This is a genomic window from Clostridium ljungdahlii, assembly GCF_001636845.1.
Taxonomy (GTDB): domain Bacteria; phylum Bacillota; class Clostridia; order Clostridiales; family Clostridiaceae; genus Clostridium_B; species Clostridium_B ljungdahlii_A.
In genome coordinates this window covers 1-57058 of sequence record NZ_LITT01000014.1, presented here as the reverse complement: position 1 = coordinate 57058, position 57058 = coordinate 1, and the positions used below count along the sequence as shown (strand labels likewise).

General features: G+C 30.3%; 57 protein-coding genes and 1 pseudogene. 43 read left to right on the top strand and 15 right to left on the bottom strand.

Annotated features, from left to right (window positions below; genetic code table 11):
• The coding region (locus tag WY13_RS08320) for a reverse transcriptase domain-containing protein (RefSeq protein WP_242866391.1) at positions 1-825 on the top strand (825 nt) is incomplete at its 5' end.
• Positions 826-1059: 234 nt separating this feature from the next.
• On the opposite strand, the gene WY13_RS08315 is transcribed toward WY13_RS08320, so the two are convergent.
• Positions 1060-2097, bottom strand: a complete 1038-nt coding sequence (locus WY13_RS08315; protein WP_063555232.1) for a threonine aldolase family protein — start codon at positions 2095-2097, stop codon at positions 1060-1062.
• A 265-nt stretch (positions 2098-2362) separates the two neighbouring features.
• Here WY13_RS08315 and WY13_RS08310 point away from each other — a divergent pair, with 265 nt between their 5' ends.
• The 9 genes from WY13_RS08310 (at position 2363) to WY13_RS08270 (ending at position 12974) form a co-directional block, all read left to right on the top strand.
• Positions 2363-3190, top strand: a complete 828-nt coding sequence (locus WY13_RS08310) for an ABC transporter permease (protein ID WP_063555231.1) — start codon at positions 2363-2365, stop codon at positions 3188-3190.
• Position 3191: 1 nt separating this feature from the next.
• Entirely contained in the window at positions 3192-3974 is a 783-nt protein-coding gene (locus WY13_RS08305; RefSeq protein ID WP_063555230.1) for an ABC transporter permease, read from the top strand.
• A gap of 16 nt (positions 3975-3990) precedes the next feature.
• Positions 3991-5052, top strand: a complete 1062-nt coding sequence (locus WY13_RS08300; RefSeq protein WP_063555229.1) for an ABC transporter ATP-binding protein — start codon at positions 3991-3993, stop codon at positions 5050-5052.
• A gap of 3 nt (positions 5053-5055) precedes the next feature.
• Entirely contained in the window at positions 5056-6114 is a 1059-nt protein-coding gene (locus WY13_RS08295) for an ABC transporter substrate-binding protein (protein ID WP_063555228.1), read from the top strand.
• 33 nt (positions 6115-6147) lie between these two features.
• Complete coding sequence (locus WY13_RS08290) at positions 6148-7914, top strand: adenine deaminase C-terminal domain-containing protein (protein WP_242866389.1); 1767 nt, start codon at positions 6148-6150, stop codon at positions 7912-7914.
• A 31-nt stretch (positions 7915-7945) separates the two neighbouring features.
• Positions 7946-9250, top strand: coding sequence for an amidohydrolase (locus tag WY13_RS08285; protein WP_063555227.1), 1305 nt, complete (start codon positions 7946-7948; stop codon positions 9248-9250).
• Positions 9251-9467: 217 nt separating this feature from the next.
• Positions 9468-9962: a hypothetical protein gene (locus tag WY13_RS08280; RefSeq protein WP_063555226.1), complete on the top strand. Its 495-nt coding sequence runs from the start codon at positions 9468-9470 to the stop codon at positions 9960-9962.
• A 168-nt stretch (positions 9963-10130) separates the two neighbouring features.
• Complete coding sequence (locus WY13_RS08275; RefSeq protein ID WP_063555225.1) at positions 10131-11843, top strand: sensor domain-containing diguanylate cyclase; 1713 nt, start codon at positions 10131-10133, stop codon at positions 11841-11843.
• 153 nt (positions 11844-11996) lie between these two features.
• Positions 11997-12974 (top strand): Gfo/Idh/MocA family protein, encoded by a 978-nt coding sequence (locus WY13_RS08270; protein WP_063555224.1) that lies wholly within the window; start codon positions 11997-11999, stop codon positions 12972-12974.
• 214 nt (positions 12975-13188) lie between these two features.
• Here WY13_RS08270 and WY13_RS08265 read toward each other — a convergent pair whose 3' ends face one another.
• From WY13_RS08265 to WY13_RS08250, 4 genes are all read right to left on the bottom strand, one after another.
• Entirely contained in the window at positions 13189-13743 is a 555-nt protein-coding gene (locus WY13_RS08265; RefSeq protein WP_063555223.1) for a rubrerythrin family protein, read from the bottom strand.
• 112 nt (positions 13744-13855) lie between these two features.
• Positions 13856-14518 (bottom strand): chloramphenicol acetyltransferase, encoded by a 663-nt coding sequence (locus WY13_RS08260; protein WP_063555222.1) that lies wholly within the window; start codon positions 14516-14518, stop codon positions 13856-13858.
• Positions 14519-14786: 268 nt separating this feature from the next.
• Complete coding sequence (locus tag WY13_RS08255) at positions 14787-15617, bottom strand: pentapeptide repeat-containing protein (RefSeq protein WP_063555221.1); 831 nt, start codon at positions 15615-15617, stop codon at positions 14787-14789.
• 31 nt (positions 15618-15648) lie between these two features.
• Entirely contained in the window at positions 15649-15876 is a 228-nt protein-coding gene (locus WY13_RS08250; RefSeq protein ID WP_063555220.1) for a DUF2164 domain-containing protein, read from the bottom strand.
• Between the two features lie 223 nt (positions 15877-16099).
• Here WY13_RS08250 and WY13_RS08245 point away from each other — a divergent pair, with 223 nt between their 5' ends.
• From WY13_RS08245 to WY13_RS08230, 4 genes are read left to right on the top strand one after another with little or no spacing between them, the layout of a single operon-like run.
• Positions 16100-16630: an RNA polymerase sigma factor SigX gene (locus tag WY13_RS08245; protein ID WP_063555219.1), complete on the top strand. Its 531-nt coding sequence runs from the start codon at positions 16100-16102 to the stop codon at positions 16628-16630.
• A gap of 3 nt (positions 16631-16633) precedes the next feature.
• Entirely contained in the window at positions 16634-17740 is a 1107-nt protein-coding gene (locus WY13_RS08240; RefSeq protein ID WP_063555218.1) for an anti-sigma factor family protein, read from the top strand.
• A gap of 5 nt (positions 17741-17745) precedes the next feature.
• On the top strand, positions 17746-18651 hold the full coding sequence (locus WY13_RS08235) for an ABC transporter ATP-binding protein (protein ID WP_063555217.1): 906 nt from the start codon (positions 17746-17748) through the stop codon (positions 18649-18651).
• Positions 18651-19508 (top strand): ABC transporter permease, encoded by an 858-nt coding sequence (locus WY13_RS08230; RefSeq protein ID WP_063555216.1) that lies wholly within the window; start codon positions 18651-18653, stop codon positions 19506-19508. Before WY13_RS08235 ends, WY13_RS08230 begins: the two co-directional genes overlap by 1 nt.
• A 224-nt stretch (positions 19509-19732) precedes the next feature.
• Here the strand turns inward: WY13_RS08230 and WY13_RS08225 are convergent, their stop codons facing one another.
• Positions 19733-21328, bottom strand: coding sequence for a helix-turn-helix domain-containing protein (locus WY13_RS08225; RefSeq protein ID WP_063555215.1), 1596 nt, complete (start codon positions 21326-21328; stop codon positions 19733-19735).
• Between the two features lie 421 nt (positions 21329-21749).
• Here WY13_RS08225 and WY13_RS08220 point away from each other — a divergent pair, with 421 nt between their 5' ends.
• The 8 genes from WY13_RS08220 to pfkA all read left to right on the top strand — a co-directional run bounded on the left by WY13_RS08220 (position 21750) and on the right by pfkA (position 30818).
• Positions 21750-23201 carry an MFS transporter gene (locus tag WY13_RS08220; RefSeq protein ID WP_242866387.1) on the top strand — a complete coding sequence of 484 codons (1452 nt, stop codon included), beginning with the start codon at positions 21750-21752 and terminating at the stop codon, positions 23199-23201.
• Positions 23202-23219: 18 nt separating this feature from the next.
• Entirely contained in the window at positions 23220-24005 is a 786-nt protein-coding gene (locus tag WY13_RS08215; RefSeq protein WP_063555213.1) for an SDR family oxidoreductase, read from the top strand.
• 19 nt (positions 24006-24024) lie between these two features.
• Positions 24025-25068, top strand: a complete 1044-nt coding sequence (locus WY13_RS08210) for a zinc-dependent alcohol dehydrogenase (RefSeq protein WP_063555212.1) — start codon at positions 24025-24027, stop codon at positions 25066-25068.
• A gap of 34 nt (positions 25069-25102) precedes the next feature.
• Positions 25103-25969 carry a transketolase gene (locus WY13_RS08205; RefSeq protein WP_063555211.1) on the top strand — a complete coding sequence of 289 codons (867 nt, stop codon included), beginning with the start codon at positions 25103-25105 and terminating at the stop codon, positions 25967-25969.
• 3 nt (positions 25970-25972) lie between these two features.
• Positions 25973-26953: a transketolase family protein gene (locus tag WY13_RS08200; protein WP_063555210.1), complete on the top strand. Its 981-nt coding sequence runs from the start codon at positions 25973-25975 to the stop codon at positions 26951-26953.
• A gap of 214 nt (positions 26954-27167) precedes the next feature.
• Positions 27168-28175 carry a zinc-dependent alcohol dehydrogenase gene (locus tag WY13_RS08195; protein ID WP_063555235.1) on the top strand — a complete coding sequence of 336 codons (1008 nt, stop codon included), beginning with the start codon at positions 27168-27170 and terminating at the stop codon, positions 28173-28175.
• Between the two features lie 168 nt (positions 28176-28343).
• Positions 28344-29717 (top strand): MFS transporter, encoded by a 1374-nt coding sequence (locus tag WY13_RS08190; protein WP_063555209.1) that lies wholly within the window; start codon positions 28344-28346, stop codon positions 29715-29717.
• Between the two features lie 150 nt (positions 29718-29867).
• Entirely contained in the window at positions 29868-30818 is a 951-nt protein-coding gene (gene pfkA, locus WY13_RS08185; RefSeq protein WP_063555208.1) for a 6-phosphofructokinase, read from the top strand.
• A 160-nt stretch (positions 30819-30978) separates the two neighbouring features.
• On the opposite strand, the gene WY13_RS08180 is transcribed toward pfkA, so the two are convergent.
• From WY13_RS08180 to WY13_RS08165, 4 genes are all read right to left on the bottom strand, one after another.
• Positions 30979-32940 (bottom strand): FtsX-like permease family protein, encoded by a 1962-nt coding sequence (locus WY13_RS08180; RefSeq protein ID WP_063555207.1) that lies wholly within the window; start codon positions 32938-32940, stop codon positions 30979-30981.
• Positions 32927-33694, bottom strand: coding sequence for an ABC transporter ATP-binding protein (locus tag WY13_RS08175; protein WP_063555206.1), 768 nt, complete (start codon positions 33692-33694; stop codon positions 32927-32929). Before WY13_RS08175 ends, WY13_RS08180 begins: the two co-directional genes overlap by 14 nt.
• 145 nt (positions 33695-33839) lie before the next feature.
• Complete coding sequence (locus WY13_RS08170; protein WP_063555205.1) at positions 33840-34892, bottom strand: sensor histidine kinase; 1053 nt, start codon at positions 34890-34892, stop codon at positions 33840-33842.
• A 19-nt stretch (positions 34893-34911) separates the two neighbouring features.
• Positions 34912-35601, bottom strand: a complete 690-nt coding sequence (locus tag WY13_RS08165) for a response regulator transcription factor (RefSeq protein ID WP_063555204.1) — start codon at positions 35599-35601, stop codon at positions 34912-34914.
• A 116-nt stretch (positions 35602-35717) separates the two neighbouring features.
• Between WY13_RS08165 and WY13_RS08160 the strand changes: the two genes are divergently transcribed.
• The 16 genes from WY13_RS08160 to WY13_RS20485 all read left to right on the top strand — a co-directional run bounded on the left by WY13_RS08160 (position 35718) and on the right by WY13_RS20485 (position 48422).
• The gene (locus WY13_RS08160) at positions 35718-36116 is read left to right on the top strand and encodes a DUF5391 family protein (RefSeq protein WP_063555203.1); all 399 of its coding nucleotides are present in this window, start codon (positions 35718-35720) and stop codon (positions 36114-36116) included.
• A gap of 40 nt (positions 36117-36156) precedes the next feature.
• The gene (locus WY13_RS08155) at positions 36157-36693 is read left to right on the top strand and encodes a CDP-alcohol phosphatidyltransferase family protein (protein WP_063555202.1); all 537 of its coding nucleotides are present in this window, start codon (positions 36157-36159) and stop codon (positions 36691-36693) included.
• Between the two features lie 283 nt (positions 36694-36976).
• Positions 36977-37660 (top strand): response regulator transcription factor, encoded by a 684-nt coding sequence (locus WY13_RS08150; RefSeq protein WP_063555201.1) that lies wholly within the window; start codon positions 36977-36979, stop codon positions 37658-37660.
• A 334-nt stretch (positions 37661-37994) separates the two neighbouring features.
• Positions 37995-38732, top strand: coding sequence for an ABC transporter ATP-binding protein (locus WY13_RS08145; protein ID WP_063555200.1), 738 nt, complete (start codon positions 37995-37997; stop codon positions 38730-38732).
• Positions 38733-38747: 15 nt separating this feature from the next.
• Positions 38748-39569 carry an ABC transporter permease gene (locus WY13_RS08140; protein WP_063555199.1) on the top strand — a complete coding sequence of 274 codons (822 nt, stop codon included), beginning with the start codon at positions 38748-38750 and terminating at the stop codon, positions 39567-39569.
• Positions 39570-39583: 14 nt separating this feature from the next.
• Entirely contained in the window at positions 39584-40357 is a 774-nt protein-coding gene (locus WY13_RS08135; RefSeq protein WP_063555198.1) for an ABC transporter permease, read from the top strand.
• A 12-nt stretch (positions 40358-40369) separates the two neighbouring features.
• Positions 40370-41704 (top strand): erythromycin esterase family protein, encoded by a 1335-nt coding sequence (locus WY13_RS08130; RefSeq protein ID WP_063555197.1) that lies wholly within the window; start codon positions 40370-40372, stop codon positions 41702-41704.
• A gap of 22 nt (positions 41705-41726) precedes the next feature.
• Entirely contained in the window at positions 41727-43178 is a 1452-nt protein-coding gene (locus tag WY13_RS08125) for a sensor histidine kinase (protein ID WP_192845009.1), read from the top strand.
• Between the two features lie 124 nt (positions 43179-43302).
• Complete coding sequence (locus WY13_RS08120) at positions 43303-43680, top strand: hypothetical protein (protein WP_063555196.1); 378 nt, start codon at positions 43303-43305, stop codon at positions 43678-43680.
• Positions 43681-43808: 128 nt separating this feature from the next.
• Positions 43809-44450, top strand: a complete 642-nt coding sequence (locus tag WY13_RS08115) for a TetR/AcrR family transcriptional regulator (protein WP_063555195.1) — start codon at positions 43809-43811, stop codon at positions 44448-44450.
• Positions 44451-44452: 2 nt separating this feature from the next.
• Positions 44453-45649, top strand: a complete 1197-nt coding sequence (locus WY13_RS08110) for an alpha/beta hydrolase family protein (protein ID WP_063555194.1) — start codon at positions 44453-44455, stop codon at positions 45647-45649.
• A gap of 102 nt (positions 45650-45751) precedes the next feature.
• Positions 45752-46039 carry a putative quinol monooxygenase gene (locus WY13_RS08105; RefSeq protein ID WP_063555193.1) on the top strand — a complete coding sequence of 96 codons (288 nt, stop codon included), beginning with the start codon at positions 45752-45754 and terminating at the stop codon, positions 46037-46039.
• A 209-nt stretch (positions 46040-46248) separates the two neighbouring features.
• Entirely contained in the window at positions 46249-47448 is a 1200-nt protein-coding gene (locus tag WY13_RS08100) for a D-glucuronyl C5-epimerase family protein (protein ID WP_082848443.1), read from the top strand.
• Positions 47449-47518: 70 nt separating this feature from the next.
• Positions 47519-47869: an SdpI family protein gene (locus WY13_RS08095; RefSeq protein ID WP_063555192.1), complete on the top strand. Its 351-nt coding sequence runs from the start codon at positions 47519-47521 to the stop codon at positions 47867-47869.
• 57 nt (positions 47870-47926) lie between these two features.
• Positions 47927-48061, top strand: a complete 135-nt coding sequence (locus WY13_RS22075; protein ID WP_278321778.1) for a hypothetical protein — start codon at positions 47927-47929, stop codon at positions 48059-48061.
• Between the two features lie 217 nt (positions 48062-48278).
• Positions 48279-48422, top strand: coding sequence for a cyclic lactone autoinducer peptide (locus WY13_RS20485; RefSeq protein WP_082848442.1), 144 nt, complete (start codon positions 48279-48281; stop codon positions 48420-48422).
• A 409-nt stretch (positions 48423-48831) separates the two neighbouring features.
• Here the strand turns inward: WY13_RS20485 and WY13_RS08090 are convergent, their stop codons facing one another.
• Entirely contained in the window at positions 48832-50103 is a 1272-nt protein-coding gene (locus tag WY13_RS08090; RefSeq protein WP_063555191.1) for an IS110 family transposase, read from the bottom strand.
• Between the two features lie 288 nt (positions 50104-50391).
• On the opposite strand from WY13_RS08090, the gene WY13_RS08085 reads away from it, so the two are divergent.
• Complete coding sequence (locus WY13_RS08085; RefSeq protein WP_063555190.1) at positions 50392-51714, top strand: sensor histidine kinase; 1323 nt, start codon at positions 50392-50394, stop codon at positions 51712-51714.
• Between the two features lie 61 nt (positions 51715-51775).
• Here the strand turns inward: WY13_RS08085 and WY13_RS08080 are convergent, their stop codons facing one another.
• Entirely contained in the window at positions 51776-52453 is a 678-nt protein-coding gene (locus WY13_RS08080; RefSeq protein WP_063555189.1) for a phosphatase PAP2 family protein, read from the bottom strand.
• Between the two features lie 54 nt (positions 52454-52507).
• Entirely contained in the window at positions 52508-52666 is a 159-nt protein-coding gene (locus tag WY13_RS21345) for a hypothetical protein (protein ID WP_192845008.1), read from the bottom strand.
• 124 nt (positions 52667-52790) lie between these two features.
• Between WY13_RS21345 and WY13_RS08075 the strand changes: the two are divergent.
• Positions 52791-53036 (top strand): annotated as a pseudogene (locus WY13_RS08075) (ISNCY family transposase); the annotation flags it as partial.
• A gap of 329 nt (positions 53037-53365) precedes the next feature.
• Here the strand turns inward: WY13_RS08075 and WY13_RS08070 are convergent.
• Positions 53366-53614: a hypothetical protein gene (locus tag WY13_RS08070; RefSeq protein ID WP_063555187.1), complete on the bottom strand. Its 249-nt coding sequence runs from the start codon at positions 53612-53614 to the stop codon at positions 53366-53368.
• Positions 53615-53765: 151 nt separating this feature from the next.
• A complete protein-coding gene (locus tag WY13_RS08065) occupies positions 53766-54446 on the bottom strand; it encodes a YczE/YyaS/YitT family protein (RefSeq protein WP_063555186.1) in 681 nt (226 codons plus the stop codon).
• A 191-nt stretch (positions 54447-54637) separates the two neighbouring features.
• Here WY13_RS08065 and WY13_RS08060 point away from each other — a divergent pair, with 191 nt between their 5' ends.
• The 3 genes from WY13_RS08060 to WY13_RS21765 all read left to right on the top strand — a co-directional run bounded on the left by WY13_RS08060 (position 54638) and on the right by WY13_RS21765 (position 56938).
• Positions 54638-55069: a MarR family winged helix-turn-helix transcriptional regulator gene (locus tag WY13_RS08060; RefSeq protein WP_063555185.1), complete on the top strand. Its 432-nt coding sequence runs from the start codon at positions 54638-54640 to the stop codon at positions 55067-55069.
• A gap of 144 nt (positions 55070-55213) precedes the next feature.
• The gene (locus WY13_RS08055) at positions 55214-56362 is read left to right on the top strand and encodes a SpoIID/LytB domain-containing protein (RefSeq protein ID WP_242866386.1); all 1149 of its coding nucleotides are present in this window, start codon (positions 55214-55216) and stop codon (positions 56360-56362) included.
• A 66-nt stretch (positions 56363-56428) separates the two neighbouring features.
• On the top strand, positions 56429-56938 hold the full coding sequence (locus tag WY13_RS21765) for a triple tyrosine motif-containing protein (protein WP_242866384.1): 510 nt from the start codon (positions 56429-56431) through the stop codon (positions 56936-56938).
• The last annotated feature ends 120 nt before the right edge of the window (positions 56939-57058 follow it).

Genomic DNA, 57058 nt, shown 5'->3' with positions numbered 1-57058 from the left:
TTTAATAATGTTGACCATGAATGGTTAATAAAGTTCTTGGAACATGATATCGCAGATAAGAAATTTATAGAGATAATTAAGAAATTCTTAAAAGCTGGAATAATGGAAAAAGGTAAATATCTAGACAGTGAAAGAGGAACACCGCAAGGTAATGGAGCATCTCCAGTACTTGCAAATATATATTTACATTATGTACTGGACTATTGGTTTGATGTTAAAATCAAAAGGAAATGTAAAGGCGAAGCCTATTTGATAAGATATTGTGATGATTTTGTATGTTGTTTTCAAAACAAATGGGAGGCAGAAAGGTTTTACCAAAAGCTAATAGAAAGATTCGGTAAATTTGGATTAGAACTTGCTTTAGATAAAACTAAGATATTAGAATTTGGGAAATTTGCAAAGCAAAATAGAAGAAATAAAGGATTAGGGAAACCAGAAACCTTTGACTTTCTTGGATTTACATTCTATTGTAGTGAAGATAGGAAAAAAGAGTTCTTTCGATGTAAAGTTAAGACTAGTAAGAAGAAATTCAGAAGTAAAGTTAAGACAATGAAAGAATGGATTAAGAAGAATAGGATAATGCCAGTAGGTGAATTGATTAAGAAAATTAATCAGAAACTAAGAGGACACTATCAGTATTATGGGGTCACTGATAATACAAGAAGTGTGAAGAGTTATCAAAATGTTGTAAAATGGTTGCTCTTTAAGTGGTTAAATAGAAGGAGCCAAAAGGAGAGCTATACAGTAGAAACATTCTATAAAGGTTTACTGAGAACTTTTCCATTATTAGAACCGAAAATAAGCGTAAGCTTATTCTATAGATGATTAAATATGATGTGAAAAGCCGTATGCTTTAATAGGGCACGTACGGTTTTATAGAGGAGCATGGGCGGTAACGCCTATGTTTACTCAAGAAATGATTAGTGCTATCAACACTAATCATCCTTAGAACATTTATTTTGTTTTAGGGCTATTGGATTAGATCGTAAATTATAGATCTAAAAAAGTGCTAATCTTGTGAGGATGGAGCACTTTTTCCTTTGCTTTTGATTTAAATGGTTACATATCAATTTCGGTAAATTTTTTTAAATCATCAATAAAATCTAAAACCATAGACTCTTTTGTTGCCCAAGAAGTTACAAGGCGAATAACAGAGTTATATTCATCTGATTTTTGCCAAATTGCAAAAGAATATTTATTCCCAAGCTTTTCAATCAACTTGTTTGGTAAGATTGGGAATATCTGATTTGAAGGCGAGTGGGTCAAAAATGAATATCCAGCCTTACTGATTTCCTTCCTAAGTAAACCTGCCATGGCATTTGCATGCCTTGCCAAATCAAAATATAAGTCATCTTTGAAAAGTTCTAAGAATTGTATTCCAAGAAGCCTACCTTTTGCAAGCAGCGCTCCCTTTTGTTTAATATAAAATCGGAAATCTTCTTTAAGTGAGTCATTACATATGACCATAGCCTCACCCATTAGCGCACCATTTTTGGTCCCACCTATATAGAATGCATCTGCTAATCTAGCTAAATCAGAAAGTTCCACATCATTTTCTTCTGAGCATAGAGCCGAACCTAACCTTGCACCATCTATGTATAAAAGCAGTTTATTTTCTTTGCAAAATTTGCTTAGTTTTTCTAGTTCGCTTTTTTTATATATAGAACCAATTTCCGTAGAGTTTGAGATGTATACTAGCTTAGGTTTTACCATATGCTCATCAGTATGTTCATCTAAGGCAGGCTTGATGTCTTCGGGACTTAGTTTGCCATTGCTTACTTTTATAGAGATAATCTTATGCCCTGTAGCTTCTATAGCTCCTGTCTCGTGAACTAGTATATGTCCTGTATTAGCGGCAATAGCTGCTTCATGGGGTCTTAAAAAAGCTGAAATTGCAGTGAGATTTGCCTGTGTGCCTCCAACAAACAGGTGAATGTGAGCATTGTTTTGCTTAATTTTTTGTTTCAAAAGCTCAACAGCTTTTTCTGTATATATATCTTCACCATAACCTGAAGTTTGCTCCATATTTGATTCAACTAAAGCATTTAGTATTCTTGGATGAGCTCCTTCACTATAATCATTTTTAAAACTATACATTGTCAAAAACCTCCTCTTACATTTTCATTAATTTTCTTTTCCCTATTACTAAAAATGTTATACCTTATGTTGTAAAAGTCAATACTATTGGAACTTGTTTACTAAAACCCTTATTTCGACCAAAATCGCTTGACGTTTCCAAGGTGAAGTGATAATATTATGAATGTTGTGGAGAAAAAACGCAATAATATTCGTATAGCACAAACATATATTAATAATTTGCTTAATATAATATACTTAAAAATACAAAGGAGGGCTACTTATAATGAGAAAAAAAGTACTTTATTTAATGTTAGTACCTGGAATTTTAATAATTTTGTTCTTTTTAATGGCACCACTTATAAATATATTAATTCCTACAGTTGTAAGTGATAAAGGTATTACACCTAAGTTGTATTTATCTTTCTTTAAAGATAGTTATTTAATGAACATATTTTTTCGTACGCTTAGAATAGCAATTATAACGACTATTGTTTGTATGGTACTTGGAGTACCAGTTTCTTATTATTTATCAAGAAGTGATAAAAAAATAAGAGGATTACTTCTTGCACTTACGGTATTTCCACTCTTAACCAACTCTATTGTTCGTGCATTTGCATGGATGACTATACTTGGTAAAAATGGAGCTATAAACACACTACTTATAAATTGCCATATTATAAGTGAACCACGAGAAATTCTTTATACGGAGTTTGCAATAATTATAGGAAGTGTATATCTATTTTTGCCTCTTATGATTGTTTCCTTGGTTGGAGTAATGGAAAATATTAATAGTGATTTTGTAGAAGCTGCCCAAAGTCTTGGTGCTAGTAGAATAGTAGCCTTTTTTAAGGTAATTTTTCCATTAAGTGTTCCAGGAATGATAGTGGGAAGCATTCTTGTTTTTACTGGTGCATTAACAGCGTATACAACACCTCAACTTCTTGGAGGAAATAAAAACACAGTGCTTGCAACTCTCATATATCAAAAGGCTATGACACTAAGTGATTGGACAGGCGCTTCTGTAGTTTCTGCTGTCATGATCATAGCTACATTGATTGTTATGTTTGGAATTAATAAATTTGCATCAAGATTATATGAAAGGGGTGTATAGAATGAAAAAAAATAAGTTGCTTACATTATTCGTATTTCTTGTATACATATTTTTATTTGGACCGCTTTTGATAGTTGCTGTAACCGCTTTTGGAACAGATAATTTCATAGCATTTCCACCTAAGCATATTGGAATAAGGTGGTTTATACATGTTTTTCAGTCACCAACTTTTATGAGTACGTTAGGTATAAGTTTGGAAGTATCCATAGCTGCTACTTTAATTGCACTTATTGTTGGAATACCTGCCTGTTATGTGATTAGTAGAAATGATTTTAAAGGGAAAAAGTTTATTAACAATATATTTCTATCACCAGTTACAATACCAGGAATAGTACTTGGATTTGCACTTTTTAGATTTATAACAATCACTCTTAAAATGAATATTTTAACTAGCTTATTAATTGGACATGTTGTTATAGTAATTCCATATATAATAAGGGTCATTGGCTCAAGTCTTGGAGGATTGGATTATTCTATTGAAGAAGCTGCTATAAGTCTTGGAGCTTCTAGAATAAAAACATTTTTCCTAGTTGTCATGCCAAATATAACATCTGGTATAATTGCAGCCTTTATGTTGGCATTTATAAATTCCTTCAATAATGTACCTGTATCTATATTTTTAACAGGACCGGGAGTCAGTACGCTGCCAATAAGTATGATGAGTTATGTTGAATACAATTATGACCCTAGTGTTTCAGCTCTTTCAGTCATATTGATGTTTATGACTATTATAATAATGTTTATTGTTGAGAAAACTTTGGGATTAAATTATTTTACAAAATAAAATATGGAGGTGCTACATGGCTTTAATAAATTTAAAAGATATTGCAGTTTCTTATGATGGAAAAACAAATATATTAAAAAAATTAAACCTTGATATTGAAAAGGGAAAGTTGGTTTCACTTCTTGGACCAAGCGGGTGTGGAAAGACTACTACATTGAGAGTAATAAGCGGCTTTTTAGAGCCAACAGGTGGTCAATTTATATTTGATGGTAAGGATTATACTAAAATACCTGTTAATAAGAGAAATTTTGGAATGGTATTTCAAAGTTATGCACTTTTCCCTCATCTCAATGTTTTTGATAATATAGCTTTTGGACTTAAGATGAGAAATGTAGATAAAAAAACTATAACTGAGTCAGTTAACAAATTTCTTGAAATAGTAGATTTAAAAGAATATGGCAAAAGGTATCCTGCAGAATTGTCAGGAGGACAAAGACAGAGAGTTGCTATAGCTAGAGCACTTGTTATAAAACCTGATCTTCTTTTGCTGGATGAGCCACTTAGTAATTTAGATGCTAAATTGAGGTTGAAAATGAGGGTAGAAATTAGGAAATTACAGCAGCGTTTTGGAATTACAACTGTTTTTGTAACTCATGATCAAGAAGAATGTTTTTCCATATCAGATAAAGTTGCAGTAATGAATAAAGGTGCAATTGAACAATATGATACTCCAGAAAAAATATATTCAAAGCCTAATACAGAATTTGTTGCAAAGTTTGTAGGATTCGAAAATTTTATTGACTTAGAATATGTTAAAGATGATGTATTTAATGCAGATCACAATATTGAAATTCACATTAAAAATCATGAAGATGTTCCTGGTAAAATAAAAGCTACTATAAGACCTGATGATATTAAAATATTAGCATCTGATTTTACAGGCAATAAAAATATACTAGATGGAACAATCGAAATTAGAACATATTTGGGAAAAGCATACCAATATTCTGTCAATACAAAGCTTGGATCAATTATTGTAAACAATGGAAATGATGAAGTGTATGATATTGGAAATGAGGTAAAGCTTTATTTACCTTCAAATAAATTAATAATTGTTAAAAAATCTGAGGAGGAATAAAAAATGAAAAAATTACCTTTAGCTTTAGCATCCATATTTTTGCTATCAACCCTTTCTGGATGTGGAAGTGCAGCGCAAAGTACAGATTCAAAAAATGATCAAAAGCAGCTTGTAATATCAACATGGGGGTTAAATGAAGATGCCCTTCAAAAAGATGTTTTTAAGCCTTTTGAGAAAGCAAACAATGTAAAAATAGTTTTGGAAACAGGAAATAATGGAGAAAGATTAACTAAACTCAAAAATAATCCAAACAGTAACGTTGATATAATGTACCTTGCAGAATCTTTTTCTGAAGAAGGCATACAAGATGGATTATTTGAAAAAATTGATTATAGTAAAGTACCAAATGCAAAGAAAGTAATACCTAAGGCACAAAAGTTTATAACTGAAGGATATGGTCCAGCATATACTTTAAATAGAGCAGCTATAGTTTATAATCCTGAAAAAGTAAGTGGAAATATAGCTTCATGGAAAGATTTATGGAGTCCTGATTTTAAGGGTAAAATAGCAATACCAGATATAACAACAACATTTGGACCTGCTATGGTTTGTGCAGCCTCAAAGAAGGATGGTGTTGATGTGACAAGTGATAATTGTGCAGATGCATTTAAATCACTTCAAGCTTTAAAGCCAAATGTAGTTAAGACATATACTAAATCTTCTGATCTTGTAAATATGTTTTCTAATGGAGAAATAACAGCTGCAGTTGCTGCGGATTTTGTTTATGGTTCAATTAAAAAAGCAGTTCCTTCAGTAAAATTTGTTGATCCAGGCGAAGGAGCATATCTTAACTTTAATACTGTAAATATAGTAAAGAGTTCAAAAAATAAAGAGTTAGCATTGAAATTTATAAATTATGTATTAAGTGCAGAAGTTGAACAAAAAACATCTAAAGATGTAGGCGAATCACCAGTTAACAGCGATGTAAAATTACAAGGTACGGAAACACAGGGCCTAACATATGGAGATGAAGTTGAAAAATCAAATGTTTTGGATTTTAAATTTATAAATAAGAACAATAAAGACTGGATTGATAAGTGGAATAAAATTTACAATAATTAGTTTTAATTTTAAATAGAAGGCATCTGAAAAATAATGAATCCATATGCTGATGAACTTATTTTTTCAGATGCCTTATTTACGTTTAAGAAAGGTGATCATATGAAAGCAGATCTAATCATAAAAAATGTTTATATTTTTAATGCTTATTTTAAAAAATTTATATACGGTGATGTATCAATATTAAATGGAAGGTTTTTATATATAGGTAATGATTGTCATGAAAAAATAAGTGCAAGAAAGATTATAGAAGGTAATAAGAAATATCTAATACCTGGCCTTATTGATATACATATGCATATTGAAAGTTCAATGACTACACCAACGAACTTTGCAAATGCTGTCATTAAGAATGGAGTTACAACAGTTGTTGCTGACCCACACGAAATTGCAAATGTATTTGGAATAGAAGGCATAAAAGCTATGATAAATTCTGACAGGCAGCATATAATGGATATATTTTATGGCATTCCAAGTTCTGTACCATCAACATCAGTTAAACTTGAAACTACAGGTGGACAAATAGGTATAAAAGAAGTATCAGAACTTATAAAAAATGACCGTATATGGTGCATTGGTGAAGTTATGAATTTTAAGGATTTAGTTTATAGTGAAGATTCACTTATAAATGATATAATTAAATTGATAAGAAGAGAAAAACCTCACTTCAAAATAGAAGGTCACTGTCCTAAAATATCAGGACTTGATCTAGCGAGATACATATATCAAGGGGTAGATGCAGACCACACCCAGCAAAATCCAAAATCCATTGAGGAAAAGATATCAAATGGCATGTTTTTAGAAATTCAGGAAAAATCAATGACGAAAGAAAACATGGAATATTTAATTTCCAATGATCTATATGAGCACTTTTGCTTTGTTACTGATGATACAATGGCAGATAAATTAATTACTTCACATTTGAATGGGCTTGTTAAAAAAGCTATTGACATGGGCATGAAGCCGGAAATGGCTGTTTATGCAAGTACTTTTATTCCAGCAAGAAGAATGAATTTTTATGATAGAGGGAGCATTGCACCTGGAAAGATAGCTGATTTTATTTTATTGGATGATTTAAAATCATTTAGTATAAATGAAGTATATAAAAATGGCCAACTTGCATGTAAGTATATTAGCCAGAAAAAAGAACATGAATTTCCAGAGAATTTTTATAAAAGCATAAAGATGAATCCAGTTAGTGACTCGGATTTTTCAGTTAAAGCACCTGTAAAAGAGGGTAAAGTAAAATGTAGAATAATGAAGGTTCAAAGTGATAGTACATTTACAAAAGAAGAAAGTGATCTTGTAGAAGTGAAAGACTGGAGGCTTTCTTTTGAAACTTCTAAGCATGCACTTATTACAGTTTTCAATAGATATGATAATACTAAAAAAAGATCTTATGGACTTGTTTCAGGCAGCATAATCCAAAGAGGAGCAGTTGCTTCTAGCTATGCGCATGACCATCATAATTTAATGGTAATGGGAAGAAATGCAGAAGATATGAAAGCAGCAGCAAATTGGGTTATTAAGAATAATGGCGGCTATTGTGCAGCTTTGGATGGAAAAGTTGTAGCAAGCCTAACTCTTCCTGTTGGTGGTATATTGTCTGAAGAACCAATCGAGTCCATAGCTTTAAATTTAAAAGAAGTGAGGATGGCATTAAAGAAACTTGGATATAAACATAATAATGAAATAATGTCTTTTAGTACGCTATCTCTTCCAGTAAGCCCAGAACTAAAAATTACAGATAAAGGTCTTATAAGAGTTAATACCCAGGAAATAGTAAGTTTATTTTGTGAATAAATATAAAAATTATTTATACGAGGATGATTGCATGAATAGAACAATAATAAAAAATGTAAATATAATTACTATGAATAAAGAAAAAGAAGTAATAGAAAATGGAGTAGTAGTTGTAAATGGAAGTATAATTGAGGATATAGGAAAAAGTGAACTTTTAAAAAAGTATGATGGAGAGAAAGTAATAGATGGAAATAACGGAATATTAATGCCTGGCATGGTAAATACCCATACTCATGCATCAATGCTGCCATTTAGAAGTCTTGGAGATGATTTAGCTGACAGGCTTAAGAAGTATATATTTCCACTTGAAAGCAAGTTTGTCGATAGCAAGTTTGTTTATGAAGGAGCAAGAGCTGGAATAGCAGAAATGCTATTAGGAGGAGTTACAACATTAGCTGATATGTATTACTTTGAAGATGAAGTTGCAAAGGCCGCAAAGAAAATGGGAATCCGTGCAGTACTAGGTGAAACAGTACTTAATTTTCCATCACCAGATTCTAAAGAATCCTATGGAGGAATTGAATATGCTGATGAATTTATAAAAAATTGGGGAAAAGAAGAATTAATAACTCCAGCAATAGCACCTCATGCTCCCTATAGTAATGATACTGAGCATTTAGTAAAAGCACATAATATTTCTCAAAAATACGGTATTCCAATGATGATGCATGTGGCAGAAATGGATTATGAAACTGAAAAGTATAAAAAAGAATACAACATGACACCTGTACAATATTTAAATAGTATAGGAATTTTAGATGAAAATTTTGTAGCAGCACATTTAATAAATATAACCAATGAGGATTTGGAGATTGTTTGCAAAACTAAAATTGGAATAGCTCACAATATAGGTGCAAATTCAAAGGGAGCAAAGGGAGTTTCACCAGCAGTTAAAATGTATAAAAGAGGTATGAAAATAGGACTTGGAACTGATGGACCAATGAGTGGCAATACTCTTGATATAATAACTCAAATGTCTCTTGTTGGGAAAATTCATAAACTGGTTAATAGAGATAGAACTCTTTTACCAGCTTCTGAAATAGTTGAAATGGCAACCATTGGCGGTGCAAGAGCATTGAATATGGATAAAACTATAGGATCTATTGAGAAGGGAAAAAATGCGGACTTAGTTATAATAGAAACCAACTCCATTAATATGCAGCCTATATATGATTATTATTCAGCGGTAGTTTATTCTGCCAATCCAGCAAATGTGGATACAGTAATTATAAATGGTAAAGTCCTTGTAAAGAGTAGAAAACTCATAGGTATAGATATTGATGATATTATAGATAAAATAAATAGCATTAAAAATAGTATAATTAAATTTTTCTAAAGAAAAGTTAAATATATATAAGGAAAAAACGGATAGAGTAAAACTATCCGTTTTTTCCTTATATAAAATATTGAAATTAATATTATTTTGAGAAATAAGCATAATAAAAATATATTATTATGTATAAGGCATTTCCAAAGAAATAACCAGTCAGTATGCTAGCCTATTTTTGACTTGTTATTTTCCTTCAAATGCCTAAGGCAAAGGAGATGTTTAAATGAAAAAAAAGCTTTCTTTAATTATGGCAATTTCATTGCTTATTATAAATTTGGTAGGCTGTGGAATTCAAAAGAGTGTTACTGAGGTGAAGGATAAAGCAAAAAATGCAACAGAACAAGCAAAAAATGACGTTATGCAAATTCCTAAAAATCTACAGGCTGATATGGGTACAGGTACCTTTTATATTTCTACTCCGTCTGGTACATCGCAAAATGGAGCTGTCCCAGTTATATATGCAGATAAAAATACTCAAATTGAACAAATTGGAGTAAATACAAGTGGCTTTAATGGTAAAAATTTAAGTTATATATTTGTAGATGGTGCGCTAAATGCTAAAGAACAATTGGCAGAAAGCCAATCTTCTATAAATCTTAAAGGTGATGCCCTTAAAGTAGGAAAACATAAGGTAGATGTTGTTCAATATAATAACAACAAAACTTCGGACAGTGTTGTTACACATAAAACAGCCTATTACGAAGTTAAATCTAAATAGTAAATGCTGCTTATTCTATGGTGTAGATGTTAGGTTACTACAAATAACATTTACACTTGTTTTATTTATAATAAGAATATATATAAATAGTATGTTAATTTGTGACATTGATAATACAGTAAGTATGTAATAATATTTTAATAATACACTGTTAACCGGAGGTATCGTATGAAAAAATTTATTTTACCTATTATTCTTATAGCATTGTTAGTAGGCATATCTCCAGCTTTTAATGATTCTAATATGCATAGTCATATTAAGGCAGATAAAGGAATTCTAAATTTAAGCAATTATGATTTTGAGCGAAGAGGAAATGTAAAGATTGAAGGGCAATTGGAGCTGTATGTTAATAAACTTCTTAAACCAGAACAAGTGAAGTATGAAAAAGCTGATAAGTATTTAATTTTACCAGATAAACTGACAACACAGCTAAACGGGAAAAATACTGGATATATGACAGTGCATTTGAAAATATTTCTTCCAGAAGGGGTTGTTTATGGGCTTAGAATAGGAAGTTTTTTGTCAGCTTCAAAGATTTGGGTGAATGGCGTTTTACAAGGACAAGTGGGCCAGGTAGGTAAAAGTTATGAGAAAGAAAAATCTATATACTTGTCAAGTTATACATATTTTACAGCACAAAATGGAGCTGCTGATATAGTAATTCAAGCATCCAATTACAGAATCCTTTATCCAGTATTAAAACCTTTTGATCTTGGTCTTAAGGATAGAATTATGAATAAATTCATAGTAAATGCAGGTGGTGATTTAATTATAATAGGAGTCCTATTTATTGTAGAATTGCTATTTTTATGCTTGTATACACGTTTGAAGAATAATAAATTTTTTCTGCATTTTTCTATATTATGCTTGCTTACACAGCTAAGGTGTTTGTTTTTAAATGAAAGAATAATTGTGCACATTTTTCCAAATATGCCTTTTGAATTGCTTAGCAAAACAGCGGCAATTACATACTATTTATACATACTGATTTATGTTTTGCTTTTAAAGGAATTGTTCCCAGGCTTTCCTAAAAAGTTAGTTAATATATCATTTTGCTTTTCAATATTCTTTACCACTATATGCCTTATAACTAATAATACTTTTTACGATAGATTATCTTTTTTAGGTGAAGCTATTTTGATATTTATTTTGATTGGCATATTGTTATTTTTTGTAAAAAAAGCAAGAAAAAAGGAAGAGATAATATCATTTGTGGCATTTATTGCTTTAATTGCTACAGCAGCAAATGATGTACTCATAAATAATGGGATGATATATGGCAGGTATGGTTTTCAGGTAGGTATGCTTATTTTTGCTTTTTTAGAAACCTATGTAATTGTAATGCAATATTCTGATGAGATAATTAATGCAGAAAAACTAAAAATAGAAAATCGTATTATATATGAAAAATTTATTAGAGATGACCTTACAGGATTATATAAAAGAAATTATATTGAAAAAATATTAGATAAGGCTATAAAAAAATATATAAATGAAGGTGAAATATTTAGCATAATGATGTTTGATGTGGATTATTTTAAATTGATTAATGACAATTATGGGCATTTACAGGGAGACAAGGTTTTAAGCGATGTGAGTAAAATAATAATGAAATGTATAGGTGATACGGGTTATGCAGGAAGATATGGTGGGGAAGAGTTTATTGTCATTTTACCTAATACTAAGCAGAAAGCGTCAGTAGAAATAGGAGAAAGAATCAGAAATAAGATCAATACTTTTCCATGGGAATATGGAATAAAAGTTACTATAAGTGGCGGATTGTATGAAAATAAGTCAAATACAAATATGGAATGTATAAAAATTGTTGATGATTTATTATATGAAGCTAAGAATAGTGGAAGAAATAAAATTGTAGTATAACTAAATTGCTGCACTAATTAATTAGTATGTCAACCTTTAATTGACAAAGTTGAAGCGTATGTTAATAGTAAAAAACAATAACATAAATAAGTTGTTGGCTATCCAACAGCTTATTTGATATAATTTAAATATTTAAAAGAGGAGGGAATCATAATGGTGAAATTTGCTGTAATAGGAACAAATAAAATCACTGATAAGTTCATAGAAGCAGCTAAGTTATGCAAGAATTTTGAACTCACTGCAGTGTATTCAAGGACAAAGGAAAGAGCTTTAGAATATGGGAGTAAATACGATGCTGCATTGGCATATGATGATTTAGATGAACTTGCAGCAAGTAGAGAAGTAGATGCTGTTTATATAGCCAGTCCAAATAGTTTTCATGCTTTTCAGTCAATTAAAATGCTAAAGGGTAAAAAACATGTATTGTGTGAAAAAACTATAGCATCCAATAAAAAGGAATTAGAGCAGATGATAAAAGTAGCTAAAGAAAATGGAGTAATTCTTTTAGAGGCAATGCGTTCTGTATTTGATCCGGGGTTTAAGGCCATAGAGAATAACCTTAGTAAGCTTGGAACTATTAGAAGAGTTACATTTCAATATTGTCAATATTCCTCTAGATATGATAACTTCAAGAAAGGAATTATTGAAAATGCATTTAATCCTATCTTTTCTAATGGGGCACTAATGGATATTGGGGTATATTGTGTTCATCCATTAGTTAAGCTATTTGGAATGCCTAAAAGTATATATGCAAATTCTGTAATTTTACAAAATGGAGTGGAGGGTGCTGGAACCATTATAGTTGAATATGAAAATATGCAGGGGGAACTTTTATACTCTAAGATTACTAACTCTAAATTACCAAGTCAAATTCAAGGTGAGAAGGGATGTATGATTATAAAAGAAATACCGGATACAAGAGAAATTACTATTATATATAATAACGGAAAAGAAGAAGATATAAATATCAATAAATATGATAAGAATATGTATTACGAAGTAGAAGAGTTAATTAGACTTATTCAAACAAAAGGAAATGCAGATGAGTATAATAAGTGTTCCCTTATGGAACTTAGTATAATGGATGAAGCGAGAAGAAAAATGGGGATTAAATTTCCAGCAGATGTTTAGGCATTTTCAAAGAAATAACTAGTCAGTATGCTAGATTGTTGATTTAAGATTGAGTCTGTCTCGAAAGTATTTTAAGGCAGGCTCAATATATTTTGTCCGATGGCTACCATCCGTAACCCTTCCATCACACACAGTGAAAGCGACTCACACATAAGCAAGTTTCACCTGAGTCTAAGGATCACTTGATGGGAAAACGTTAAAAATAGTGTTGATATTAAAATTCTTTGAAGATTTCTTTCTTTGCACCACAAACTGGACAGTCACCTACATTATCGCCCATGTATGTGTATCCACAAATTGGACAAACATATATCTTTTGATTTGGAATATCTTTTCCTGATTTAGCTGATTCCTGTGCACCTTTAAACATATTTGCATGTAGTTTTTCAGCTTCTAGTGCATAATGAAATGACCTTTCAGCATCTTTTTCATTTTGAAATCTTGCAGTTTCAAGATATACAGGATACATTTGATCTACTTCATGAAGTTCTCCATTTATTGCTCCCTGAAGGTTTTCTACAATATCGGTATTTCCAAATACAGCACCAGCTGCAACTGTATTGTCACCAACTTGATTTTTAAGTACATTGAAATGATTTTTAGCATGTGCCCATTCTGCATAGGCTATGCCTCTAAAAAGTCTAGCAATGTTAGAATATCCAGCTTTCTCAGCATGATCTCCCCAAATAAGATATCTCATATGAGCCATACTTTCTCCACCATATGCAGATCTTAAAAAATCAGCGGTCATTGCATTATTTAATGCCATTTTATACACATCCTTTCATATCTGTAATATGTATTATTATCTATAATACATATTAATATTCATATTCATATGGTAAATTAAATTGACTACATAACTTACGATAGCATATTACTCATAAAACTGCTTTATTTTTTTCAATATTAAATTTATCTATTGTTTCTTGTATGCTGTTAATTAATTTGCTTACATGATATCCATCAGCCACTGCGTGTGATATCGTTACAGTAAATGGCATTAACCATTTTCCGTTTTCTTCATGATATTTTCCATAGGTTATAATTGGCATCAAAGATGGACTGGATTCGCTGCTGTATGTTGAATATCCTGTAAATGTGAGCCATGGGACACAAGATATGCAGTAGAAATTTTTAGGCTGGTTTGCCTTAATTTTTACACCTTTAATATGTGAGTATTTTTCCATATCACATTTATAATTATCATAAAATTTATAAAAGTCATCTGTATATTCTGACCAAATGTCTGAAAATGTATGATCATCTTTATGAAAAATTGTATAGTTAGGATGGACAATATCATATACAATTAATTGGCTGTTTTCCCCAAGACGCATACGAAATTCCGGCATAGAATTTATGTTATAACTAACACAATATATAAATGAAGGATAAAATTTTAAATTATTCTTTTTTAATGATTCCTTAAATAAAGTAACATCAAGATTTGCGGTAATACTATAGGCACATTTAAGCTGTTCAGTATAATATTTAAAGTGTTCACGCCTTTCCCATTTTTGAAAATCAACTACATGAAACATAAACTAACCCCTCATTCCTTTAAGTACACTATTTTACAAATGGGTACTATATTATAATTTAATTATATCCTAATTATAACATTTTTTAAGGGAAGTCAAAAATGGCTTTCCTAGGATGTTTATCCGATGACTACCTGCTCTAATACTCCCTTCTCCAAGTGTACGTTGCGAGCAGCTACGTCCCTAGATAACGATTTCTAAGTATCAGGTGGAGTTAAAACTCCATCTGATGCCAAGAACTCTGTTTATTTAATAATATTAGCTATAATTATTTTGACCAATAGCTTGGGCGAATTATCACCATAGGTAGTTTTGTATGGGAATTACCCTTAGCTGTATTGATTTGGGACTGAGTAAGAAAGATGATTTTTGAGAGATTGGCTCCGCTGAGATCAGCATCTCGCAAATCAGCTCCAATGAGATCAGCATAACTTAAATCAACTCCTCTAAGATTTGCAGCAATAAGGCACGTTCCCCTTAAGTCTGCACCTCTAAGATTAGTTTTTCTCAGGTCTGCACCAAAATAGTCTAATCTGTGAGATAAAGGGTTCTTTCCACTATGAGCTTTGGAACGCATAAGCTCGCTTGTATTTCTAAGTACTACATTAACCTTGTTTCTATGAGCTTCTACATCTAGTGATAATAGAGAATCAACGTCAAGAAGAGTAAGGCCTTCAGTATTTTCAATTAAGGAGTTTATATTTTTTTTGATACTGTTATCTGTTTGCAGGGTATATGCTTCAGAAAGATACCATAGTATTTCGTGAAGCTGTCTCATAGTTAAGAAGGCATCAAACATTTTCTTAGCATATTCAGAGCTTTGATGCCAATCATGCCCACTGCAGGTAATCTGAGCTAATTTTTGACCAGCACCAAAACAATCATATGCAGTACAACCTTTAAGACCTTTGTTCCTAAGATTTTTGTGAACAGAGCAGGTGAAGTCTGATTGCAAATTTATACAGGCTTTACCTGCGTCTTTGTTAGTTGGAAAACCTTCGGACGCTGAGAAGTATAATGCAATGCAGCATAATCCAAAACATTTTTTACAGTCAGCTCTCAATTCTTTATTACGTTTATCTTCATGTGTATATATCATATTTTTAACATTCTCCTAATTTGCATATAAGTTAATATATTTGAAGGGATAATAAATCTTCATTTCTATCAGTAATATATTTATAACAATCATAAACTCCCTGATTATAAAATTCTGGAGCTAATTCTTCTACTATAAAATCTAGTATCAAGCCTGAGGCTAAGTCACCTAATTCTTCATCTCTTTCGTTTAGAAAATAGTTCTTTATTGTAGAAATCATTTCCTGCTTTTTTTCTTTGCTTAATTTAATTTTGTTCATTATAGCATACCTCCATTTAAAATTATTATTTTTCATAATTCTATAACAGTATAGACTAAAACAGTTTATTAATTATATCATAATTCTTGTCATAATTTTTAATACTTATGTGTTAATATTATAGATACCAAATTTAACAAAAAAGGTATCAGGTATATTCTAGAATATATTAATCAGAAGCTTTTGAACAAGAGTACCTAGAAGGAGGAATAAAGTCAAAAATATGGGTGTTATCAGTTATTTTAAGAAGAAGAAATATGAGCAAAATTTTAAAGCTGTATATGAGAAATATTATGACACCATCTTCAGAAGAATTTCCTACCTTACTGGGGACATGCATGCAGCTGAAGATTTGGCACAGGAAGTATTTATGAAGTTATATAATTCACCACCTGACCACAATAACATTGCTGCATGGTTAAATAAGGTTTCTACCAATACTTCCTACAATTATATAAGAAATAAGAAAATTCATGAAGGAAAAAATGAGATGATTTACAAAAAAGAAACAGATAACGTTATTTCAATTGAAGAGGTTGCAATTAATAATTGTGAAGTAGATTTAACTAAAAAAGTACTAAATACACTTCCACCTAGAGATCGTATGTGTCTGATTCTTAAGTTTTCAGGATACAAATATAGTGAAATTGCAGAAATAATTGGAGTAGATAAAAATTCTGTAGGCACACTTATATCGAGAGCACAAAGAAAATTTAAGGAGAACTACTTAAATTTAGAAGAGAGAGGTGAATAAAAAGTGAAGTGTCTAAGTGAAGGAAGCATTCAAGCATATATTGATGGAGAACTTAGTAATACTGAAATAAAAGAAGTAGAAATGCACCTTTTTCAATGTGAAAAATGCAAAGAAGTTTATAAAGAATTGAAGTCTATGAATAGTTTTGCTGTGGAAAAGCTTCAGGATTATGAGAAAGAATTTAATATAAATCATGTAGAAATAGAAAATAGGGATATTCAAGCAAAAAATAAAAAAGGAGAGTTTAAAAATATGAAAAAGTATAAAAAAATAGCAGCGGCTGCTTGTGCAGCACTTGTCATAACTACTTGTGTTTCTGTAGGGCCTATAAGAGCATCAGTTATGAGTGCAGTTTCAATTTTTAGAGCAAAGGATATTAAAAGTGTAAATATTCCATTGGATGATATTAAAAAGCTCAAAACTGAGCTCCAAGATCGTAAGTCAGATATTAACATTGATAAAATAGGTAAAGTTAAATACCAGGGTGGTGAACAAAAAAATGTTACTATAGATGAAGCAAAAAAAACACTGCCATTTACAATATCTATACCTCAAAATATACAATCGAAGGAAGTAAAGAATATTTCAATAGATAAGCCTTCAAAAATGGATTTTACTTTAAATGTAGAAAATATAAATGAACTTCTTAAATCTTTAGGAGGAAAAAAGCTATTTCCTAAAGACTTAGATGGAAAAACTTTTTCTTTAAACATGACTGGAGCGTTAAGCATTATGTATGAAGATTCAACAAATGGTGAGCGTATAGCTGTGTCAGAAACCAAAATGCCAGAAATTACAGCACCTAATGATGTAGATGTAGATGAAATATTCAATGCTCTATCAGATCTTTCTATACTACCATATGATATGCAGCAGCAGTTGAAATCCATAAAGGATTGGAAAAGTACTTTGTATATTCCTAATGTAGGAGGTAAAGCTGAAGAAATGAATATAAATGGCATGAAAGCCATTGGATGCTTTGATACCAACCAAAATGACAAGGGAAAGAAACATTCTTCCATTTTAATTCTTAAAGACAATGTTTTAATTAGTATTGATGGTAATGTAGATAAAAATAAATTACTGGAAACAGCAAAGTCTATGAGGTGATAAATTTGGTAATTGAAACAGAAAATCTTTCCAAAATATATGAAAATAATAAAGGATGCAAAAACATTAATATATCTGTATCCAAAGGTGAAATTTACGGATTTTTAGGTCCTAATGGTGCAGGAAAAAGCACATTTATAAAAACCCTTGTTGGGCTTCTATTTCCAACTTCAGGAAATGCACGTATACTAGGTAAGTCTATTGGTGATTTAGAATCGAGAAAAAAGATAGGATATTTGCCTGAACTTTTTAAATATCAAGAATGGATGACAGGATTAGACCTCCTGTCCTTCCATTCTTCATTATATAAACTTGACAAGAAGACTTCTTCTATAAAAATAGAAGAAGTCCTTGAAATTGTCAATCTAAAAGGTGCTGAAGAAAGCAAAATAGGTACTTATAGTAAAGGCATGCAGCAGAGAATAGGAATTGCCAGTGCTCTTCTTTGTGATCCTGAGCTTCTTTTTTTGGATGAGCCTACTTCTGCCTTAGATCCTATAGGTAGAAAAGAAGTTAGAGATATTATGTTGAAGCTAAAAGGTATGGGCAAAACTGTATTTTTAAATAGTCACCTTTTAAGTGAAGTAGAAATGATTTGCGACAGTGCAGCTATTATAAGTAAAGGAAGTATTGTAAAACAAGGAAAAATCAATGATCTTTTAGAAGGAAACACTGTTTTGGATATTCATGTAGAAAATATAAGTAATGAAATTTTAAATAAGCTTGAAAAAATTGATGAAGATATGACTTTTGATGGGAAAAACATTAAAATGCATGTTAAGGAAAACTATGAAATACACGAAGTTGCTTCGTTAATTATATCAGGAGGAGGAAAGTTGTATGGGCTTACTCCGCACAGAAATAGTTTGGAGGACATATTTATAAAACTTATTGAAAGAGGTGAAGAATAATGTTTATCATAGCACTTTCTACTTTTAAGGAAATTTATAGAAAGAAAATCTTTCATTTTATAGGTATATTGACCATAATATATCTTATCCTTTTAACTATTATTTTTAAATTTATAAGTAATAATACAACTGGTAATAATGGAATGATAGACATGATTGTTAATCTTTCTTCAACTGTTTCTATAATAGGGTTTTATTTTTCCAGCATGCTTGTAGCATTTTTGACTATAATGTTGTCTATAGGTATGGTTTCTTCTGAAATAGAAAATGGAACTATTTTAACCATTTTAACAAAGCCAATTAAGAGGGAAGAATATATACTTGGAAAATATCTGGGTACAGCTGTTCTTATTATTTTATATAGTACTTTTCTTTATATAGCAGTAATTATTATTTCCACTGTAAGTAAAATATCTATTATAGAAACCTTTGGGATAGCAGCACTTGCTAAGGGATTTTTGTTTTTTATTTTGCAGCCGTTGACTATATTATCAATATCTCTTTATGGAAGTACTAAATTTAAAACCTTAAATAATGGGATAGTAGTAGTGGCTTTATATGTACTTGGATTAATTGGTGGAGTGATGGAACAAGCAGGAGCATATATTAAAAATGATTCCCTTTCTACAATTGGAATAATTTCAAGTTTAATTTCCCCTTTTGAAGTAATTTATAGAAAAATGATTTCTACTATTTTTACTTCTTTAGGGACATTTAATCCTATGTCAGGTTTTGGTTTTGGTATATCAGGGAAGTCTACTACACCAAGTGCATGGATGATGGTCTATGTATGTGTATATTTAGTATTTTTCATATTTATGAGTATTAAAGGATTTGCTAAAAAGGATATCGGATAAACAGAGTTCTTGGCATCAGATGGAGTTTTAACTCCACCTGATGCTTAGAAATCGTTATCCAGGGACGTAGCTGATCTTTACTCCAACTTGGAGAAGTGGGAGTATTAGGGCAGGTAGTCATCGGATAAACATACATGGTAGTAATTTAATTACTGCCATGTATGTTATTTGTCTTACGTATATTTAACTTAAAAGGCGCTAGATGAATAATTAATCTTTGGCTTTTAGATATATTTGGCCTTCCCATTTTGCTTTTTATACTGCATAGGAGTTAGACCAGTAATTTTTTTGAATGTTTTTGAAAAGTGTTTTTCATCAGAAAAGCCCACTTTTTCAGCAATATTGTAAATTAGTTCGTCACTTGAAGAAAAAAGTTCTTTGGCTTTTTCTACTCTGTAGTTAATAATATATTTTATAATGCTTGTACCAATCTCCTTTTTAAATATCTGACTTAAATATGAGTTGCTAATATTTAAGCTGGATGCAATAAGGTTTACAGTGATATCCTCCATATAGTGAATATGAATAAAGTTTAATACTTGAATAACTATAGAATTCTTTATCATATATTTGTTGGAAAGCTCAGACTTGAGCTGATTTACAGAATCTATAAACTCACTGCATTTATCCTCTATAGAGGTAAAGAATACTTTTTTGTATGGTAAGCTTTCCGGTAATATTTTTTTATATAGATTGCTATACCTGTCAACCAAGGCCGATGATAATGAAGTATGGCAATAATAATAAAGATTGTAGTCAAGACTTGGTTTTACAATATCTAAAAATAGTTTATATATTAATTCATTCAATTTTAAATTAAAAATATCATAATTTATAAGCTCTTTTATTTGTTTTAGAGTGTCATCTATCAAAGTGTAATCTATTTCTTTTTTTATTGAATTGATATATTCTTGAGTGAGTAATTTAGCATCAGAACAGAAAAAGTTATATTCTTTTAAACAATGGAAAGATTCATAAGCATCTCTCATATTTTCAATGTCTTTGATATAGCTGCTCATATATCTGAATGCTGTTTTAGAGTTTGTTACGCTATTCAATTTGCTAGTAATTTCAAAAAGTTTATTCTGTTTGCTAGCAATACTTGTACAATTAAAATCATTGATAATTATGCACAAAATATCGGGATTAATATAAAAGACCTCACCTCCACTGTACTCGTCAAGAACGGTTTGACATTCTTTAATAAATTCTTCTCCAGTTAAGTAGTAAATGTTTTTATTTAAGTAGTGGTCTGAATATTCAATTTCCATAAGGTTACAAATATATACGTAGTAACCGTAATTATTTAGATTTAAATGTACTTTTTTTTTATAATATAAAAATTCACTTTTAATTACTCCGCGTAGAATATCTTTTAGATATTCTGTTTTTTCTAGTTGACTGATTCTGAAGTCCATTACCAAGTTTGAATTTTTTTCTTCACCAATATAGTTAAAATGACAAGTATATTTTTCACTTAAAGACTGAGTAAAAAAGGATTTTATTTTATTAATATAAGTAATGTCTTTGTGACTTGTAATAGAGTATATAATTTGATTTTCTGAAATGACATTAAAAATTAGGATCATTGGATATATATTTGACATTGCTAAATCGTAGAAAAAATTATGAATTTTATATACAGGATGTTTAAGTTGAAGAATTATAACTTGAGCATTAAGTTCTATTGCTTTTTCAATACTGTTTTTATAAGAATTAGCAATATAAGAAATAGAAAAATCACTTTTAGTTGTCCTGTAGAAGTTATATATCATATTAGAAATTTTATCTTCTGCATATAAGACAATTTTAGAAAACATTTACATAGTACCTCCAAGATACCCCAATTACTCGTATATAAATTTTAAACTATGATTTTATTGTATATATATATTAGCAATTTGTAAATATTATTTCCAAAATATATAAAAAGTTATATGTTAAAAAAATATATTTAAAAATAACGGATAATGACATTAATATAGAAAAGTACACGTTTTCATAAAAAAAACACACTTAAGTTAAGACTAAATAATATAAAATTAATAACTAAGAAGTGGTGAATAAAATAAAAAGGAGGAGTTAAGTTTTTGAAATATGCCATTTTATTTGGGAGGTACATTTTGCAATCGTTTACTATTATTAAGGAGTTTTAAAACTTGTAAGCTATGCTGTATATCTGCTTTTATATTGTTTAATCTGATAATACAAGTATAAATTTGAAAAGGAGTTGATCAAATAGTGGCAAAAACAATAAATTTGTATGAAAAAAGCGGTGATAATCCTGGTTTTTATAAACTTCCAACCAAAGAAGTAGTGGGATATTCCCTTGTAGATGGTGGAATGAATTTAGTTTTTCAGTCAATTTTAATGTTTCTCACATTCTACTATACCGATGTTTATGGATTAACTGCTGCAGAAGTTTCTGTTATGTTTCTTATTTCTAGAGGATGGGATATGATATGGGATCCTACCATGGGTATTATTGCAGAAAGAATGAATCCAAAGCATGGTAAGTACAAAAGTTATCTTATTTATGGAGCTATTCCCTTTGCACTTGCAGGTATTTTGACTTTTACAGTACCTAATTTGGGACATACAGGCAAATTGATATGGGCATATGTTACATACAATTTGCTGCTGACGTTATATACTTTCATCATCAATCCGTATGTATCTTGTACAACTGTTATGACAGCAGATCCTATGGAGAGAACTAGGCTAAATTCCATAAGGATGATGTTTGCTCAGTCAGGTGGTGTAATAGTTGCTCTGTTTATTCCTATTTTATCACAGGTTTTCGGTAGAGGTAATGCAGCAAAAGGTTACCAGATGACTATTATTTTACTTTCTATTATTTGTGCGTCCATATTGCTTTATAGTTATACTACTTTGCATGAGCGTATCAGAGTAAAATCTCATTTAGATCCAGTTACTTTTAAAGGATTTATTAATCAGATTACACATAATGAACCAGGTATCATATTATTTTTACTGTTTGTAGGCGTTTATGCATTCTCGTCTATACAATCAGCTTCAGGAATTTATTATATGACTTATAACGTAAATAGAAAAGATCTAGTTGCTTTATTTTCTATGTTAAATGTTTTACCTTCAGTTGTGGCAGTTCCTTTTGTGCCTACGCTTTTTAGACATATCAAAAAGAAAAAAACTGTTGCACTTGGTTTGAGTTTAGGTGCCCTTGGATCAGCAGCTTTATATATCATTCCGGTTTCACAAATTACAGTAATGATGATAGCCAAATCAGTAGCTGCATTTGGCTATGGTATACTTATGGGCAGTTTGTGGTCAATTATTCCAGATGCAGTTGAGTATGCTGAGTACAATACTGGCAAAAGACATGCCGCAGTTGTGTACTCACTTATTACTCTTGGATTAAAGGTTTCATTAGCAGTAGGGGGAGTTATACCTACATTGATATTAGCTAATGTTGGATATATTCCTAATGTACCTCAAACTGCAAAATCTTTGAATGGAATTTTAGTTATGACATCTATTTTGCCAGCTGTTGTCTGTGTAGTTACATTGATCATATTCATGGTATTCTATAATTTAACAGAAGAAAGAGTAGCTGATATAATGGCTGAATTAAATATAAGACATAAAAATGATAAAGAAAATTGTTTGGTTGAGTTAGTAGAGGAAATCCCTGACCAATCAACAAAATTATAAATATAGGAAGGCGTTATTATGGAAAAAAAGCTTAGTGATTTTTCAATGAATGCATTTTCACTTAAAGGTAAGGTAGCTGTGGTTACAGGTGCAAATCAAGGCCTTGGTATGGCTTATGCTGTTGCTTTTGCAAAAGCAGGTGCTGATCTTTTTATACCTCACTTTACTGATGATGTATCTGAAATTAAGAGTCTTATAGAGGAAACTGGTCAGAAGGTTAAGTTCTTGCAAGGAGATTTAACGAAAAAGGATTATATTGAGCAGGTTGTCAATACTTGCTTGAAAGAATATGGGAAAATTGACATCCTGGTGAATAATGCAGGTGGAAGTACGTTTGCGGAATTTTTAGAGTATCCAGATTCAGCATGGCAGAAGCTTATCGATATTGATTTAAACTCTGTGTACTATCTCAGCCACAGGGTAGTTAAAGAAATGGTTAAACAAAATTCCGGTAAGATTATAAATATTGGTTCAGCATTATCCTTTACTGCGGATAAAAAATGTCCGCCATATACAGCAAGTAAACATGCTATTCTTGGTTTGACAAAGGTATTTGCAAACGAGGTTGGCCAGTATAATATTCAAACCAATGCTATTTGCCCTGGCTTCCTGGCAACTGATGTTAACAAGGATTTACGTGCTGATAAAAATTTTTACAATAAAATTACAAATAGAATTCCAAGTGGCCGCTGGGGTGAACTCAATGATTTAATGGGAACTGCCGTATTTTTAGCAAGTAGTGCATCGGATTATATTAATGGATGGTATATAAGTGTTGATGGTGGATTCCAGACAACATTATAAAATAAGGAGGCGTTAATTTATGAAGACTATTGCTTGTGTTAAGGTGGGAAGTTTAAAAGATCCTGATGTTAATAAGAGGGGACGTGTTCAGGTTATAGATATGCCTGAACAGGAAATGGGAGATGAGGATGTCAAAATAAAGGTTGCTTATTGTTCAATATGTGGTTCTGATCCGCATTTAATAGAAGGAATTTTTGGTCTTGAGCCTCCCTTTGGAATAGGACATGAGATTTCAGGTACTATTGTGGAAATTGGTAAAAAAGCTACTAAAAAGGGACTAAAAGTAGGAGACAGGGTCGCAGGAAACTTTTTAAAATTTTGTGGTACATGTTATTATTGCCGAAATGGTCAGGAGCAGTTCTGTGAATATCAGGATAATAAGCCTGGTATGTCTGAATATGTAGTATGGCATGAATCTCAGGTCTTTAAAGTTCCAGATGATGTGAGTTTAGAAGAAGCATGCCTGTTAGAGCCTGTGTCAATTGCAGTTAGAATTGTGGACAAAACAAATATGAAGATTGGCCAAAGAGTTGCCATTTCAGGAGGAGGACCTATAGGATTATTATCACTTCAAGCAATGAAAATGTTTGGAGCTACATCATTGACACTTATAGAACCTATCAAGGAAAGACAGGAACTTGCCAAAGAATTTGGTGCTGATTATGTTATCAATCCTTTGCAACAGGATGTATGTGTAGAATCTAATAAAATAACTAATGGATTGGGTTTTGACCTGGTAATAGAGGCTTCGGGATCACCTAATGCTGCACCGGCAGCCACCGAAATAGCTGCAAAAGGAGGAACTGTTCTTTATATTGCAATGTTTCCAAAAAACTATGATATGCCGCTAAATCTATATGACAAATTGTATAGCAAGGAATTGACTATTTCTAGTATAAATGTAGCTCCATATGCATTTCCACGTGCTGCGCAAATTATGCCTAGAATGAATTTGAAACCTTTTATACAGAAAATCTTCACTATTGATCAGGCAGAAGAAGCTTTTGCTGCTCAAATTAGTGGAAAATATCCTAAAATACTTATTAAATGTAATGATTTTTAACAATTTTTATAAATGAAAAAAGGAGATGCCTATTATGTATTGTAATGTTGATATGGAACAAGTTAAACAATTAGAAGATAAGGCAGTAGAGATTCGAAAAAAGTTATGCTCATTTATCTATGAAATAGGTATGGGTCACCTTGGAGGGGAATTGTCTATTGTTGATATGGCTGTTGCCCTCTATTACAAGTACATGAACTATGATCCTAAAAATCCTAAATGGGAAAAAAGAGACAGATTGATTTTAAGTAAAGGCCATTGTGGAGAGACATTGTATACTATATTTTCAGATTTGGGTATGTATACAATGGAATATATGATAGAACATTTTGAAACCTTAGATACTGCTAAATTTGGTATGCATCCTAATAGAAAATATGTTCCTGCTATTGAAGCATCAACAGGCTCTTTGGGGCATGGATTATCCATAGCTACTGGTTTAGCATTAGGTGCTAGAATGTCAAAGGCCTACTGGAGAACCTTCTGTATCATAGGAGATGGTGAAATTGAAGAAGGCTCAAATTGGGAAGCCTTTATGGCAGCAGGACACTATAAGCTTGGCAATCTTGTAGCAATTGTTGATAAAAATCGTCTACAGATGACAGGTTTCACAAGAAATGTAATGAATATTGATCCTTTAGGAGATAAAATAAAAGCTTTTGGATGGGATGTTATGGAGATTCAAGGTAATGACATGTATGAAGTTTGTAGTGCCCTGCAATCTCTTCCACCAGCAGATCCAGAAACTAGAAGAAAGCCAATATGTATTATTTCAAATACCACTAAGGGCTGTGGTGTTTCATTTATGGAAAATAATGCAGTATGGCATGGCGGCGGAATTGCTAAAGAGCAGTTGGACGAGGCACTAAAATCAATAGAAAATAATAGAAAGGTGAGATAAATTATGGCAGTTGAAACAACTTTCGATTTTGATCAGATGTTATCATCCGCAAGAGAAGCTTATGGGGTCGAATTAATGAAAATGGCAGATGAAGGATTAGAATTTGCATTTACTTATTCTGATAATGTTGCACCGTCAACATCTACTGGAAAGTTTATAAAAAAATATCCTGAACGTTGTTTTAATATTGGCATTGCAGAAGCCAACCAAGTTGGTATATCTGCGGGATTAGCTCTTTCTGGCAAAATTGTATTTTCACAAGTATTTGGACCATTTCTTCCTCTGAGGGCAGCAGATCAGATACACACAGATATTGCTTATAATGATGTGCCTGTAAGATTGATTGGAACTCACTCTGGAGTTACATCTGGAGGAGGTCCTACCCACAATGTTATTGCTGATTTGTCATTTTATAGAGCAATACCAAACTTAACAATTTGTGTTCCAGCAGATGCAGGGCAGTGTAGGAAAGTGGTAAGAGAATCAATGACTTATAAAGGACCTATGATTATCCGTATTGCAAGAGGTGCTGAGCCAGATGTATATAAAGATAATAATTATGAATTTAAAATTGGTAAAGCTATTACTGTAAAGGAAGGTAATGATTTGACTTTAATTGGGACGGGCAACAGCGTGTATTGGTCTCTTATGGCAGCAAAGGAGCTTGCAGAAACAGGTGTAAATGCTAGAGTTATAGATATGCATACTATTAAACCATTTGATGTTGATATAGTTTTAGAATCTGCAAGGGAAACAGGTTTTGTTGTAACCGTTGAAGATCAGAGTATTAATGGTGGCCTTGGTGGTGCAGTAGCTGAGGTTATAGCAGAAGCGGGTATACATTGCAAGTTTAAGAGAATTGGGCTACCTGATGAGTTCAGTGTTATTGGCCCTGATACTGAGATCTACAAATATTATGGACTGGATTCACATAGTATTGCTGAAACAGTAAAAAAGATGCTTGCTGCTGCTACTGGTAAGTAAGAAACAATATATGAAGCGTAGTTCAAATTAAGGTTAGTGTAAAATTTATACTACTAATTTGAACTATGCCTTTTAAGAAATAGTCTTCATTGAAATATATACAGCATAGAGACTAAATTAGTCAAATTTAAAGGGTTTGTATAAATGGAAAAGTAAACTAAATAATTTTTTAAAAGTTTAATGTTAATAGAAGGGGTGAAGAAAATTGGAAAAAATGAAACAGGTATGGTTTACAGATAAAAATAAGGTAGAAGTTCGTAATGTGGAAATCCCAAAAGTAGCTGAGAATCAGGTAAAGGTGAAAATTGCATATGCTGCTCTTTGTGCAACAGATGTGCATATGGTAACCATGGGAGTATTAGGCGCAAAGCCGCCAATGCATCTTGGTCATGAAGCATCTGGTATCATTGAAGAGTTAGGTGAGGGAGCTGATAAGTTTGGATTTAAAATTGGTGATAAGGTTTCTCTTTTTCCAGTAACAAGTTGTGGAAATTGTCCAGCCTGCAAAAAAGGACAGCCACAGTATTGTTATAATTCTCAAGACACAGGTGCTTTTGCAGAATATGTGGTGACTGATGTCAGTGCTGTTTTTAAGATTCCGGATGATGCTGATTTACAATGGTATAGTTTAGTAGAACCAGCAAATTGTACTGTCCGTGCTATGGATTTAGCGCAAATAAAGCATGGTGATACAGTTGCAATCTCAGGCGTAGGAGGTATTGGTTCTATTCTTTTAAACATGATTTTACTTACAGGCGGTGCAAAGGTAACTGCTATTGATCCTGTAGAATCCAAACGTCAAATTGCACTTAACATGGGAGCACAGTATGTGATTGACCCATTTAATGAAGATATGGAAAAGCGTGCAATGGAAATTACAGATGGTAATGGCTTCGATTACGTATTTGAGGCATCAGGTTCTCCTAAAGCGGCAGAACCAGCGCTAAAAATTATGGGCAAATGTGGTACAGTAGTTTACTTTGCAGTATTTCCCCCTAAATATGAAATGCCACTGAATCTCTATGAACTATATATGAAGGAAGGTAGGATTCAAACAGTATTTACTACAACTTCAATTATGCCTCGTACCATCAATCTTATTCCAAGATTACAGCTTGATAAGGTTATTGGCAAGGTAATGCCACTGAGTGATGCAGTGAAAGGGTTTGAACTGTTTAATAAATCAATTTACCCTAAGATTTTATTTGATTGCTCTAAATAATACAGAAATATGTGAAGAAAAGTATTTCAATAGAACATGGGTATGCATTTGCAGCTACAGTTAATAAAGGTATATAAAATGATTTTGAGCTATGCCAGAAACTAAAATAAAAAGGGCAGCAGTTATGATCAAGCCTAAAGTTCTATAAAAAAAGGAGAGATTTTCAAAATGTCTGTTACTGATAAGATGAATTCTGAAAACATTAAGCTTTCTAAGTTCCAAAAAATAGGTTATGCTTCTGGCGACGTTGCAAATAATTTTAGTTGGTCATTGGTTTCTACCTATTTGATGTATTTTTGGACAGATGTTGCACTTATACCTGCTATACTTTGTGGTACTTTTATGCTGGTTTCAAAGTTATGTGATGCAGTGTTTGATCCTATTTTAGGTGCAATAGCTGATAGAACTAAATCAAAATGGGGCTGCTACAGACCATGGATTCTATTCGCATGTGTTCCTATGTTATTGTTAAATATTATATGCTTTACCGTATTACCTTCGCAATCTGCATACACAAGAGCATTTTATTGTTTTGCGTGTTACTTACTGTTAGTACTTGTTTATTCATGTGTAAATGTTCCTTATTCTGCAATGCCAGCAACTTTAACCCGAGATGGAGATACACGATCTAGTCTTTCTAGTTATCGTATGACTGGTGCATTTATTGCAACATTGCTTCTCTCACAGCTTGTACTACGCGTGGTTCAATGGGTTGGCGGAGGAAATGAAGGAAAAGGGTTTTTTTGGGCGGCAGTCATTTTCTCATGTATAGCATTACCATTATATATTTTCTGTTTTAAAACAACTAAAGAGGTTGTAGAGGTAAAGGTAGAAAAGGTAAGTTGGAAAGACGAAATTAAGATGTTAAAGGGCAATACCCCTGTAATGATTTTAGTGGTTTCATTTGTCTGTTGGGGCTTTTATGAGGCAGCAGGTGGCGCAGTAAGAATGTATTATTTTAAATATTATGTAGGCAACGATAAATTATTTATGCTCAATTCTGGATTAATGTTCTTAGGACGTGTTATAGGAACATTTTCATTAGCATATCTAGTAGCTAAAGTAAATAATAAGAGAACACTTCCAATGATTAGCTTTACTTTTTCTGGTATTCTTATGATTATCATGAACTACTTGCCAGTACACACTGCTGTGGGACTTAATCTATATCATGGACTTACTTTTTTGACAGGTATTGGAGGAGGTCTTGGTGTGGCTTCTCTGTTTGGTATGGTACCAGATACAACAGAATATACCCAATACAAGTATCATCAACATGCAGCTGGTTTTTTATCTGCATACATTAACTTTGCATTTAAATTAGGTATGGCAATCTGTACGGCAGTTATCGGCTGGGTGCTAGGAGCTTTGGGGTATGCAGCGAATCAGGTTCAGAGCATAAAGGTTATGACAGCAATAAATGTTAGTATGAATTTAGTTTGTGGCATTGCGTTACTAGGAGCAGGTATCATATTGTATTTCTATACTATAGATAAGAAAACACACCTACACATGATTGAAGAAATAAACAAGGCACAATAATATACATTAAAATAAAGAGATATAATGATGTTTCTGCAGATACAGAACAATGTATAAAGGCTGTAAGAACATGCTCTATAGGCTCATCAAAATAAGGACATGTGAATTATACACAAGGCTATTAAAAGTTATATTAAGCAGGTGAAATATATGAAAATAGGAATTTTAACAAGTGGAGGAGATGCTCCAGGAATGAATGCTGCTATTAGAGCAGTAGTAAAATCTGCAAATTATAATAGCATAGAAGTTTTTGGCATAAAATACGGATATAAGGGCTTGATAGAAGAAGATATAATAAAATTAGATAATTTAGATATAGATGGTATTGCAGAAAAAGGAGGAACTATACTAAAAACGGCTAGATGCCTAGAATTTATGGATGAGGGTGGAAGAAAAAAAGCTCTAAAGACATTAAAAAAATTTGAAATAGATAGTGTGGTTGTAGTTGGAGGAGATGGATCTTTTCAAGGGGCAGAAGAACTTAGCAAACTAGGAATAAAGGTTATAGCATTACCAGGAACTATAGATAATGATTTGGCTTATACAGACTATTGTATAGGGTTTGATACAACTTTAAATACAGTCTTAGAATGTATAGGTAAAATAAGAGATACAGATTCTTCCCATGAAAAAACTACTATTGTAGAGGTAATGGGAAGGTATTGTGGTGATTTAGCGTTATATTCAGCTTTAGCTGGAGGAGGAGAAATAATATCTACTCCTGAAAAAAAATTAGATTTTAATACTATATGTAATAAATTGAGTAAAAACATAAGCAAAGGTAAAAATGATAACGTGATAATAATAACTGAAAGAATGTATGATATAGAAGAACTTCAAAATTATATAGAAAAAAGACTAAAAATTAGTATAAGAAACACTGTTTTAGGGTTTATACAAAGAGGGGGAAATCCGTCTGCTTTTGATAGAGTATTAGCGAGTAAAATGGGAGTTAAAGCTGTAGAACTATTGATGAAAGGTTTTACAGGAAGGGCTGTTGGAATTAAGGATAACAAAATAATAGATGTAGATTTCAGCAAGGTAAATAGCAAAAATACTGATAAACAAAAGGAATATGATTTATTAAAGTTGCTCCTATAGATCTCCACACTATGAGTTTAAAAATAGCAGTTAAATATAAAGTATCACGTAGAGCTGATATGCATTTAAAAGAAAATTAGAGGCACATTGAGAAAGTACTGCCTCTAAATTCTTTAAGAAAGTGATCGTATTTTCTTACTTTTTAAACGTAGTAATTTAACTATCGCCAGCTATTTATTTGCTTTATATACATTGATCTTGAAAAGCAAAAGTAAATTGTCTGAAGTAGAAAATAAATTCCTACTATAATCATTAAATAAAGGCTAAGGCTTGTTTGTAATATGTTGCTTAAGGCATTTATTGCAAAACTAGTATGAATAAAGGATACTGCAAAAGGGAGAAAGAACATTATAAAGCATTGTGTACTTACTATTTTTTTTATTTCATCTAGAGACATTCCCATTTTTTTAAGAGCTGTAAATTCATGCTTATCATTTTGAATTTCATTAAATAGCTTAAAATATATTATGCTGCAGGTTGCTATAAAGAACAATACTGAAATAAAGGTTCCTATGAAGAAAAATGTGGACATAACTTCCATCATATTAGAAAAGCTTAATACTCTTTCAGAAAGACTGATTTTCATTTCTTTTGGAACTTCGCTTTTTATCTTTGATACTGAGTTTACTGCTCTAAATCCATTTTTTATAGTATAACCATAATAAACTTGAAGATTATCATCCTTAATATCAGCTTTAAGTTTGTTAAACTCATCATCGCTTACTACTGCAGTATTAGAGTTCTTGCTATCCTTATTAATTATTCCACCATTTATTTCATTTTTAAGCTTTAAGTTTATGGAAGTGCTTTGGGTATTTAATTTTAAATAATTTTTATCAGCAAATAATTCCTTATCCTTAGTTGCAATTACATTATGATAGTGAACAATTACTTCACTATTATTTAATTTAATAGGTGGTTTCTTTTGCTCACTTGATAAAGTGTTATAATCAGTATTGGACATAATATAGAAATCTTTTTTATTGATGAGTTCTTCAAAATTTGAGTGCTTATTTGAAGATAAATCATTGTTAGTTGCTTTTATAAGGATAATTTTATTTTTATATTTTATTTCATTTCCATAGGATTTAAAAACTTTTTCTACTTCTTTAGGTGATATTACATTGTGTGTATTTAATCCATTTTCAATAAAACTTATGTCTTGTGGGTAGTCTATTACAGTTTGTTTTTGTACAGTTTTTTGAAATGAGTATACACTTGCAGAAGCTGTCAAAGTTACAGCTGAAAGTATTGAAACAGCAAATAGTATTTTTGTATTGTCACTAAGTTTATATATTATTTGAGACAGTGTTATCATGTTGATGCCTTTATAAAAGATTTTATTATTATTTTTAAGTTTACTTGTAACATATATGCTGAATTGAGAGTATAACATATAGGTACCAGTTACTACTACAATTAAAATAGGAAACATAGTGAGTACAATAGCCTGACCTGAAAAAACTGCTAAAATATATCCAAAGCCAATCAATATTATAGATAAAATTGCTTTTTTACTAGAAAATTTAGGCACTGGCTTTGCAACCCGTGAGCCTTTTAAAAGCTCTATTATATTGTTGCTTTTTATCTTATAGCTTGATCTAAAACAGGTTATTTGAAACAATGCTAAAAAGCAAATTGAGGTTAATACTACAGCTTTAATTGATATAGTAAAGGGTATTTCAGCATTCAAAATCAAAATAGCTGAAATTGCCATAAAAAATAATTTAGAAAAAAGGATACCAAAGACGACTCCTGTTGTTATTGAAAATAAAGAAACAATAATGTTTTCAAACATAACATAATTTCTTACCTGGCTTCTTGTCAGTCCAAACATTGATAAAAGTCCAAATTCTTTTTCTCTTGATTTTAAAAAACTTGATATGGAATAGTTAGTAAATACAACTGTGAATATGAGTATTACAAACTCACAAAGATAAACTGTTTCTGTCATAATTGATCCAGCTTGCCCCATGTTTTTTAAACTGGAAGCTTTAGGACTTAAAAGAAAGTTTGCAAATATGAAAAATACCATTACTACAAAGGTATTACTTAAATAGTACATTATAAATTTATTTAAATTTCCTTTTATATTTTTAATAGCAATGTTATGCAATGTCATTGTAATGACCTCCTATTAAAGTAAGTGAATCCATGATTTCCTTGAAGAAAGCTTGACGATTACCTCCTTTTACAATTTCTAAAAAGAACCTTCCATCCTTAATCATTATTATTCTTTTACAAAAGCTAGCTGCAAAAGGATCATGAGTAACCATCATTATAGTTGCTTTTCTTTCATTGTTTAAGTTAGTCAAAGATTCCATAACGTCTTGAGAAGCTTTAGAATCAAGATTTCCAGTAGGTTCATCTGCAAGTATTATAGATGGATTGTGAATTAGTGCTCTAGCACAAGCGGCTCTTTGCTGCTGACCACCTGAAGTTTCATAGGGTCTTTTATCTAAAATCTTTTTTATATTTAAAAGTGAAGCAATATCATCTACTTTTTTTTCTATTTCATGAGTACTTGTTTTATTGAGTACTAATGGAAGTATTATATTTTCCTTTATTGATAAGGAATCTAGTAAATTGAAATCTTGAAATATGAATCCAAGCTCCTTTCTTCTAAATAGTGCAGCTTTCTTTTCGTCAAGTTTTTCTGGATTAACTCCATTTATAAAAAGCTCTCCTGAAGTTGGAGTATCTATTGTTGCAAGAATATTTAAAAGGGTACTCTTACCACTTCCAGAAGGACCCATAACACCTACAAATTCTCCTTCATCTATGCTAATATTAAATTTATCAAGGGCTTTTACCTGTAAGCTTCCTCTTTTATCACTATAAATTTTACTTATATTTTCAGCCTTTAATACTGACATGTTATCATTCCTTTCATCTCATAATATTCTCATTCTTTTAGATGAGAAATATCTTGAACTTTATGTATATATTATAAAAAAATTAGAGAAATCAATGTATCGATTTCTCTTTCAAATACAATTTTAATCTTACAATATTGAAAGATTAAAATTTAAACAAGTTTTTACCCTTGAAAAATACAATAGAAAAGGTGGAACCTTTGCCTTCTTCTGATTCTACAAGAATTTCATGACCAAGTTTATCACATATTTTCTTTGCAAGGTACATTCCCATACCTGTGGATTCATCACTTTTTCTTCCATTTTTACCTGTAAAGAAAGCATTAAATACTCTACTTAGATCTTCTTTTGGTATACCTATTCCTTCATCACTTATGGATAATATAATTTTTGAATTTTCAGCTTTCATTTTAAAGGTAATGTACTTGTTGTCTTGAATTTTCAGCTTTGAATATTTTATAGCATTTACAGCTATTTGATTTATAACAAAGTAAATCCATTTTTTATCTGTTTCTACTGTTATAGATGTATTGTCTGTAAGCTTAGGAAATATGTGATTTCTTATGAGAGACTTTTTATTGTCATTAATAACTTTTCTAACAATAGATACTATATTTAAACTTTCAACATTAAAATCGAAATTGAATTCATTGAGTCTTGCATTGTAAAGGATCATATCAAGACCATGAGATAACTTTTCATTTTCTTCTAATATACTGTCAAATACAGCTCTATTTTCTTCATTTATTTCATCTTGAAGTATCAGATTCATAACAGATACAGGAGTTTTCATTTGATGTACCCACTTATTTATGAAATTTATGTATTCTTTATGTGTTTCTTCAAATTTTATAGTTTTGTTATTGTAGATTTTATAAGTTTTAAGCAGGAGCTTTTTAAACATTTCCTGCTCATGAGTGCTGCAATTACCTATATTAAGTATGTTATCTAAATCTTCCTTTGCATTTAACATTACATTTAGCTGATTATAAAAATGTCTATTTTTTAAGTAATCATATATTAAAAATAGTATAAAAAAGATTATTGAAATTAACCAGGCGTAAAGTATGTTATTATTCATAAGTTCAATTTTGTTTATGATTAAAGTAAGATACATTACAAGTATAACTGCAGCAGTAGCTAAAAAATAAATTACTGCAAAAGGTATCTTATCTTTAAGAAAGTCTTTGAAATTCATTTATTCCACCTGCTTTGTTTTACCAATTAGGGACTATTTTATAACCTTGCCCACGCTTGGTTTCAATAACTTTAGTAATTCCAAGTTCTTCAAGTCTTTTCCTCACTCGGGTCATATTAACGGATAATGTATTGTCATCAACAAAGTCAATATCATTCCATAAAACTTCCAGTAATGTTTCTCTTGAGACAATTTTATTTGCATTTTTAATTAGAGAGTATAAAAGTTGAAATTCTTTTTTGCTAAGTTCTATTTTTTTACTTTGGTATTCTACTACGTTTTGATTTAAATACAAAAAAAGTCCATTTGATTCAAATACTTCACTGCTGCTGTTTTCTGAGTAACTTCCATAAACTCTTCTTATAACTCCCTTTATTTTTGCCATGAGTACATCATAGGAAAAAGGCTTGGTTATATAATCATCTCCTCCATTTTCAATGGCCATAACTTGATCCATATCAGAATTTCTAGCTGAAAGAAATATTATAGGAACATTAGATATTGTTCTTATATCTCTGCACCAGTAAAAGCCATCATATAAGGGTAAGTTAATGTCCATGAGAACAAGATGGGGGTTATTTTTAATAAATTCAGTTTTTATATCACAAAAATCATTTACACAGCAAGTTTGATATCCATACTTTTTAAGATGATTTCTTATAAGACTATTTAATTTTTTATCATCTTCAATTAACATTATATTGTACATTCAATACACCTCTTAAAAGTAATGTTGCTTATTTCCATTTTATCATAATATAATATAATTAATAATTCATTTTTTACTGAAACAAAATAGAAGAATTAAGAAAGGATGCTTAAATAATGATAGAACAAAAAAATAAGTATAAGGTTATTTTTATAACATTAGTTTCTGCAGTACTTTTTTGCTCGCTAATAGTTATAAGTTCTCTTTCGCCGCTTGCTAATTCTGGGCCACATGCTAATAAATTCAATTCTTTTGGTATGTGGTTATCTGTGGGTATTGTTTTATTATTGTATATATTACCTTTAATCATTTATATATTAGGAATAAGAGCAGTGAGATTTGTAATGGCATTTGTTCTTGCCATTGGAGTATTATCAGATTTTTCATTAATGACAGTCGTCTTTATGTCTAGTTTATTTGCTAAAAATTCATTATATACACTAATAGGAGTTATTTGTATTGCATCGTTAATTGTAAATGCTATTTGGTTTTTAGTAGTATTTCGTTCATCATAAAAGTAAGGATAAATATGATTATACGAGGAAGGATAATTTTATGATAATTAATTCAGTAGCAAATTGCATATCGCTTTTAAGAGTATTTCTTGAAATTATGATGTTATTTGTAAAGCCTTTGAGTGGACCATTTTTTATAATTTTTCTTGCTTGTCAAATTACTGATGTTCTTGATGGATATATAGCAAGAAAAACGCATACCGTTAGTAAACTAGGCGATAACCTTGATTCTATTGGGGATTTTATAATGATATTGGTATTAATAATTGTACTGTATCCAGTTATTAAACTGACAATTAGAATTATCATCTGGGTTTTCATTATAGCAATGATTAAAATAATATCAATGATAATAATATTTATAAAGTATAAAACTTTTGAGATGCTCCATACTTATGGAAATAAATTTACAGGAGTTATACTGTTTGCATTTATAATATCACTTGCCTTTGTGCAATCAAATATGATTATGTATATAGTTTGTACTATTGCAAGCATTTCTGCTATTGAGGAATTATTGATTAATTTGTTTTCAAGTGAATTACAAATAAATAGAAAAAGTTTATTTATCAAGTGATTCTTAGGTTCAGATGGAGTTTGCTTTATAAGGATGACTTTCATCCAGCTGAACCTTATTAACAGTATTCTTAGTGTCTTTAGCACTTAGAATACGTTATCCTTTAGGGGAAGAACTTATCCAGGCGCGTAGCAGTGCTTATCCCCAACTTTGATAGAAAAGCAGATATCCCAAATCTTTGATTTGGTGATAGTCGCTTTCGCTGTGTGCGATGGGGTGTTAGCAATGGTAGCGATCGGACAAAATAAAGCAGATATAAGAATTATTATTGGAGTGATAAAAATTGAGAGAAAAAATATTAGTAGTAGATGATGAAGAGGATATAATATCTTTTTTAAAAGATTCATTGGAGGAAGATGATTATGAAGTTTTTACTGCCTCTAGTGGTGAAGAAGCCATGGAAAAAATAAAGCTTTATCCAGATTTAATATTACTTGATATTATGATGCCAGGTAAAAATGGATATGAGGTATGTAATGATATAAGAGATATAGTAAGTTGTCCAATTATTTTTTTAACTGCTAAAGGAGAAGAAAGAGACATAGTTAAGGGACTTGCTTCTGGTGGAGATGATTATATTCAAAAGCCATTTAGTTTAAGACAATTAAAAGCGAGAATACATGCTCATTTGAGAAGAGAAAAAAGAAACACAAATAATTCTGAAAAGGCCAATTTATACTTTAAAAATGTGAGTATAAACTTAAGAAATAGAGAAATTTACTGTAATGGCCAGTTAGTAATTTTAACTAAGAAGGAATTTGATATAATTGAATTTTTGTCGGTAAATTGTGGACAAGTTTTTTCAAAGGAACAGATATACGAGAAAGTATGGGGGTATGATGCTGAAGGAGATTCAGCATCGGTAGCAGAGCATGTTAAAAAGATAAGACATAAGATTCAAAAATTTGATCCTGAAGAAGAATATATTTCTACTGTCTGGGGAGTAGGGTATAAGTGGGAAAAGTAAGACTATTAAAATTTCTATGGGCAAATATGACTAAGCCAAAAATCTGGTTTAGTCTATTTTTTATGCAATAAACAGAGTTCTTGGCATCAGATTGAGTTTTAACTTCACCTGATGCTTATTAACAGGCTTCTTAGTGCTTCAGCACTTAGAAGGCGTTATCCTTTAGGGAAAATCGTTATCCAGGGACGTAATTGCTCTTTACTCCTACTTGAAGAAGTGGGAGTATTAGAGCAAATAGTCATCGGATAAATATAAAACTTTAAGAAAACTTTAAAATTGTCTCTTATAATTACCTTGTGTTTAAAAAGTATTAGTAATTAGGAGGCATTAATTTATGTCAAGTGAAAAAATCACAGTTAAAAATGTGAGCAAAAAAATAGGGAAAAAAACTATATTAGAAAACATTTCCTTCAATGTTCATGAAGGTGATATCTGTGGCTTTATTGGACCTAACGGTGCGGGAAAAACTACTATGATCAGAGTAATAACAAATCTAATTTCACCTACGGAAGGAGAAGTAACTATAGATGGAGCTAATGTAGTCAAAGAAAGAAAAACTGCATTATTAAAACTTGGAGCAATAGTTGAAGAACCTATATTCTTTCCATATATGTCAGGAAGAAAAAATCTTCAAAACTTAGCTATGTTAAATCCAGGTATGTCTAAGTCTGAACAAAAAGAAAAAGTGGAGGAGGTTTTAAAAATAGTAGACCTTCAAGATAGAGGCTCAGATAAAGTTAAAACTTATTCCTTAGGAATGAAGCAGAGACTTGGAATTGCACAAGCACTTTTAAACAATCCAGAAGTAATTATTTTAGATGAACCTGCAAATGGACTTGATCCAATGGGCATGAGAGATTTAAGAGAACTTATATTTAAGCTTCAAAAAGAAAAGAAAATAACCTTCTTTATATCAAGTCATTTGCTAGATGAACTTCAACAACTTTGCAATAGATTTGTAGTAATAAACAAAGGGAAACTTATATGGCAGGGAAGTAAGGATGAACTAGAATCTATGGGCAAAAGTGGAAGATTAGAGGATGCCTTTATAAAATTAGTAAGTGGATGTTAGGAGGAAGATGTGATTATGAAACAATTGTTTATTAGTGAATGGCAAAGATTGTGGAATAGAAAATCTACATGGATTTCATTTATGCTAATACCACTAGTAATTATAGCGGCTATAAAACACTATATTAAAATAGATGCTTTAATTACTACAAATAGCCCTAAATATGTTTCTTGTTTGAATTTCCCAAGTGCAATCTTAAGAAACGAAAGCATATTGTTTTTTGATGTTATAGTAATCCTTCTTATTATTATGGCTGTGACCAGTGAGTATAGAGAAGGGCAAATGAGAATGGTAATGCTAAGAAGTTTTTCATTTAGTGAAATTTTCAAAGTAAAGTATCTAGTTACGTTGAGTACAGTATTTTTACTTTTAATTACGAATTTTATTTTGAGCAGCTTTTTAGGATATTTAGCTTTATCAAAACAGGAGGTTAAGTTTCCTTATTATTCAAATAAATTTACAATAAATGAAAGTATGATCTACAATATAAAATACTATGTTATTGCCTTTTTAGTTTTAGCTGCTGTTATATCAGTTATTATGTGTATATCAATGATGTGCAAAACTACTATAGGTACACTTTCAGCTAGTTTAGCATTTATACTTGTATCTATAATTTTACCAGAGATATTTTCCTTTCTTATGGATAATACTTCTCAAATATATAACATTTTATACTTTTCTTTTATTACAAGAATTCAATATATAGGGATAGAAACACTTTTGGCACAAACGCCTCAGCAAGTGGGGATAATATTTACATCCATTGCTTTTCACATAATTGTTTTTTATTTAATTGCACATAGTTTATTTAGTGATCAAGATTGTTATTGTTAGGAGGTAACACGAATATGAAAAGATTAATAGCTTCAGAATTTCAAAGAATTTTTGAGAATAGAAGAAACCAATTACTATTAGTATTTTATTTAGGTATGATAATACTAATGTGTATATTTAGGTATATAAGTCCGCAGGGGTCCTATGACGGCGTAAATTATAATGTAGATTTGAACAGACTTAATTTTTCACCTTTTGCATTTTATGATATAAGAGTAGAACTAGTATATTTAATTTTACCTATTTTATTTATATCTTCAATTAATTATGAGCAATCTATAGGTGCTTTTAGAATGTATGTAACAAGACCTTATAAAAAATATGAATTCATAGTAAGCAAATGGGCAGCCTTAACTATAACTACCTTTATACTAATGTTCATAGCATTTATAATAAGTACAATTTTCGGATATCTGTTTATGCCTAATGTATCAAGTGTAAAGTTTTATAAAATACAACAGAAATTTTCAATGTCTGGAGCACTTTTATACACTACTAAATTTTTCATCATACAATTTATAATAGCTTTATGTGTCTTATCAATATCAAGCATTATTGGATTAGTAATAAATAATTCTATAATTTCAATTTTAGCTGTTATAGCTGCACTTGTAGGTTTGAGCTTATATATAAAACTTTTTGAGTTTTTGGATAAAACTACAGAATATGGTTTTCATGTTTTATCAAATACAGCTCCTATGAGTTTTTACATTACTTTAATAAGCACCTTGCTTGGGGGATTACTTGTAAGTATATTTTTATGGCAAAAGAAAGATTATCTTTATTAGGAGCTGATTTTATTGAAAAAAATTATAATTATAGTGATTTCTGCGTTTATATTTATCCTAATAGGTATTGAATTTAATAACCAATATAGTAAATATAAATCAAATAAAGCTGTACAGGCTTTTAAAACTAAAGCGGTGAATTTAAAAACAGTAAAGTATAATAGTGGTTTTCAAGATTTAATGCCTTTAAAACCTATATTAAAGGATAAAAGAATTGTTACCATGGGAGAAGCTACCCATGGAACTAAAGAATTTTTTCAGATGAAACATAGAATGTTTCAGTTCCTTGTGGAAGAAATGGGTTATAATGTTTTTGCCATGGAAGCTTCACAGCCTGACTGTATGGCAGTAAATGACTACATTCTAAATGGAAATGGCGATCCAATTAAGCTTATAGAAAATTTAGGATTTTGGACTTGGGATACTAAGGAAGTTTTAGATATGGTAGAATGGATGAAGGAATACAATAAAACACATGAAAAGAAAATTAAATTCTATGGTTTTGACATGCAGTCCAGCCATACAGCAGCTCAAAATGTTATAAATTATTTAAATAAAGTTGATCCATCCTATGAAGTGAGTGTACATGAAGTGCTTTCAAAGTTTAATGACAGAACGTTGGATTATGGAGTAAAAAAGCAGCTTCCAATTGATGGCATTAAGGAAATAAAAAATATTTTTGAAAAAAACAAAGATGAATATATAAAAAAGTCTTCAAAAGAACAATATGAGCTTTATATGCAAAATTTAAATGTCATATGTGAGTTTTATGATATGTTCGGCACAGGAGGCAGTGATTTTCAAAAAGAAACTAAAAGAGATAAATATATGGCGGAAAATGTAAAATGGATTTTAGACCATGAAGGAGAAGGCAGCAAGATAATGCTGTGGGCACATAATCTACATGTGTCAAAAGGAATAGACAAGTTTGGTGGTTCAAATTCAGAATATCCAGAAGGAAATGTAAAGAGAATGGGCTCAAATTTATATGATATGTATGGCAGCAAAATGTATGTTATTGGCTTTGAGTTTAATAAAGGTGATTTAAGAGCCAACTATACAAATAAGGAAAATGGACAAGCAGTTAATGGAAAATGTACCTTAAAAGCAGCAAAAGAAAATTCAGCAGCATACATCTTCTCTAAGGTAAATCCTATTTTTTTCATTGATTTCAACACTTGTAAGGAAAATGAATATGCAAAAAATATTTTATCAAAACCTCAATATTGTCATAATATAGGTGCGGTTTTTCCTGGAGAAAATGAAAGTTTTGAATCTGAAATTTTAGACCTTCGATATGACGGATTGATATTTGTAGATACCACAAGTAGTGCAGAGCCTAACTAATTATAATAGGAGCAGATTACATATGGGGAAATTAAATATAATAAAAAATATAACTTTTAAGAGACAATTTATGATTTCAGTGATTTTGGTGATTATATTAAGTATTTTTTTTGCCATAGTAGGTTTAATATTGGATATTTATCTTATTGATAAAGGAGTAATATTAAGAGCAGGTTATTATAGTGATTTAGCACCTGGAATAAAACAATATATAAATAAGAATAAGGATAAAATATTAAATAAAGATTTTAAAAATGAACTTGAAAAAGTAATACCTACAGTTGGTATTGAATATGAGGTAGTAGATTCAGTTGGCAGACTTTCTTATGGCCATTTTAAAAAGCCTATTGCATCAGAAGTGCCTATAAGTAAAGATCAAACAACCAAAATTAATGGACGGATAAATCCAGAAATTATAATGTCTATCCCTATTATAGATAACAAAGACTTAAAAGGAATGGTTATATTAAAATATTATATAAGAAGTAGTGCTAAAAATCCTAACTTTAACTTTATTGCTAGGTATTCAGATACTTTTGTAATATTTTCCCCATTTGTTTATATCATATTATTTAGTATATTCTTTGGTCGTAGATTTAACAAGAAATTAAATGTACCTTTAAAACAGTTAATGGAGGCTGCAGAAAGAATAAGAGTTAGGGATTTGGAGTTTAAGATAAGTTATGAAAATGATAATGAACTTGGGAAACTCTGCAAGTCATTTGAGGATATGAGAGTAGATTTAAAGAAGTCATTAGAAAACCAGTGGAAAATGGAAGAAGAGAGAAGAGAAATAGTAAGTGATGTTGCACACGATTTAAAAACACCCATTACAATTATAAAAGGGCATGTAGAGGGACTTTTAGAAAGTAAGAAATTGGATAAGGATAAGCTATATAGGTATTTAAATTTAATAGACAGAAATATAGATAGAATGTCTAATCAAGTTCAAAGAATAAATTTACTAACTAAGATTGAAGGTGAAACTTTTAAACTAAGTGATAGTGAATGTGATTTAATAGCTTATATAAACGAAAAAGGTATGGATTATGATGTACTAGCACAGGGTAAAAAAGTAAAGTTTGTATGCAATATTCAAGATTTGAGAAGCTCTGATGCCCTAATAAAAATAGATACTTATGTATTGTCAGAAATACTTGATAATTTAGTTTCAAATAGTTTAAGGTTTACTAAAGAAGATGGAAGAATAACTTTAAATTTAAAATTAAATTCAGATAAAGTGATTCTTTCTGTTTGCGATACTGGATGTGGATTTTCAAGAAAAGATTTAGAAAATGTATTTAAAAAGTTTTATGAAGGGGATGAATCCAGGTCAAAGGGAAAAGGACATTCAGGGTTAGGACTCTATATTGTTAAAACTTTGGTAGATAAATTAGGTGGTGCTGTTGAAGTTAAAAATAATGATGAAGGTGGAGCTGAGGTTAAAGTTTGTATATCTATTAAAAGAAGATGAAAAGAAATTATTATGTAAATAAGATAAGCATAGGATTTCTGAAAGGCATTGTTCTTCAAGGTTAGAAAAATAATATGCTATAATATACAATATATAATAAAAATTCCATTATGGAGGTATCAAAATGAGTTTATCTGTAAATAGTATTTCTAGTGGTAATTCTTATGCTTATCCTGTAGTAACAGATAGTAAAGAGGGCAGCAATGATACAAAGAAATCAAAAAAAAGTAAACAAGTTATATCAGAAAAAGTAGGAAAGTATTATTGTACATATGTAGTAGATGAAAGTAATAATAAGCATTTAATAAGTAAAATTCCTATTGATAAAATGGAAAAGCAAAAATTGTCGAAAAATTTAACAGGGGATGATGCAACACAATATTGCTTATCCGCTTTATCAGGTAAAATTCATATGTCTATCGACCATAAGTTAAAAAAACAAGGTGCTAATGAAACAGACTTATTACAATTAATGAATGTTTTAAAGGGAGGCACATTTTAAATTAAAGTTATATTTAACTGCTCTATATTTAACATAGGGTAGTTAAATATAACTTTTTGTTGAATGACATCATTCATTATGATATTATATATTTAATGAATGATGTCATTCAAAATGAGGAGGAAAAAATGAGTAGGACAGTTAAAGAACCAGAAGAGAGGAAAAAAGATATATTAAAAGCAGCGCAAAGGCTGTTTAGAGAAAAAGGCTATGAAAAGACAGTAATAAGCGACATTGTAAAATTAGCAGGTATAGCTCAAGGTACATTTTATATTTACTATAAATCCAAAGAGGATGTTTTTCTTGCAGTACTTGAAAATTTATCAGAAGAAAGAGTTGAAAAAATTATTGATATTCAAAAACGAGAAGATCTAAATGCAATTCAAAAGTTCAATTTAATTGCAAAAATTGAATTTGACTTAAATAGAAGACAAGATGATTTGTTTTTAGAGCTTCATACTGAAAAAAATGCTGGGGTTCACCAAAAATTTATTATAAATTCTATAAATAAACTAATACCTGTTTATGCTTCAATTATAGAACAGGGAGTAATTGAGGGAGCATTTAATACTAAGTATCCAAAAGAAGCTGCAGAGTATATGTTGGTAGCTACTGGATTTATGTTTGATCCTGGAATTTTCCATACAAATCTTGAAGATTTAAAAATAAAGGCTAAAGCTGCTGAAGATATAGCTGAAAGAATATTAGGAGTACATAAAGGAATTTTAAATATACCCAATATTGACCAATTAGTGAAGGGAGAAAATTAATTATGAAGGTAATTTTTAAAGATGAGCAATTTTCATTTCAGGTATTGAGGCTTCTTGGAGGAGCTGCTTCTGGAGCTTCTGATATAGGAGAAGTAATTTCAACTGCAAACAAGATATTAGAAGGAAATTTTGAAAGCTGGTGCACAGAATGGACTAAACTTGCAAAGAGAATTCATGCATTTGCAGACAAATGTTATTTGGAAGGCCATTTGGTTAGTGCAAAAGGGGCATATCTCAGAGCTTCTAATTATTATAGGACAGCTGAATTTTATTTGCATGAGAATCCAAATGATTCAAGAATAAATGAACTCTATGATGCAGGTGTTAAATGTTTTTCCAAGGTTATGAAATTAAATAAACCTGTTATAGAAGCTGTTAAAATACCATACGAAAATACAACACTTCCAGGACATTTTTATCATGAAGGAGATGAAAAAAGACCTGTTTTAGTTCTTGTGAATGGATTTGATGGAACTAAAGAAGAATTTTATGGAATGGCAATGTCAGCCTTAGCAAGGGGTATGAACTTTTTTACCTTTGAAGGTCCTGGACAGGGAGAAGCTGTGAGAAAGCAGCATTTATTCTTTAGATATGATTATGAGAAAGTTGTAACACCTGTAATAGATTATCTAATTTCAAGAAAAGAGATAGATCCAAATCGTATTGTGCTTATGGGAGAAAGTTTTGGAGGATATCTTGCCCCAAGAGCGGCAGCATATGAAAAACGTATAGCAGCTTGCATTGCTAATGGAGGGGTATATGATTTCATGGGGTTCAGGAGACCTTCTAATTTTTCAAGGGAAGGTTTTTTCGAATATGTGCGTAATAATCCAGAAGAAGTTAATAACAGTATGTATGAAGAGATGAAAAAAAGTTCAGCGATTAAGTGGTCAATTTCAAATGCAATGTATGTATTTGATGCAAAGACGCCTGCTGAGTGCTTCCTAAAAACAGAAAATTATTACCTTAAAGGAATAGTAGAAAAAATTGAGTGCCCTACACTTGTTATTGATACTGAAAATGAAGGATACTTTAAAGGACAAGCTAAACTTCTCTATGATGATCTCAAATGTAAAAAGGATTTTATGCTTTTTACTAAAGAAGAAGGAGCTGAAGAACACTGTCAGGTTGGAGCTAAGTTAATTGCAGGTGAACGTATTTTTAACTGGATTGAAACAATCTTAAATAAAAAACATTAGAATATGAATTATATATTTTAAGAAAAGAGTGTGACATGAATGTTCTTATTTTGACATTTATATGATATAATGTTTATAATTTAAGGAAGGGTGTGACATAGTATGCTTAAAGTTGTAGCAAAAGCCTGTGTTAAAGCAGGTGAAATAGAAAAATTCAAGAAACTTTCTTCTGAGTTGATTACAGAAAGTTTAAAAGAAGAAGCTAATATAGCTTATAATTTATATGAAGATATTAGTGATAAACAAATTCTAACTTTTATAGAAGAATGGAAGGATGAAGATGGTTTGACTAGACACATGAAGTCACCTCATTTTGTAAGAATAATGGCAGAACTTGCAAAAATTCAAGAAAAGGATATGGATATAAACGTATATACTAATTGTTTCTAATCCAAATTATTTATTGACACAAAGTATAGGATTACAACATAGAACTTATTAGCATGGAGTTTCTATATAAAAACCTCACTTTTGTAAATTCTTAATTATATGAATTTATACGAAGTGAGGTTTATTCTATATGTAAATTTTTAATAAAAACTACACATTTGAAAAATAATACTAATAGTTAGAATTTTGATTGAAAAAGGAGAAAACTGATGAAATTTGTAAAAGAGACATTACTAATTTTTAGTATTATAATTATTTTTAGCAGCAATATAGGGTATGCCTCAGTACGTTTAAATAGTAAAAATAAAAAGGCTACATTTAATGAAATGCTCTGTACAAGCAAGAAGTATCACACTTTAGGAAAATTTGATTCTGCCATTAAAGCATATAATTTAATACTAAAGAGTGAGGCACCAAGTCATATTAAAAATGAAGTACTTGTCTATAAAAAGCTAGCTGAGGTAAAAAAACCAGTTTCCACAAAATATAGATATTATCCAAACTTTATTCAAGTAGTGTCTAGATCAAAAGAGGAGTATAAGTTAAAGGGATATTCAGTTGAATTAAGCCATTATTATAGTCCCTATAAGTGCTATTTTGATTGTGAAAAGAGTAATGATGAAAACTGTGATGATTTTAAGTTTGATTCAAATAATATACCTATGCGTAAATATAGTGGTAAGTTTTATTATAATCCTGTATCAGTAGAATTATATGCATTGTCTATGTATGGCAAATATATAAATGGAAATGATACAAAAAAAAGTTTTTTAAACTGTGCTGATTTTTTAATTAATTACATGGATAAAAGAGGTGCTTTAAAATATGACTTTGTATACAATCACTATGAGGACTTGAAACCGGGATGGACATCGAGTATGGCTCAAGGTCAGGCTTTAAGTGTATTTGAAAGGGCGTTTAAAATAACAGGAGACGAAAAATATATAGAAGCTGGAAATAAAGCTTTAAAATATCTCATTACACCTGTTTCAGAAGGAGGTGTAATGGATACGCTGGAGACGCTGGACACAAATTTGAGAAACAAGATATTTTTTCAGGAATATGTAAATACTACTAGTTCCTATACATTAAATGGATACATTTTCACTTTAATGGGATTATATGATTGGTGGCACGTTAAAGAAGCTCAAAACAAGTACTATTCCAATATTGCCTATGAGTATTTCAATAAGGGAATTGACAGCCTCAAATGTATTTTGCCTTACTACGATATTGGAGGTTTTACGAGCTATGATTTGTATTATATAACAAACAAATCCAAACCTAATAGTGCAGGATACTATCATTCTGTACATGTAAAGCAGCTTGACACAATATATTATATTACCAAAGACAAGTATTTTAAGGATATGAGAGATTTATGGAATAGTTATGTCACACTGATATAAAAAATAAACTTTACTTTTCTATATTTGATGGTATAATTTCTTATATTAATGTGAATAGGGGGAGTTTATTATGTCAATCCAAAATTATTTAGTAGGAATGAGTGTACTTATTATAGGAATTATATTTAAATTGTGGCCTCCGGAACATATAAATGGGATCATGGGATACAGAACACCTTTTTCTATGAAAAATAATGATACCTGGGATGAAGGAAATAGATTTTCAAGTATTATAATGATATATGCTGGCATTGCATCTTTAATAATAGGGGCAATATGTAGTTTTGTGTATAAAAATAATATTTATACTGCTTTATCAGTTTCATCTAGGATATCTGTAATTTTACTTTTAGCTTCGATTCCTCTTACGGAAATTCATTTAAGAAAATTATTTGATAAAAATGGAGTAAAAAGAATATAAAGGTTGATTTGAATATAATGGCTTATTATTATAGATAATAAGCTAGAGGTGATATTAATGGTTAATAAGCGCAAAGTTAAAGATAAGCAATATGAAAAGATGGGAATAAGAAAAAATTCACAAGGAGAATTTGAATATATAAATCCTGAAGATAAAACTAAATCAAAATATAATTCTGTTAAAAAGAGTTAAATTATAGAATAGGCCTTGCTGTACTAATAAGCCTTATCGTATCAAAAAAATGGAGCTATAGTCTAATATAGTTCCATTTTTTTATAAATCCTATATGTAAAATATTTACAAAATAAAAATTAATTTTCTTATTTTTATTTTTTTTGTAATATATAGCAGGAAAATCTAAATTATTGTAGAACTTATAAATTAAAACATTATAGGAGGTATATGAAAAATGAAAAATTTAAAAGAGAATGTTTTAAAAAAAAGTATGAAAATGGTAGGATTTTTGTCTTTGTTTCTAGCAGCATTAGTTATAACTCCAGCATCAGCGGGTTCTTGTTATCAACCCAAATGTCCTGATGAACTCTTAAAGTAATTGTTTAGTTTCTTATAAATGCTTAGGTTAAAAATTTTAATGAAGAATATAAAATTTTTAATTTTTAACTTAAAGCAATTATAACTCATATTCCGCACAATGATTTTCATATTTACGATATTTTAATTTTAGGCTTAAAAATTCGTTAGTTATCAATGTATTAATCTAAAAATATAGATAAATATTCGCAAGTTCATGCCACATAAAGGGAAAAATTGTATAAAGCTATAAAATAACTTCTATTTTTATGCATTCAGTGGAATATGAGTTATAAGAAAATCTAGAATTAAAGGAGGCTTAACTTGAAAGAAAAGTTTGAGGTTAATCAGAATTTTAAGCATAACAAAAAAACCTAGCGAAAAGGTCAAAAAAATAGAAGTTATAAAAAATAATTAATGTCGACTCAATATTAAATTGGTTGAGGTGATATGTCCTTATTGATCTTATTTATTTCAAAGCCTTGAGATTTAAGAAATAAAATAATTCTATCTATATTAGGATTAATGTGTTTACTGGAATTTTCTCTTTTTAAATATTCTTCATAAATAGAATTATCAAAAGGTTCATTTTTTAAGAACATATTATAAATGCAAGTTAAAAGCATTCTGGCAATGGCAATAATTGCACGTTTGTGTCCACGTCTTTTCTTTATACACTCATAACGGTGTCTAAAATAAGGGCAAGATTTATCTTTTATTGCTGCGTTTGCGCATTGAATAAGAATAGGTTTTAGATAAACACCAGCACGACTTATGTGGACATTTTTCTTTTTACCAGCACTTTCATTACTTTGAGGAACAACACCAGCCCAAGAACAAAGATGCTTTGCATCTTTGAAAACAGACATATTTATGCCGATTTCAGAGATAATTGATGTAGCAGATTGAATCGTTACCCCAGGTGCAGATGCCGCAATTTTAATTTGTGGAGTAAAATCACTGGAAACTAATGCTATAGCATTATTAAGTTGAGAAATACAATAATTAATATAGTCATAATGATTTAAACATATAGACATTTTAGATTTTTGTTCTTTAGAAATATTACCCTGCATAGCAAGTTTAATTTCATCAGCTTTAGATATCATACTTTTGTGTAAAAATTGAGAGTAATCAATATCTAATTTATCAGGATGATCCATAGCATATTTAATTATAGCTGATGAGGATTTTCCAAAGGTATCTAATACAACACTTGAAAGCATTATATTTGATACTGTAAGAGAATTTTGCAATCTGTTTTTCTCACCTGAACGAATGTTGGTAAGTTTAAAACGATAGCACATAAGATCTCGTAGTTCTCTAATATTTTTAGGAGGGATAAAGCTCCCAGGGACAAGACCATGTTTGTGCAAATCTGCAAGCCAAAGTGCATCACGTTTGTCAGTTTTTTTGCCAGGAATGTTTCTAACATACCTTGGATTAGCCAAGGTAATGTTGCAAGAGTCTTCAAGGATATTGTAAATAGGAATCCAATATTTTACGGTACTCTCCATACAAACATCTTTACAATTTTGTTTAGCCAACCACTCTTTTAATTGATAAAGGTTTTGGGAGTAAGTATTGAATTGTTTAGTTTTGTAAGTAGTGATGTTACTTTCATTTGTGGATGCTACTGTTGCAACTACAAATTTCTTGTGAACATCCATACCACAGCAAACTTTGTAAACAATTTTTAGCATATATATCACCTACAAATAAAAAAATAGAGTACACAGGTGTTGACTGAATACCCATAATCTTAAACGGTCTTTGTTTAAACAAAGATTAACTTACGTGCTCATTGGCACAATTATTTGTACTTAAAAAAGTATTCGGCACATGTTATTATGCGGATTAAAATCACACTTCCTCCGCCGTGCTCTGTAGTACACCTGTATACTTGTCTATAATTATTGACAATGTTTTGAAGACTAATCACTTTAATTAAATTTTGTGCCTTGAGCACAGTGAAAGGAATGAAAGTTATTATGCTTGATGTTATAAGAGAAATAGTTATGGATATCATAGAAGCTTTGCTTCTTTTAGTTATTTTTGAATCATTACATAATGAAAAAAAATTTATATTACAGAAAAAAGTTAGAGCAGGGTTATTTTGCATATTGTATGTTTTTATAACCTATCTGATTACATTTCATACAATGATAGCTTATCATTCACTGATTCTTGTAATATTTGATATCGTATTACTAGCATGGATTACAAAAATAAGAATTTTTGATTCCATGGTTATAGTTTCTTTATTTTTTACAATAATTCTTAGTACAGAATTTTTTATTCAAGTTATTGAAATGTTTGCATATAACATAGTTTTAAATCAAACTATTTTAAAGCCTATATATTTTTGGCTTACAATAATAATTTCTAAAGTATTACAAGTTTTTATTGTAGCTATGATTTTTAAATTTAATTCCTATTTTGTTAAACTCAAAATATTTGAAAAAGAAGGAGTCGTTTTTTCTAACTTAATAATTGAATCAGGAGTAGTTACTCTCTTTGCATTTTGTATTAACTTTAGCATTCTTAATATAAAAAATATACAAACCTATAACATCTTAGTTTTTACCGTATATTTCATATTTTTAATTTTTAAATTCAAAAACTTAAAAGAAAAACAAACACTTGTAAATATAAATGCTAAGTATAAAGTTAAGGAAAGTCAAATTAAAAACATGGAGGAAATAATTAGCATAATAAGGCAGGAAAAACATGATTTTGGAAATCATATTAATGTTATACAGGGGTTATGTTTGTTAAACAAGCCTAATACCGTTGAAAGAATAAATGACTATGTGTTGAAAATTTCAGATACTGTAAAATCAAATTTTAAATACTTGGATACGGGAAATGATTACATAGACGGATTATTATCCATCAAAAACAGCTATGCTGTGAAAAATAACATAAACTTTGAAGTAATGATTGATGAACCCTTTGATTTGATAAAAATTAGGCAGGATGAATTGATAAGTATAATAAGCAACTTGGTAGACAATGCTTTTGAAGCATTTCAATCTAAGACATATACAGATTATAAGGAGGTAGCCGTCAGTACTTTTACAGAACATGAAGATTTTTGTATTGAAGTAGCTGATAATGGGGATGTAATTCCAGAGAACATGAGAAAAAAGATTTTTGATAGAGGGTTTTCCACAAAAACCACTAAGAAAAGTGACCATGGATTTGGATTGTATATTATTAAACAATTGGTCGAAGAAAATAATGGGAAAATATATGTGGAAAGTAGTCCTGAAATCACTAAGTTCTTAGTGAAATTTAAGATAGAAGGATAAATAATGGAACTATAACCTAAGATAGATCTATTCATTATCTCTGAGAATTATAGGTATCGAATTAGTATTTCCTGTTTTCAATTTTTAAGTTTCCTATTTTTAGTGAGGATATAAATAATTTTGGTATTTGATAAATACATATGTAAATTATTGCAGCAAGAATGATTCCTCCAACAACATCTATAATTGAATGTTGTTTTATAAATACTGTAGAAGCACATATCAATAGTGTAGCTATAAGTGATAAATTTTTAATTAAAGTTTTATCTTTTAATTTATAACAGTTAATTAACCCTATATGAATTCCAATGGAATTACAAACATGAATGCTCGGAAATACATTGTTTGTACCATCATGGTCATAAATAAAGTTAACTAGCCGAGAAAAAATATCTTTACCTGATACACTTGGTCTGGGAAATTGAGAATTTGGATATAGTATAAATATTATAAAGGAAATAGTCATGCTTAATGAAAGAAATAACTCCATTTTATAGAAATCTATTTTTGATACAGAACCAAGGTATACAAAACCAATAGACATATAAGCAAACCAGAAATAATATGCTAAAACGAATTCTTTCACAAAAGGTATTTTAGAATCAAGATAAGAATACATAATATGTTGAGAAACTATAGCTTTTTTTAGATATGCAAACCATAAGGTTAAAAATATAAATATAGTTAACGATAAAAAGTGGTTGTATTTTTTATAAGTATTTTTTGCTAATAACATCATTTTCTTCCTTCCTGTTAATATACCAAAGTTTATTAACACTATAAAGTTGTAATACTAAGCTGTTTTATTGTCACTTAAAGCTATACCTAAAGCAGAGCCAAGTGCTATTCCCAAAGCAAGATTATGGAATGATGTTCCAAATAGAATTCCTAAAGTTATTCCAAGAGCCAAATAAGAATAACTTTTTTTATTTGCCTTTTTATTCTGTTCCATAAACAAACTCCTTTCTTATGCAAATCAATTAGTAGGCGTTTGCGAAACGCTACAACCCGCATAAATGCGGTATATTTTTTGTAACAAAATAAAATAACTCCTCACTGATTTATGTTAAAATTGAATTGATATTACTGAACCAATATGCCAGCAAATTGACCCCAAACTTGCTTCTATGACTATTTTTGATACTTCTGGTATTGAAGCTTTTGTTACTGAAAACAACCCTAAGTATGCTAACCGCATCATAAAACAGCTTAAAACTTTTAAGAAAGCACATCCTGATATTGTTATTGAGAAAAAATCTCATTCACTGGACGAAGATAAATCTCTTGCTGATTCTAAATCTCTTATACCTGTTCTCAAGGAGGTCGATGTAGACAAACCTAAAAAAGAAAGTAGCAAGTAACTTCGGCTAAAAGCTACTTGCCCATATAAGTTTTTTCATGCATGACATAGTTTTGTGAATGTATACAGCTTCCTGTAATCCACTCACTCTACATATTTACTATTATATTACAAACTAGGTGAAAAATACACTATATAATTAAAATTTGTGTTACATTTTTACTATTTAAATTTACCACATGAATATCTCCTAATTATTTTAGTGATTTTGAAATATTAAATGTATTGATGACGTTAAAAAGGGAGCTCCGGAAATCCGGAGCTTTTTCAATTTCTACATTAATGTATAGATTATAATTGTTCTACATATTTTTTGGCATCTCTTAAATTAAGGTGCAAATCATGTTTAGCTTCTTTAATTGCCCTAATTTTTTTGCCCTGAGATAGAAGTAGCCTTAACTTATCATCAATATCAGAATCGTCATCTGATATTATAATCATATTTTCTGAGTTAGATTTTTTTCTTACCTTATGAATAACATGAATTAAAGCTCCAGCTGAAAGTAATCCAATTGCAAATAATTTTGTTTTATTTTTCATTATGAACCTCCCCTAAATATGTAATATTTTTTATAGTATATCATATACAAGTTAGAAATTTGTAGATAAAAATAAATTTCTAACTTATATTGTTAAAAAAATGATTTTGAAGGAGAGCTAAATTTACGATAAACTAAAAGTAGTTAGAATATTATATACTCTGACTACTTTCATAGTTCTCAGTTTCATATTTAGTCTTTTTATATTTAAAATGTTCAAAAATAAAACTATATATTTTTGTAATGTTTCCTACAAGTACAGCACAAATTATTGTCCCTTCTCGTACTCCTCTTATTGTTCCAAAAGTAAAAAGTGAAATCACTATTGCAATTATACATAAGGTGGAGTCAAACATAATTTTTATGTTTCCAAATTTTTTCCCTGTTTTATTAGCAATAGCTTTTACAACACCTTCTCCAGGATTTATAATTACATTGGCAATAACCTGTAAATATACTCCTAAAGCAAGAGCAAAACAGCCAAAAAGTAAAACAATTATTTTTTCTATATAAATATTGGGATTTAAAAAACTAAATATGTTCATTCCTAAATCAACGAACAAACCAAAAAATGGGCCTACAAACACTTGAAGAAATTGTTCTTTTGGAAAATCTTTTCTTAAAATAATTATTTCTGTAAGTAAAAATAAAATACTCAACAAAAAGGTAAATTGTCCAAGTGTAAGACGAAATATCATGGAAAGTACATATGGTACACTGTTAATGGGTGAAGTTCCCATATTTGATTTTGTGGTTAGACTTATTCCTAAACCCATAAAAAATAAGCCAGCTATAAATATAAAATATCTTATAACTATTTTAAGTTTTGACATTAATAATGCCTCCTAATAAAAAAGTTTTATTGATAATAATAGTTTCGTATGCAACTATTATTATAATGTTTCACTAATAGAGTGTCAATATTTAGGCTGATTTATTTCTATTATTAGGAGATTTATTGACATAATAGTTTGCTTATTTTAAAATTAAAGTTGCATATAAAACTTTAATTAGGAGGATTATTATGAAGGATTTATCAAAATATGTTTCTGTGGCACATCGCCGTACACAAATGTTTTATACAGAGCATCTTGAAAAGTTAGAAATTACTAGTGGACAATTTATGTATATAGTCTGTATTTGTGAAAATGCTGGACAGACACAGGATGAATTATCCCAACGATTAATTATAGATAAGAGCACTGTAGCAAAGGTTTTATCACAGCTTGAAACAAAAGGATTTATTACTAAAATAATAAATTCAAATGATAGACGTGCATTCAATATTTTTCCTACAGATAAAGCTATGACTATCTACCCAAAAATATTGGAAATAAAGGATGAGTGGCATCATAGATTGACTGAAAATTTAAGTGATATAGAATGTGACGTTTTTCAAAAATTAATGGAAAAGGTTATGGAGAATAGTATTAAAAATTGCAAAAAATTAGTTTAAAGTAACAATTTAAAACAAATATTATACGAAATCACAAGTACTATCGTGTGATTTCGTTTTTTTTCCTCCAGATCCCAGTCCATTTAATAAGTATTCTATCGATACTTTACTAAAGGCTAAATTATCTGGAGGGGGGGATGGTTTATGTTTAAACGATATTTTACAAGTTTTATAACATGTAGTCTCTTTATTGCTATGCTTTTAATTGCCTTTGCGCAAAAAGCTTATACTTATCAAAACAGTGGTTACTTTAATAATGTAAAGGTAGGACTTTTAAGCATGTCCTCTACCACTATTACTGCTGCATTAAATGGAGATTATACTTTAAATGGACAAGTATATCCATTTGGATCTGTTTTAAATTTTGGGATAAGCGGAACAAGTATCACACTAAATGGAGTAGTACAGAGTCAGCTTACTTTAACTCCAAATAATAGCTCTAACTTGGTAACTCTAACTTCTGGTTCAGTATCAAATAAGTACTTAGGTTCCTTTGTAATCAAGTTTTATAATGGAAAAGTTTTGCCTATTAATATGATTGATATTGAAAGCTATCTAAAAGGTGTAGTAGGATATGAATTGGATAATAGTTGCCCAATTGAGGCCTTAAAGGCACAAGCAGTGGCAGCAAGAAATTATGCAATATCACGAATAGGATATGCAACAGCTAATGGCTATGATTTTGATGACACTCCAGCTTATCAGACATATAAAGGTTATGATGCAAGCCTTACCAATGTGATTAGTGCTGTGGATCAAACTAAGGGACAAGTTCTTTTATACAATGATAAATTAGTGGAAACTTTGTATTCCGCCTGGCGTGGGGGAGTTTCAGAAGATAGTGAAAATGTATGGGGAAATTATGTTCCATATCTACGATCTGTACAAGATCCATTTGAAAAATTACCTTGGCCTAATGGCAACATAGTATTGACCAATGCACAGATACAAGCAATTTTAGTGAATAGGAAATATATAGCTTCTACAGATACCTTTGTAAGTTTAGATTTAAGTTCAATAACTAAATTTACAAGTGGTAGAGTGTCAAACATTAATATTATTTATAAGGATGCAGCAGGTACGGTGCAAACAAAATCTGTAACAAATGATTGTACAAGAACTTTCCTTGGACTGCCAAGTAATCTTTATACTGTAACTTATGATGCAGTAAATGGAGCATACACTTTTTCAGGAATGGGAAATGGACATGGTCTTGGAATGAGCCAGATCGGAGCTAAAAACAGAGCCAGTGTAGGACAAACTTATGATCAGATTTTAAAATTCTATTATTAAAATGTATATTTACAGAATCTCATTACAAGTGCTATCTTAAATAACTTTACTCAAAGCACAAATAGCTTGCTTACTGGAAATACTATTTCCTTTAATGCAGCGGCAACATCTGGCAGTGGAACTTATTTATATAAGTATGTAGTAGAGAATGGAACTAATGTTGTATACACAAAAGATTATAATAATATTTCATCACTAGATTATGTGCCAAGTACTCAAGGAAATTATACTGTGCAAGTTTATATGAAAGATCAAAATTCCACAGCTGATTATGATGATACAAAGACATCTTCTTTTACGGTTTATGGAAGTCCTGTTATAAACAACTTAACTACTAATAAACCACAATATTTAACTGGACAAACTGGTAACATAAACACAACTGCTTCGTCAGGTTCTGGAAGTTACCTTTATAAATATGTAATTTCACTAGGTGGAACAACTTTGACAACTATAGACTATAGCAGTAATGCAAATTTACTTTACAAAGTTAATGGTGCAGGAAATTATAATATAACAGTATATGTGAAAGATTCACTTTCAACAAAGGATTATTATAATGGACCCAAGAATTAAGACAAAAAAATGCTTGCTTTTTAGTTAGGTTCTCCATAATATTTTTATTAAGGATGGTGAATCACATGAGAAAAAATTATAGTTCTGAATTCAAAGCAAAATTAGTATTAGAAGTACTTC

Excerpts from the sequence above, each read along its gene's own strand:
- WY13_RS08315 (WP_063555232.1), bottom strand. The coding sequence starts at position 2,097 with ATGTATAGTTTTAAAAATGATTATAGTGAAGGAGCTCATCCAAGAATA.
- WY13_RS08310 (WP_063555231.1), top strand. The coding sequence starts at position 2,363 with ATGAGAAAAAAAGTACTTTATTTAATGTTAGTACCTGGAATTTTAATA.
- WY13_RS08305 (WP_063555230.1), top strand. The coding sequence starts at position 3,192 with ATGAAAAAAAATAAGTTGCTTACATTATTCGTATTTCTTGTATACATA.
- WY13_RS08300 (WP_063555229.1), top strand. The coding sequence starts at position 3,991 with ATGGCTTTAATAAATTTAAAAGATATTGCAGTTTCTTATGATGGAAAA.
- WY13_RS08295 (WP_063555228.1), top strand. The coding sequence starts at position 5,056 with ATGAAAAAATTACCTTTAGCTTTAGCATCCATATTTTTGCTATCAACC.
- WY13_RS08290 (WP_242866389.1), top strand. The coding sequence starts at position 6,148 with ATGAATCCATATGCTGATGAACTTATTTTTTCAGATGCCTTATTTACG.
- WY13_RS08285 (WP_063555227.1), top strand. The coding sequence starts at position 7,946 with ATGAATAGAACAATAATAAAAAATGTAAATATAATTACTATGAATAAA.
- WY13_RS08280 (WP_063555226.1), top strand. The coding sequence starts at position 9,468 with ATGAAAAAAAAGCTTTCTTTAATTATGGCAATTTCATTGCTTATTATA.
- WY13_RS08275 (WP_063555225.1), top strand. The coding sequence starts at position 10,131 with ATGAAAAAATTTATTTTACCTATTATTCTTATAGCATTGTTAGTAGGC.
- WY13_RS08270 (WP_063555224.1), top strand. The coding sequence starts at position 11,997 with ATGGTGAAATTTGCTGTAATAGGAACAAATAAAATCACTGATAAGTTC.
- WY13_RS08265 (WP_063555223.1), bottom strand. The coding sequence starts at position 13,743 with ATGGCATTAAATAATGCAATGACCGCTGATTTTTTAAGATCTGCATAT.
- WY13_RS08260 (WP_063555222.1), bottom strand. The coding sequence starts at position 14,518 with ATGTTTCATGTAGTTGATTTTCAAAAATGGGAAAGGCGTGAACACTTT.
- WY13_RS08255 (WP_063555221.1), bottom strand. The coding sequence starts at position 15,617 with ATGATATATACACATGAAGATAAACGTAATAAAGAATTGAGAGCTGAC.
- WY13_RS08250 (WP_063555220.1), bottom strand. The coding sequence starts at position 15,876 with ATGAACAAAATTAAATTAAGCAAAGAAAAAAAGCAGGAAATGATTTCT.
- WY13_RS08245 (WP_063555219.1), top strand. The coding sequence starts at position 16,100 with ATGGGTGTTATCAGTTATTTTAAGAAGAAGAAATATGAGCAAAATTTT.
- WY13_RS08230 (WP_063555216.1), top strand. The coding sequence starts at position 18,651 with ATGTTTATCATAGCACTTTCTACTTTTAAGGAAATTTATAGAAAGAAA.
- WY13_RS08225 (WP_063555215.1), bottom strand. The coding sequence starts at position 21,328 with ATGTTTTCTAAAATTGTCTTATATGCAGAAGATAAAATTTCTAATATG.
- WY13_RS08215 (WP_063555213.1), top strand. The coding sequence starts at position 23,220 with ATGGAAAAAAAGCTTAGTGATTTTTCAATGAATGCATTTTCACTTAAA.
- WY13_RS08210 (WP_063555212.1), top strand. The coding sequence starts at position 24,025 with ATGAAGACTATTGCTTGTGTTAAGGTGGGAAGTTTAAAAGATCCTGAT.
- WY13_RS08205 (WP_063555211.1), top strand. The coding sequence starts at position 25,103 with ATGTATTGTAATGTTGATATGGAACAAGTTAAACAATTAGAAGATAAG.
- WY13_RS08200 (WP_063555210.1), top strand. The coding sequence starts at position 25,973 with ATGGCAGTTGAAACAACTTTCGATTTTGATCAGATGTTATCATCCGCA.
- WY13_RS08195 (WP_063555235.1), top strand. The coding sequence starts at position 27,168 with ATGAAACAGGTATGGTTTACAGATAAAAATAAGGTAGAAGTTCGTAAT.
- WY13_RS08190 (WP_063555209.1), top strand. The coding sequence starts at position 28,344 with ATGTCTGTTACTGATAAGATGAATTCTGAAAACATTAAGCTTTCTAAG.
- pfkA (WP_063555208.1), top strand. The coding sequence starts at position 29,868 with ATGAAAATAGGAATTTTAACAAGTGGAGGAGATGCTCCAGGAATGAAT.
- WY13_RS08180 (WP_063555207.1), bottom strand. The coding sequence starts at position 32,940 with ATGACATTGCATAACATTGCTATTAAAAATATAAAAGGAAATTTAAAT.
- WY13_RS08175 (WP_063555206.1), bottom strand. The coding sequence starts at position 33,694 with ATGTCAGTATTAAAGGCTGAAAATATAAGTAAAATTTATAGTGATAAA.
- WY13_RS08170 (WP_063555205.1), bottom strand. The coding sequence starts at position 34,892 with ATGAATTTCAAAGACTTTCTTAAAGATAAGATACCTTTTGCAGTAATT.
- WY13_RS08165 (WP_063555204.1), bottom strand. The coding sequence starts at position 35,601 with ATGTACAATATAATGTTAATTGAAGATGATAAAAAATTAAATAGTCTT.
- WY13_RS08160 (WP_063555203.1), top strand. The coding sequence starts at position 35,718 with ATGATAGAACAAAAAAATAAGTATAAGGTTATTTTTATAACATTAGTT.
- WY13_RS08155 (WP_063555202.1), top strand. The coding sequence starts at position 36,157 with ATGATAATTAATTCAGTAGCAAATTGCATATCGCTTTTAAGAGTATTT.
- WY13_RS08145 (WP_063555200.1), top strand. The coding sequence starts at position 37,995 with ATGTCAAGTGAAAAAATCACAGTTAAAAATGTGAGCAAAAAAATAGGG.
- WY13_RS08140 (WP_063555199.1), top strand. The coding sequence starts at position 38,748 with ATGAAACAATTGTTTATTAGTGAATGGCAAAGATTGTGGAATAGAAAA.
- WY13_RS08135 (WP_063555198.1), top strand. The coding sequence starts at position 39,584 with ATGAAAAGATTAATAGCTTCAGAATTTCAAAGAATTTTTGAGAATAGA.
- WY13_RS08125 (WP_192845009.1), top strand. The coding sequence starts at position 41,727 with ATGGGGAAATTAAATATAATAAAAAATATAACTTTTAAGAGACAATTT.
- WY13_RS08120 (WP_063555196.1), top strand. The coding sequence starts at position 43,303 with ATGAGTTTATCTGTAAATAGTATTTCTAGTGGTAATTCTTATGCTTAT.
- WY13_RS08115 (WP_063555195.1), top strand. The coding sequence starts at position 43,809 with ATGAGTAGGACAGTTAAAGAACCAGAAGAGAGGAAAAAAGATATATTA.
- WY13_RS08110 (WP_063555194.1), top strand. The coding sequence starts at position 44,453 with ATGAAGGTAATTTTTAAAGATGAGCAATTTTCATTTCAGGTATTGAGG.
- WY13_RS08105 (WP_063555193.1), top strand. The coding sequence starts at position 45,752 with ATGCTTAAAGTTGTAGCAAAAGCCTGTGTTAAAGCAGGTGAAATAGAA.
- WY13_RS08100 (WP_082848443.1), top strand. The coding sequence starts at position 46,249 with ATGAAATTTGTAAAAGAGACATTACTAATTTTTAGTATTATAATTATT.
- WY13_RS08095 (WP_063555192.1), top strand. The coding sequence starts at position 47,519 with ATGTCAATCCAAAATTATTTAGTAGGAATGAGTGTACTTATTATAGGA.
- WY13_RS22075 (WP_278321778.1), top strand. The coding sequence starts at position 47,927 with ATGGTTAATAAGCGCAAAGTTAAAGATAAGCAATATGAAAAGATGGGA.
- WY13_RS20485 (WP_082848442.1), top strand. The coding sequence starts at position 48,279 with ATGAAAAATTTAAAAGAGAATGTTTTAAAAAAAAGTATGAAAATGGTA.
- WY13_RS08090 (WP_063555191.1), bottom strand. The coding sequence starts at position 50,103 with ATGCTAAAAATTGTTTACAAAGTTTGCTGTGGTATGGATGTTCACAAG.
- WY13_RS08085 (WP_063555190.1), top strand. The coding sequence starts at position 50,392 with ATGCTTGATGTTATAAGAGAAATAGTTATGGATATCATAGAAGCTTTG.
- WY13_RS08080 (WP_063555189.1), bottom strand. The coding sequence starts at position 52,453 with ATGATGTTATTAGCAAAAAATACTTATAAAAAATACAACCACTTTTTA.
- WY13_RS21345 (WP_192845008.1), bottom strand. The coding sequence starts at position 52,666 with ATGGAACAGAATAAAAAGGCAAATAAAAAAAGTTATTCTTATTTGGCT.
- WY13_RS08070 (WP_063555187.1), bottom strand. The coding sequence starts at position 53,614 with ATGAAAAATAAAACAAAATTATTTGCAATTGGATTACTTTCAGCTGGA.
- WY13_RS08065 (WP_063555186.1), bottom strand. The coding sequence starts at position 54,446 with ATGTCAAAACTTAAAATAGTTATAAGATATTTTATATTTATAGCTGGC.
- WY13_RS08060 (WP_063555185.1), top strand. The coding sequence starts at position 54,638 with ATGAAGGATTTATCAAAATATGTTTCTGTGGCACATCGCCGTACACAA.
- WY13_RS08055 (WP_242866386.1), top strand. The coding sequence starts at position 55,214 with ATGTTTAAACGATATTTTACAAGTTTTATAACATGTAGTCTCTTTATT.